Source organism: Carboxylicivirga agarovorans (assembly GCF_050589845.1).
Lineage (GTDB): Bacteria > Bacteroidota > Bacteroidia > Bacteroidales > Marinilabiliaceae > Carboxylicivirga > Carboxylicivirga agarovorans.
Map to the genome: position 1 here is coordinate 1 of NZ_JBNGPA010000039.1, position 51356 is coordinate 51356.

Genomic DNA, 51356 nt, shown 5'->3' on the forward strand with positions numbered 1-51356 from the left:
TTTGAATTGGCTGATTTAACATCGTATGAAATATTGGATGTAATCCAAACATAAATAGCTCCTAACTTGTCATGTTCGCTATTGAAATCAGAGTTTATTCTCTTAGCAATCTTTTCGCAGTTAGAAACTGATGTAGGGTATCTGGTAACAATCTGCTTTATACTTTCATTAATTTGTCCACTTATGGAAAAACTAATAAGTATCGTTAATAATATTAATGCGTTAAGTCTTTGCATCTAATGGGGCTAACGTTTGGCTAGATGAAGCTGATTGGCAATTAATGAACTAAACCAACCAAGAACTCTCTGAGCCAAATCTTTTATTTGTTCTCATCTTTTCATTTCTATAGCCAATTGAAAATCATGAACACCTATAAAAAGCGAACACACTGTTCATAAATCAAAGGTTTGGCGGTGGTCGATTACCCAATCTAACTTCCAAAAACTCACGAACGCCAATTGCTTTATTCTAGCGTGTTAGCCCTCGTTTTTTTCTACTTTAAATTTATCTATCCATGTCATATCAGGATAAATTAATTCGTCTTGAGGTTCAACCCACTTATAATTACTGATTCGATAATAGTTTCCTCCGCATTTACATGCCAGGTTGTTATCATCGTTCTTTGAAAGAAAGCATTTATCGCACATTATTGACTCTTCCGTAGTATTGAAAAATACTGGCTTAAAGTATTGATACGCCATTAAAGCAAGAGCCCAAAATAATGCTGTCATCAAATAATCAGCAAAATATTCTGGTATTTCATCAATTTTTACTAATTCTCTTGGACCAACATAGTGACTATAAGGCTTAATGCCAATAGTTATCGAAAATAAAATCCTACCGAGGAATATTATAATAAAAGACCAAATGCCTAACTTTATTGTTTTAGAGAACCTTTCTGAATTCTTATTCTGACTATCATCTTCTAACTCGCGTTTCGTTTTCTTTATCCACATTATTTACAGTCTTGATTATTGTTCTTCTAATGTCAACATTGTTTAAATCTGCATTATATGCCGTTTTTAAATCTAATGGTAGTTTTTGTTCTTTAGCTTTTTTTATTCCTGTTACAACATTATCAAGGTCTACACCTTCTTTATATAATTGAGCTAGTTTTCTAATATTATTATCAATGTCAATTAGTAAAAGTTGTTTATGCCATTCTATTAGCTTATGTGGTGGGATTTTATGAAACCTATATTTTACCAGGTCAATAAACGACACTTTAACTCCACTAAATAAAGCACTTAAATAGAGTAATATTGGCAAGTATGCAAATAACAAAATCAAACCAATGCTTATTAATAATATTTTCATTTCCAATCTTGTACGGTTAAATGAGGGCTAACTCGTCGATATACGGCACTATGCTGTATATATTACATATGGCCAGTGGGCGATATATCGTATGACTATTTTTTATATACTATATATTTTTGCAACATACAGCTTCGCCTCCTCAGTCACAATAATGTGTAAGCTTTAAACTTTGCTGTATGTATCAATACTGCATACCAGGCCTCTAAGTTCTTCTGATTTTTTCCCCAACACATATCTTATTTACTCTTTACTCTATATTATCAGGAAGGATGCTTATCGACTCTTTTAAATGAAGTCTGACAAGAAGTCTTTACTCATCATAAAAAAAGCTATATTTTTCTAGACATCCAAGTCATCCAGCGGACTTTTTACTTTACTAATATCTCTGTCGTCCTGATGCTTGAATGTCTAAGTAACTTTTGTATGTTTCGGATGTCCATCCATGAGTCACGCAGGTGGGTGGCAAAAGAATGCCTGACATATGTGGCGTTAACCGCTTATAACTGCCGGTCTTTAATACTGTATTCTTCATAACATTCTGAACACTTGAACTCTATACTTATCACCATTTTGACCTTCAATATCATAAATACCGGGTTGCCCTTTGCGTAATTACTCCAAATAATAATTGCTTCAATTTAACGGGCATGGACACAATTCTGCCTATACCTCTTTTGCATTGCTATATTTCAATCAATTGCGATCAAAGTTTACATCTTCAACTTTCAGGTTAATTAATTCTCTCCTTCTTATACCAGTAACCTAAAGTATATATAACATACATTTATGCTTAATAAAAATATTCTGCCGTAAGATGGCTTCAACCTCTTGTTTTTCCAATACTTTGGGCAAACTCCTTTGGGCAACTGCCCGTGGAATTAGTAGTTCGTTGACCTTGAGCTTAGTAATGATAACAAATAGCGTTTGACTGCACTAACCGCAATATTTTATAACGACCATGTGTAACTTAATACTGCTCGCGGGAAAAATAAATAATCACGTAGCTCTTCAACAGATATTTCATTGGCTGACTTTCCCTTGTAGTAATCCTTCAGCTTCTTTACCAGGCATGAGTACTTCTCAATCTCCGTAACAAGCCCCTTACAAGGTCAATATTTTGACATAATCCTCTAACCCAAGTTATTCATAAAAGTCAAAAATGAACACTTTGAATAAACGTTAAGTGCACAGGCAAAGGCACCCAAAAATTTTTAGCTGTTATAGACTCTATTTATGTAGCTTGAATATTACAAAGGATCAAACTTAAATTTCTGTCCGGCTACCGAAGCTTCATACATTAAACCACCTTTTGCCATGGTGAAAATGGCGATACCATCAACGTATTTAGTATTGGCCGACACACCTGCTGCTGCAGCTACAGCAGATACCTGAGCTGTGAACTCAATCTTATTTTCGGTGAAACGGTCGAATTCCTTCTGTGTCTCAAAGAAGATAACTTCTCTAAATGCCTGCCCCCCAGCCTGAAGACCAATACTCACCTGCGATAGTTTGGCCATACCAACCAAACTTCCTTGCTTGTATGCCACCCCGTTACCTGCAGCTCCGCCTATTCCCAGGCCGCCTTTACCTACATTAGGAAAAATAACATAGCCATACGAGTCGTTGAAAAATTTAGCCATTCCATCGTCCTTTTCCAGAAAGTCGGCCTTAGCTTCGCTACTATCTTCGATGATCTCTTTTTGTTTCTTTTCTGATTGTGCCATTGTACCAACAACAAACATCATAAAAAGGCAAATAAGTGTATACGTCTTCATTTCTTAATTATTTGGGTTTAAATTTCAACTGATTACAATATAACATACTAAAATTAAGGCTTTAATACATCAAAATCAAAGTAATGATTACTAATAAATTGCTATGTTTCAAATAAGGTGGCAAAGAGTTCTGACTACATTCACCACAAACACTGTAGCCTTAGCAGAAAGTAGACTAATAAATACCAGAGTGCAGGATATTAGGCTTTTAGACTATTAGATGGTTAGTAAGTTCAATACATTATCAAATTAACTATTCAACTCCTCAACTAATAACTCCCTTAACTAATCCCATTTCGACTCCAGATAAATTTCGGGATCGACACTTAATCCATCAGCTTCCTTCCTATAAAGTATCCTCCTGAATATCGTAACAAAATTCCTTTACATCAATGTTATAGTCATCGACAAAATGCTTAATGCGAATATCCTCAACTGTGGTATGTTCAATGAACCATTCTACCAGAAACTGATGAAAACTATCAAAACCTGAAATGCTTTGTTTTTTTTGCTTTAAGGTTTCCAGCAGATCTTTATGTCGCCAGGAGTGCTCTTCATACTCTGGATAGTTGATGGCTACCATGAGGTTTTCTTCACTGGCAAAATGAAAACTGGCATACTTTTCAATTTCATCGATAATGCGCCTAAGGGTTTCATCAGAACGCCCTTTGTTTATGGCCATTTTAAAAGAATTGATGAGGCGAAGAAATAATTTATGCTCCAGATCAATACGGGCCACATCAATCTGGTATTTTGCTTTCCAACTTAAAGTACTTGAATTGGGAATCATAACTTCAGTGTTAGGTTTACATGTAGTAAATTACTGAAAATTAATTAATTTAATCAATACTACACCCTATTATAACACAGACATGCAGCAGGATGCCTTATAACCATGCTGCACGATACGAATACCCGTCCCACTTGTTAAAAGGCATGTACCAATCCTATTCCAAGACACGAAAGACTGAGTTTGGTTTAGAATAACTTAGCGCAACAGATATGCTCATGATCAATTTACGAGCATATCTAGTTAAGAACTATGGCATCACCAACTCCACCGGCTTTCCGTCAAGCTCAGGATACAAGGCATTTTTGCTTTCCATTTCTGACTGTAACAGCTCCATCATAAGCTTTAGCTGCTCCTTGTTTTCGGCTGCTATATTCCGCGATTCAAAAGGATCATCTTTCAAGTTAAACAATTCATAATACGCCTCTCCTTCAACAGGGTAATGATAAATTACTTTCCAGTCTGAAACCACAAGGCTTGTAAAATAGTTGGTACGGTGGTTACCATGCGGAAAATGATTCAGAAAGGTTTCTTTACGCTCATTGTTGTTCATGCCGGCCAATTGGCTCTGCAAAGCAAACCCATCAGTAATGTGATCTGCCTGGTCTGATACACCGGCAAGTTCACATACTGTAGGAAGAATATCCAAAACACTGCCCATTTGTTCCTGTATGGCATTGGCAGGCACAAGCAGTCGTTTTTGATTGGCATTCTCACTATCCGGCTTTATCCATGAAGCGATAAAAGGAACGCGCATGCCACCTTCCCAGTGATTACCCTTTTTACCTTTCAGGGGAGAAGAACTACTGTAGGCGTCATCACCTAAAGGTGCATCGGAACCATTATCACCTAAGAACATAATAAAGGTATTCTCACCCAGGCCCAGTTGATTAACATGTGCAATTATGTCGCCAAGGGACTTATCTATACCTTCAATGAGTGTTGCATATGCCTGTGCTTTTTCTGAGTGGCCCGAATCTTTGTAATTATCCGCAAAACGCGGATCAGACTGAAACGGCGCATGTACGGCAAAATGAGCCATGTGCAGGAAAAATGGTTTCCCTTCTTCTTTGGCACGGGTTATTGCTGCATTTGCTTCCAGGGTGATAGCCTCGGTTAAAAAAGTGTCAGTACCGTGGTATTTTTCAAGTCCGGGAACAGCACGCGCCTTCCATCCTTTAATAAGGCCATAGGCATCTTGTGCGTAATAACTGCCAGGCTGCCCAAATGAATTACCGGCTATATTGACATCAAAACCCAGGTTCAAGGGATCTTCTCCCTCATATCCGATGGGTCCAAAGTGAGCTTTTCCTGCATGAATAGTAGTATATCCGGCCTGTTGCAATATGCGGGGAAGAGTAACAGAAGAGCTATTCAGTCCTTCCCAGTTCCATTCCTGAGGGCCAAATTTTGTGCGGTTATTACCCTCTGACCTGATCCAGTTGGTAGCTCGATGGCGTGCTGAATTCTGACCTGACATTAAGGAAATGCGTGTGGGTGAACAGACCGAGTGCGCATAAAAGTTGGTAAATCTGATACCCTGGCTGGCCAGTGACTCCATATGGGGCGTTCGATAGAAATCATTTAGCGGGTACTTCTGCGGATTACCTGTCGAATCAGTTAAAAACGGAACAGATGTATCCATTAATCCCATATCATCTACCAGGAATACAATAATATTTGGTGGAGCAGATTCTTTACTCACATGCTTGCAAGAGAATAAACTAAACAGTAGAAGTGTAAAGATCGTCAGCTTTTTAGTAGTCATAGCAGATAATAATTATGATTGTTTATTTAAGCCCTGATGTCCTCTTTTATAGCAGAACACAGGCCAACAGTTTATGTATTACCTCCAAAAATATAAAAACTTTGAGATTAGATCTTGCTAACGGGTTTATATTATTGCCCGAATGAAGCAGATGGTTTATCATAGCAGGGCTATCATCATACCGCGCGACAGGTATAAGGCAAGAAACGAACAGACAAAAAAATTCCACCAAAAACACAGCATCCGATGATTATCCATCGAGTCTTCTGTATTTTTCGTGGAAGGGTTATACCGCTTGTACTGCAGCCTGCATTAAGACTGCTTTTTGAAAGAACTAATCAATCGACCACTATACATTATTAAGTATTTTTTTGTGAGAACGTGGTTTCCTTGCATGAGGCATCTCTTCATGCTTCGCTTTTTTATCGGCTCTTTTTTCCTTTAAGGTCTTAAGCGAATCCTTTTTCTTTTTCCCGTCTTGTAACCGTCTTTCGTGTGACATATCAAAATCATTTAAGGTTTAAAAAGTTGCATTCAAATATGTACAAAGAACATTATGCTATGACAGAAGAAATTTACTGATGAAGTGAACTTTTGTCAAGTTGTAAGGGATATTAGAGTAAGGCATAGCTTACTACTATGTCATCACCTGTCCCACCATTATGGTGTTTACTGCATAACAAAGTATCTCAGGTATAAATAGCCCGATGCTAAAACAATAGAGACAAACATGAGTGGCAGCCCGATTTTAACATACTCTTTGAAACGTAGCGGGTATTCTGTTTTTTGGGTAAAGCCGGCTACAATTATATTTGCTGCAGCACCTATTAATGTGCCGTTTCCTCCGAAACATGCCCCCAATGACAATGCCCACCAAAGCGAATCAACATCACCACCTGCAGCCTCTCCCATATTTTCAATAACTGATATCATGGTAGCCGTGTAAGGAATACTATTGATAAATGTGGTGCAGGCAGCAGACATCCATAAAATAAGTTGCGATGCTTTCACTGCTTCTCCGTCGGTGGCAATAATCATTTGGTCAGCCAAATAAGTAATGACACCTGTCTTTTCCAACCCTCCCACAATCACAAACAAGCCAATAAAAAAGAATAGAGTAGGCCATTCGACTTCCTTAAGTATCTCTTCAGGATCTTCTTTGGTTACCATCATCAGTAGAAAACCACCGCCCAAGGCGACTGTTGCAAGGCTGACATGGTGAATATGATGGGTCATAAAAGCCGCAATTATCAGGGCAAAAACAACCAGGTTCTTTATCAGGAACTTTTTATCCTTAATGGCCCTGGTCTCGTCAAATGCATTGATCTTTTCCGTATCCACATTTACGGCATTCAGCTTCTTATAATAGATCATCTTTAGCAAAGCGAAGGTAACCACTGACACGACCAATACAATGGGTAAATTATTATTGATAAAATCCATAAAATCAAGATGGGTTGCCCCGCCAATCATAATATTGGGCGGATCGCCAATTAAAGTGGCAGCACCTCCTATATTGGAAAAAAGTATCTCTGATATCAGCAGTGGTAAGGGGCTTATTTTGATGGTATCTGCCACTGCAAAAGTCAAGGGAACAATGATCAATACAGTTGTTACATTATCCAGAAATGCTGATAATACAGCTGTTACAATTGATAAAACAACGAGGATTTTCCATGGGTTACCGCCGGTTATTTTGATGCCCTTTATGGCAATGTATTCAAACAAACCCGTTTTTCGCATAATGGCTACTGTAATCATCATGCCGCACAGTAAACCAATGGTATCAAAATCAATATAGTCAACCGCTTCATTCTGACTGATAATATGAAAGGCCACGAATAAAAAGGCGCCCAGCATGGCAGCAATGGCATTGGGTAGCTTTTCGGTGGTAATTAATGTGAAAGTCAGTAAAAAAACACCTGATGCTAAAAGAACGTGAAAAGTATTTATTTGCTCAGCAATGAATAAAAACATATGGTAGGTCTGTTAATGGATATCAAGGGAAAGAGATAAAATTTCTATACGTGTTAATAAGCCGATGAGTGTTTTTCCTTCAACAACAGGCAGTATTGTTCCTTTTTGCCTGTACAGAAGATCTGCTGCATAGGACATGGTATCATCAGGTGAAACAAAAGGATACTCATCATCAATAAAATCAATGATCTTTTGTTCCAGTTTATCCTTCAGGTGAATGGTGATCTGATCCAGGCCTGCCATAAAAGAAGTATCAAGCATGGATTTCATATAAGCAGGTATGGCCTCATTCAATATTTCCTGTTCACTGATGCAGCCTACATATTCTCCCAGCTTATTAACCACCGGCAATGCACTCAGGCGATGCAGCTTCATGGTATTAATAACCCTGCGCAGACTCGAATCCTCATTCACGCAGGTGATATCTCTGTGAATATAATCCCGTATCTTTTTCATCCCATTATCATCTTCAGTCATTGCTTTAACACGTATCAACAAACTCTTTCAATAAAACATTTCTAAAACTCCACTTCTTCAATGTCTATCCTTGATAAGTTGCCTCCTATTTTATCAATATCTCTTATCTCCTTATATATATCTTCAACATCAGTAAGCCCTGCTGCCGATGCATATTGTAACACTTCGCATTCTTGTCTGTCACTGATATACGCATGAATAAAACCAGCCAGGTATGCATCGCCATAGCCCAGCATATTGACAATATTTAAACCACTGGGCCTTAATACATAGGCTCGCTTGTGTGTAACCACCACCACATTTTCAAGACGATGGGTAAAAATGATGTACTCCGTTTTCGGACATTTCTCCAGTATGTCGCGACCGGTGGCGATGAACTGATCAATACCATCGACTTCCTTTCCTAAAACCATATGATTGGAGCGCATATCGGGATTGATCAAAAACGGTTGCGCATCTATTAGTACCGGTAAGTGTTTGGGAGAAGTATGCACGATGACTTTTTTTCCCTGTTCACGTGCCATATCAACCATTTTAATATAAATATCGGGCTGAACACCCAAGGGCAATGAGCCTGCAATAACAATTATATCAACCCGGGACAGCAGGCGCTCATAGTTCTCTAAAAAAAAACTAATATCTTCTTGTGGTATTTCCTGACCAAAATCGTTGACCTCGGTCAGTGTTTCATTCTGTCGGTCTAAAATAGAAATATTGGTACGTGTAGAACCCTGTGTAAAGATAAAGTTGGTGGTGATTCCCTCTTTGCGGATGGCATCGCATAACATATGCCCGGCATGCCCTGCTGCAAATCCGGAAGCAATGACCGCATCACCCATTTTGCTTAGGGTATTGGCAATGTTAACACCCTTACCACCGGCTGACACCATGCTCATCTCCCCTTTTCTCAGGCGGTGTAACTTATGAAGCTCAAAGGCATCAACAATCAGTATTTTATCAATTGCAGGATTTAATGTAACAGTTAGTACCATAGCTCAATCCATTTAGTCCAAATATAAGGGTACGGTCGCTTATCATTATTATCTGAAGTCGATTTTAGCATCGATCCCATCTTAAGAGCAGAACCGTACCATACAAATATTTAAGTTATGAAAATGCTGTGGTTAAATAAAGAAAATAAGCAACTATCAGGCTTGTCGAATTAAGGCGCTATACGATTCGATACCTAAACACCATATCTACTGCCCAACTCCCACCCCAGCAGTTCCTAATAACTTCTTATGGGATAAACATTTCACTTTGTCAATTCAACTCCTTAATAAATAACTTTCAACTCAGCAACCAAGGGACGATGATCAGAAACCACCGGTTCATGTAACAATTGTATGCTTTGGGTTTTGAAGCGAACCTTATCGGTATTGCGATAAATAACATGGTCAATCTCCATGGCTTCCTCACCCTGGTAGCTTAGCTTGTCATCACCTTTATCAACAAATACAAAGCCCTGACTGGCAAAGTATTTCATGGTAGGCGAATCGGGTGTACAATTAAAGTCGCCCGTAACAACAGCGGCCTTGTTCAAGGTGTTAATATATTCCATCAGTTGGCGGGCCTGACTTAAGCGTTTTGCGCTACCCTCCTCTCCTTCTATCCAGTCAAAATGAACGTTGGCAAAAACAATGGTACAGCCCTCGGCCAGTTCTACCTCATGAACAATAGCAATGCGTGGCTCGTGCAGTCCTTGGGGCAAAGACAAAAGTTTACTTGAAACCAACGGTTTAGCCGACAAAGTAGCCATGCCATATCCGCCACCATCGAAAGGCATAAACTTGCCAAAAGTACCTTTCATAGCGGTTTGATCAGCCAAATAAGCCGTTTGATCAATGCCGCCTGAACGCCTGCAAATATTATCAACTTCCTGCAAGCCGGCAAGGTCGGGCGACTGCGCTTTAATTATATCAAGAGAACGCGATACATCCAATTTATTATCCAGGCCTTTGCCATGACGGATATTGTAGGACATGACTTTAAGGTCCATGCTTTGTTGCATCATACAACTGTTCATGATCGCCAGGCATGCGATAATTATAACTGTTAAGATCTTTCTCATGTGTTTGATTTTTCAGTTCGAAGCTAGTTTAATAAAAGCTGCCATTAAAAAACCCGCCAGGTTATTTACAAGGCGGGGATAACTTATTATAAGCAGAGCTTACTCAGCTTTTTTAAATTCTTCGACCCATTTAAGAGCCGCTTCTTTATCTTTTTCCATTACCAGTACATCAGCGCCATCCAGTGTATGGTGTGGTGCCACCATACCTATCAACTGGTTTTTCATACTGGCTTCAATGCCATTATCTTTTAGCACCTGGCAAAGCATCTCTACTTCCATGGGCGTACCATTAAATACAGGAACTAATTTGGTGTTATCGTCTGTCATAGTTTATCATTTTTAAGTTTGTTTTTAAGATAGTAAAAATTATTGAGAAATAAGACATTGGAGTTCCTGTGGATACTGTGTCTGCTAAAGGGAATAGCTTGATCAAATATGCAATTTTTACACTTTACTTAGCTTGTATGGATACAAAAAAGAGGATATCCAAATACAGAACTAAGTTTGAATTAGAACTTACGATCCACTATCAAAACGTGTTTAAATCCCCAATAATTATCGGGTGCTTTACACGAGGCTATGAAATCGTAACTCTTTATCTACTTTAGTTTTATTTTTGGACACCCTCTTATATTAAACAAGTGTCTTCTTAGTTTCCTTTACTTGTCTGAAGTTGCTTAGCCATTGCTGCTCCAATAAGACTTTCCAATGGCGTCCCTCCTTTTTCGTCTCCACTAATAATCATGGTTTCAGGGAATTTGATCTTGGCAATTTCAGCAGCTACTTTTACATCACGATCAAGCTCCATTGCCAGTTTCACCTCAGGCGTAATACCTGCATTAACTTTTTTGGCAATTTCATAAGCTTCCGCATCAGCTGTTACCTTCTTCTTTTGAGCATTTAAGCGCTCCGTCTCTAACGCGATAGCGGCTAACTTTTTATTGGTTTCCTCTTGTTTAAGCTTCGTTTCGATAGCAATAAGCGCTTTAACCTGCTCCTTTTCCTGGTTTACACGCTCTTCTGCCTTATCACGCTCACCTTGTGCTACAATACGTTGCTGCTCAGCCTTGGCTGTCTCGATCATCTGTTGCTCTAACTGACGCTTGGCTGACTCATCACGTTGTGCTTCCAAGCGCTGTTTAAAGGTTGGTTCAAGGTCAATTTTATCAACGATCACCTGAGATACGATAATATTGTTTTCCGACAATTCGTGTGGTATTCGTTTTGGAATACCATTTAATAATATTTTCTCAACTCTGTAGCTGGTCTGTATCTCCTTGATCGTACGTTGGCTCGATGTCATATCGATGGCATCATAGATTGTATCCTTTACCTCCAGTTTGTTAACAGCATAAGTCCCTTCTTTTAGCTGTTCCTCAAAGGTTTGACGAAAAGCCTGTGCCTCACCCGAAATATAGTTCTGAGCTGCGAACATATATCCAGTATTGATCAACTGCTCACGTACAGTAGGAATAATCGTATTATTTACCAGGTTACTCATGGTCCTGTATTTAACTGCCAGTTTAATAAATGACGGACTATCTTCCGGCAATTGAAAACGTAGCGACACATGCCCTTGCGCTGTTACCTGGTCAATAAAACGCACCGGAATAGGGTTCATTACACCTTCCAGCTCATCTAAATCAGATTCGGTTGATTTACTTACTACCTTAACATCAATGTATTTTTGCCACTTGTCTATTTTTGCGAATCCGCGCCATTTAATTCCCTGTTCCATCACGGCACTCATATGCCCTGTTGGTGATACAAGGAGGTAGTTAAATCCGCGATCGGCAAAGAAAAACAAAGAATTTAACAGCATCAGAATTACACCTATTACAAGCATCACATTACCATGTAACGGTTTAATTCCTTTGAGTAGTTGAGGGAGTTTACTTGATTGTTTCTCCAGTTTGGATACTACAATGGCAGCAAGGCCAAGCACTAAAACCAGAAACCCTAAAAATGTTGTCATTTTGTATTTGAATTAAGTTTAAAGAAATTATTCCTTAAACATATTTGATTCATCTTATATTACAAGCAACAATGGCAAACTATTTTACAAAAGGTTGAATAATTTACACTAATGACATTAACTATAGAGTGTTTTAGCAAGGTATTGCTGGAGCATTGAGCACTATGTATAAAAGTTGGATCTCACATCCAAGGGCTCAGATGGGAGACTGGTACTCACTCTGTCAAAACTATCGTAATTGAGCTGTGAAACTTAGCATATTATTGAGATTGGAGCATATAAAACCCAATAGCCAAGTCATTGTAATCTATGAAATGGAAATAAGTTAAGCTAATTCCGTAGTTATAACAGAATCAATTTTAAAGGAATTAATACATTGAATCAGTTGATTATACTGATATCATGAATAATGCTCATCCCATAAAAAAAGCTCCCAATGACTTTTCAAAGGGAGCTTTATCGTTTAACCAAAATTAAACCCTGTTACAGGCGTTTAATTCCTCTAATATCATTTTTTTCTTTCACTTCTACAAGGCTAATGGCATATCCACCGCCGGGAGCACAGTATTGTGACAGCTTCGATTTACTGGTAACAACATACTTTTTAACCTGGTAGGCCTTTGGATTTGTTTCCCAGTGAGCGTCTTTGGCATCGGCATAAATGGTTGCCACATATTTCTTGCCAGGCTCTAAAAAGTCAAACTTAATTTTTGATGTGCGTGCCTGATCATCGTTAGTACGACCAACAAACCAGCTAGAGCTACCTTTTTCCTTACGGGCATAGGTAATATAATCACCCGGCTCGGCTTCCAACACCTTTGTGTCGTCCCAGTCGATAGCCACATCTTTAATAAACTGGAAAGCGTCCATATGTTTGGCATAGGTTTCAGGCAGGTCAGCTGCCATTTGCAAAGGACTGTACATTGTTACATACAAGGCCAACTGACGGGCAATGGTCGTGCGAACTCTTGAACCGTTATTCGGATTGTACTGGCTAACATCAGGCTCAAAAATACCTGGGGTATAATCCATAGGTCCCCCAATTAAACGTGTAAACGGTAAAATAGTCGTATGGTTTACATTATTACCGCCAAAAGCCTCGTATTCGGTACCACGTGCGCTTTCGTTTCCAATAAGGTTTGGGTAGGTACGACACAATCCTGTAGGTCGCACTGCCTCATGCGCATTGACCATTACCTTGTATTCCGCTGCCTTCTCAACAGCATACTGATAGTGGTTAACCATCCACTGACCGTAATGGTACTCACCACGTGGTAATATATCACCAACATATCCACTCTTAACAGAGTTATAGTTGTTATCAGCCATAAACTGATAAGCTTTATCCATATGGCGTGCATAGTTACGAACAGAACCTGATGTTTCATGGTGCATCATAATACGCACACCCTTGCTTTTTGCATAATCGCGAAGCATTTCAACATCGAAATCAGGATATGGTGTTACAAAATCAAATACATAATCTTTTGACTTGCCAAACCAATCTTCCCATCCTTCGTTCCAGCCTTCAACCAATACAGCGTCAAATCCGTGCTCAGCTGCAAAATCAATATAACGTTTGACTTTCTCATTATTGGCCGAATGAGTGCCGTTAGGTACAGTCTTGGAATAGTCTGTTACACCCAGTTTAACACTTGGTAAATCGGTATATGACCATGAGCCTTTTCCTGTTATCATCTCCCACCAAACACCAATGTATTTAACCGGTTCAATCCATGAAACATCTTCATAAGCACATGGCTCATTGAGGTTAAGCGTAATATTTGACATTAGGATATCGGCTGCGTCATTACTCACTATAACAGTACGCCATGGAGATGTACATGGTGCCTGCATATACCCTTTATCGCCACGTGCATCGGGTGTTAAGTGCGACTTGAATACCATGTTCTTATCATCCAGCTCAAGGTGCATGCATGAATACTCATACAAGGCCGCCTCATGAAGGTTAATATATAAACCGTCATCGCTTTTCATCATCAGGGCGGTTTGAACACCAGGCTCAGTAAATGGCGTTTGTGATGCATTACCTGTAACAGCAGTACTCATCAAACCACGTATCTCACTTAGCTTTGATTCGGTATAATCATATTCCTGCGTGTCATAATCGGCTGCAATCCAAAATGCCTTATGGTCACCGGCCATGGCAAACTCAGTGTTTTCTTCCTTTATAACAAAATAGGTCATATTATCCTGCTCAGGAAACTCATAACGAAAACCTAAACCATCATCAAACAAACGAAAACGCAGATTAACCATACGCTTGCTGTCGGTCTGGGTCAATGACACGAATAATTCGTTGTAATGATTGCGAATCTCTTTCCATTCTCCCCAAACAGGTTGCCATGTTTCATCAAAGGAGCTTTGCTCAACAGCAGACACTTCAAATCCACCCATCAGGTCATCAGCATCTTTTAACTCCAGACCTAAACGACTTTCTTTAATCACTTCTTTGCCCATAAAAGACAGCTGGTAGGTAGGCACACCATCCTTAAGCTCAAATTTTAAGCTCAATTGATCATTCGGGGATTTTACTTCATCGGCCCAAAGGCTAATTCCCATTAACAACAAAAGTTGAATTAGTACTAACTTCTTCATACTACATGAATTTTCAAAAACTAGAATTACAGTTTAATATGCGCGCAAGCCATTAATGCACACAGTTCAAACAGTTAATAAAATGCGGTAGAGGTGAATGTCAAAGGTAAAAAGTTTTTATTCGAAATGCATCCAACGCTTATGAAACAACAATGGAATCACTACTAATTTGTCATGCGCAAAATTATTTAAAGAGCTCTTTTTATGCTATTTACACCACACAAAACAACATCCCCTCTTAGGGCCTTCGGAGAGGTAATATTTTAACAATACGTTTAACAAACGTTTGCAGTAAAAAGTGCTTTACATCTTATAAATACCCTTTCATCTTCTTATCGACTGTTTGATTCATTTTTTAAACTTATCAACGCGTCTTTTTCATATCTTTAAGCAAAATCACAATAAATTATGAAATACATATTACTTTTAGCGGTATTGTTGGCCTGCGCAAACAGTTCTGACTCACAAACGGTTAAAGCCATTACACAGCATGGCGAGACAGTTGTATTATATGAAAACGGTACCTGGAAATACGAAAAAGACGTCAACCAATCCAATTCAACACAGATAAATACCACTTCACCTGCAACTGTAACGGTACCAGTTGCGCCAGCTGTTGCCGTGGCTAAAGTAGAGATAGATGCCAGTAAAGATGTTACGGCTGAAAAAATAGAAATATACAATGCAGTCAGCAAAAAGCTATCACACTTTTTTGGTGATGAAAAAGGCAGGGTCAGATGCTCGGCAACTGCAAGCAATAACAAAGGAAAGATCAGCCTTAATTTTGAGTTTATGATGCAAGTGGGTGATGCCAACCGTTACTTTGGATACACGACTAAAGACCGTACCATGACCCTTGAGCTAACCGATGGCTCTAAGATCACAACTACCTTTACTGAAAACTTTGAGGAAAAATTCATTGAAAAATGGAATGTCTCATATTATAAAGCATCTGTTGTTTTAAGCGAGGATGATGTTACCAAACTATTACAAAGCAACACCATGCGCATGACCATTGATTGGAAAAAGCTTGAAGAAGAATACCAGATCGACAAGGTAGACGGTATTAAATCACTGCTTAACGATGTTATTTAAATGGAACACCTTGGCAAAGTTGGTTTAGCATTAGGCGGTGGTGGAGCTAAAGGGTTCGCACATATTGGAGTGCTTAGGGCACTTGAAGAATACCATATACCTGTTCATCAAATTGCAGGCACCAGCATGGGCTCCATCGTAGGAGTCCTTTACGCTGCAGGATACAGATCTGATGAAATACTATCCCTATTACGGGCCGAGAAAGTCTGGAACTGGTTTAAAATTGACATCCTAAAAGGAGGGCTTGTCAATTTAAGCGGTGCTAAAGAAGCGCTTATTAAGCATGTGGGGCATGAAGATTTTCAGCAATTGAAACTGCCTTTCTGCGTAACAGCCAGCAACCTCATCACCGGTAAGGTAAAAGTTATCAATAAGGGAGAGCAACTGTTTGATTGGATAATGGCCAGTTGCAGTGTGCCTGTTGCTTTTACACCTGTGGTTATCCAGGATTATACCTATGTTGATGGCGGTGTATTTATGAATCTGCCAGCCGAACCTTTAATGTTTGAATGTGATACAGTAATTGGCTCAAGTGTAATTGTTGATAAGAAAATTGACTCCATTAAGAATGCCAAGGATGTTGCTGAGCGTGTTTTTAATTTATCGATTATTCAAAATCAGCGAATCAGCAAGTTACATTGCGACTATTATTTCGAGATAAAGAAGCTGAACAATTACTCGATGTGGGACTTCCATAAATTTGAAGACATTGTAAACATTGGTTATAAGGCAGCGAAGAAAAACATAGAACGAGACATATTACCGCAACTGATGATTGATAAGACACAACAATAATCTAAAAATAAACACCATGAATTCACATGAGATTGACTACGAAATTAAAGGGCACGATGTTCAGTTTGTAGAAATTGAGCTGGACCCACATGAAACAGTCATAGCCGAAGCGGGTGCCATGCTTTATATGGAAGAAGGCATTCAGTTTGAGACGAAAATGGGTGATGGTTCCAACCCATCGCAAGGTTTTTTCGGAAAGCTGGCAGCCGGAGCATCTCGCCTGATCACAGGCGAATCGTTATTTATCACTCATTTCACTCAACGTGGATTCGGCAAAAAGCGGGTGGCTTTCTCTGCTCCATACCCGGGCACAATTGTTCCACTTGACCTGAGCCAGCTGGGCAGACGTGTTATTGTTCAGAAAGATGCTTTTTTATGTGCAGCCCTAGGCACTAAGCTATCAATGCATTTTAATAAAAAAATAGGTGCCGGCTTTTTCGGTGGTGAAGGCTTTATTCTTCAAAAACTTGAAGGAGATGGAAAAGCATTTATTCATGCAGGCGGCACACTGGTTGAAAAAGAACTTAATGGTGAAACGTTACGTGTTGACACTGGATGTGTGGTTGGTTTTACCGATGGCATTGACTTTAGCATTGAATCAGCAGGTGGATTAAAATCAATGGTATTTGGCGGCGAAGGTTTATTCCTGGCTACACTTCGTGGCACCGGTAAAGTTTGGTTACAATCAATGCCTATCAATAAACTTATCAGGGCTATTGCTCCTGGCGGAAGAAATGCCGGAAAAGAAAGTAGCGGTGGATTATTGAATGAAATATTTGAATAGCCTGATACGGCTAAAAAAAAGAATGATCGCATCATAGTTGGTGCGATCATTCTTTTTATAGCTAATATGATGTTTTACTCTTCCACTTCTTTGGTCAAATCTTGCTCCTTATCAACGACACTATTTTTCCTTACTTTAGTAATTCAGGTGATACATCTACTTATTGCAGCATAACTTGCAAATAGGGTAATTAAGCACCTTCTTCTTTTATTTTCTGGATTACCAAACCGGCAAGTGTCATTCCAAAAATTCCGGTTATATGAGCCAAACTACCATTTATTGCCGCTTTCAAACTGCACCATTCGTGATTTACCAAATCAGGATCTCCTGGACCATTCTCGGCTTTTGGACACAAACATTTTTCTGTCCCACAAGTAGCGTCAGCTCCGGCATTTTCTAATAATTCATCACTATAAACACATAAAAAATCACGTGACGGCTCACCAACCTTACGAACCATCTTCCTGATCTTACGAGCCAGGGGGCAACCTTTTACTTTCCAGAAAGTATCAACACGCACGCGTGTCGGATCCACCTTTAGTGCAGCTCCCATCGATGAAACAAATAAGGCATCTGTTTCTGTTGCACGTCTGATCAGATGAACTTTACTTCCTAAACTATCAATAGCATCGATGATCACATCGTAACTGTCCAGATCAAAATCGTCAGAGGTTTCCTTACTGTAGATCTTTTGCAAAGCAGTTATTTCAGCACCCGGATTGATCTCAAGTAATCGGTCTTTCAAAGCTTCCGTTTTCACCTGTCCTACCGTTCTTGATGTTGCCATCAACTGACGATTAACGTTTGTTACGCAAACCCGGTCACTATCAACGATGGTTAATTTAGTTATTCCTGTTCTGATTAGGCTTTCGGCACACCAGCTGCCAACACCACCTATTCCAAATAGTATAACTCTTTTTTCGGCCATGGAAGTCATGACCTGCTTCCCCATTAATAGCTCTGAACGATGAAAAATCCCTTTCCCCATTTTGACAAATTTTGCGCAAAAATAGGAAAAAGTCAGTTCCTTCAAAACAGACTGACTGTTAAGAATTGTTTCGTCACGAAGTTCTTAAGTTCACTTATTTACAAATTGATCTCCCTGTCGCGGAAACCCAGGAGGTATAGAATGGCATCCAGTCCAATTGTTGAAATATGGTGTTTGGCCGACTCTTTCACTTTGGGTTTGGCATGAAAAGCAATTCCTAATCCAGCTAACTTAAGCATAGGTAAATCATTTGAACCATCGCCCACTGCAATAACCTGCTCCAAATGGATGTCTTCCTTGAAAGCTAATAATTTCAGTAACTCAGCCTTCTTCTCTCCATTAACAATTTCGCCCTTATGATTGCCTGTTAACTTGCCATTTACTATCTCCAGCTCGTTGGCAAATACATAGTCGATATCGAGTTTGCTTTTCAAATACTGCCCAAAATAGGTAAAGCCACCAGATAGAATGGCAGTTTTATAACCATACTTCTTAAGGGTTTTAAATAAACGTTCTGCTCCTTCAGTAACAGGCAGATTTTCAGCTATTTCTTTCATCACGCTTTCATCCAGGCCTTTGAGTAAGGCAACGCGCTGAATAAAGCTCTCGTTAAAATCAATTTCTCCCCGCATGGCCGCCTCTGTAATTTCCTTGACCTTATCGCCAATACCAGCCTTGATAGCCAGTTCATCAATTACTTCGGTTTGAATCAGTGTTGAATCCATATCGAAACAAACCAAACGACGATTACGACGGAAGATATTATCAGCCTGAAAAGCAATATCAACACCAGCTGTTTTCGAGATATCTATAAACTGCTGTTTCATATCCTCTTCACTCTTAGGTGTTCCCCTAACCGAAAACTCAACCACAGACTTATCATTACCTTCGTGATCATCAAGCAAAACACGCCCACTCAATCGTGAGATATAATCAATATTAAGTCCCTGTCCCGAAATAATTCCCGTCACCTGTGAAAGCTGTTCAGCACTCAACTTTCGTGATAATAGCGTGATTATAAATCGTTCTTTGCCTTGTTGCCCAACCCATTCCTTGTACTTTTCCTCAGTAACAGGTGTAAACTTAAGGTTCAATCCAAGCTCATAGGATTTAAATAAAAGCTCTTTCAAAACAGGGGCCGACTCCGCCGACTCGGGCACTTCAAAAAGTATTCCCAGACCTAAATCTTCATGAATAACAGCCTGACCGATATCCAGAATATTAACACCATAATGTGATAATATTCCTGTTAATACAGCAGTTAAACCAGGTTTGTCTTCTCCTGAGATATTCAATAATATAATTTCCTTGCTCTTATTCATAACGATTAATGTGTAGGTAAATGATAGGCAAAAATAACAATCTAAAAGAAAACAACCCCATTCAACTGTTAATTTCCTAACAAAAGTGCTAAAAACGGTTCACAATTACAATTACGTGCGTCACATTAAGCTGAAGCAGGAGAATATGAAAAAAAAGGCCGTTTCTATCAAACTTGACAAAAACGACCCAAACCGTACTAAATGAAAAAAATCTAATTACTTTCTATCACATGCCCTTTGCCTCTGTATAGTTCCAATTCACCATCGAGCAACACAGCAACAATGGTCATATCTTTATCAAGTACTTTATGAGGCAGATCAACATATGTGATTCCCGGCACTTCACTCCAGTATTGCTTCCCAATTACCTTGTGACTGAGCTTTGTTCCGTTTCCGACCACCCATATACGGTTGATCTTGTTTTTTAAGCCTCTTAATACCAGTGGACCATTGTTTTTACCATCCACCATCAGGTAAAGAATATTTTTATCTTTCGATAAAGCTGTGGCGCCATTGTAATGACCATGTGCAATGGGCTTGTCCATGTCATTCAAAGCAATTTGGTGCTTCGTTTTCCAGGGCTCATTCTCCATCATTGCTGCTAACTCATATTCCTGAAGACTTGTGGCAGGATTTACCAGTTTAATAGAGTGTTTCAGATCAACAGCAATGACAGTCATTGTCTGATCACAGTGCTTAGGTTCAACAGTAACTGAAAGCAGGTTATTGTTATGATCATAGACCAGCTGCTCATTACTTCCTACAACACGTACATTTTCAATTTCTGCATCCAATCCGTTAACCATCAATTGATGGTTTGGTACCCTGTCGAGGTACAGATAAAGTGTTTCTCCATTTTTGGATATGGCACTCGGTCCAGGGTAATATTTATGCTCTATACCCGCATGAGTGCCATAAATGGCTTCACTGTGTTTACTGGTCCAGCGACCAAACTCTTTTAAAATATCAATTTGAGGCTGAGGGATTGTGCCATCTGCTTTTGGTCCGATATCCAATAATAAATTACCGCCCATGCTAATGCAGTCAACAAAAATGCGAATTAGCTGGTAAGGCGTTTTGTAGTTATGGTCATTGTGCTGATAACCCCATGAATCATTCATGGTCATGCACAACTCCCAATATGGATTATTGGGCTTCTTAATTGGCACACCTTGCTCAGGCGTATCATAATCACCATATCCTTGCAAACGACTGTTAAGAATGACATTCTTGTTATAACCCAACATTAAGTCTCTTAATTCCTTTGACTTCCATTCTTCGGCCGAATGCTCCCAGTCGCCGTCAAACCAGTATAGATCGGGATTAAAGCGCTTGGACAACTCATTCATTTGGGTAAAATAGAAATCGGTAAATCGATTCCAGCGCTCTTCATCATTATCGTAACGCACTTCATGACGCAAATGTGCCGGATAATCAGGGTATGACCAGTCGATTAACGAATAATACAACCCGACTTTCAACTTCTCCTTTCTGAGCGCTTTCACAAAAGGAGCTACAATATCCTGCCCGGCCGGCGTATTATTAACGGTATTATAGTGTTCGGTCTTAGAGTCCCAAAGCGCTACTCCATCATGATGTTTCGTTGTCAGAACAGCATACTTTGCACCGCTTTCTTTTATCAGCTTCGCCCATGCTGAAGCATCATAGTTAGCAGCTGTAAAACCATCCAGTTGCTTCATGTAATCATCGTAATTGATGTAGCCATTAAAAAATGACCATGATTCATCAATTCCATTTACTGCGTATATTCCATAGTGAATGAAAATGCCAAGCTTTGCTTCTTTGAACCATTCCATTCGCTTATCTTTCTCTTTCTCTGTTTCAGGCTGCACCGGCTGTGCATTCATTGCAAGTGTTATTCCAACCATCAAGAGTATTAGCAGTTTCCTCATATTTATAAGTTTAGGTATCATTTCTTTGACTTCCATGTTCTTCCCTCGTTATTGATGTGCCAGTAATAATCACTCTTGCTACTGCTTGCAATAGCTTCATATAGTGAAGTGGTAACATTGACCGAAGAAATATATTTACTATCTGATAATCCTACATTTTTGAGCAATGCCATATCATCGGCATACTGTCCGGTTGAATTCTTATAAGCTCTCTGCGCATGATAAAGCCTGTACAATTCCCATTTCACTGACTCATCTTCATTGAACACAAAGGCCTCTTCACCTTGTCCGGCAATCAGATCAGAGAACTGCATAAATCCCCATGTTTCGGGCCTGTGCATATTGATATAGCTTTGCGGTGACCAAACCCAGTTATCTTCAGGGTATGACTTATTGGTTTCAGGATTGATCCGTTTTTGATAACTACCATCCACAACATCCATTTGCCACTGAACCCGACTGAAGTTAATTCGCCATTGATTACCTGCCTCTGCTTTAACTCCGCCTGCATACTCATGCAAAACGTCCAATGGAAATGCCATTTCCACAAACCAACCTTCATCAATATCATCGGGATTATTGATTGTTCCCTTTAAAGCAACCGCAGACTGAAGACCGTTGATGTCCCAGTTATTTATTGCAGGTCCGCCATCACGATATGGTTTCGCAAGTAATAAATCCCAAACAGTATTAAAGGCATTCATTTCAAATTCATAATAGCCATGGGTATCTCCGTCAGGATCAATAAATACTTCAAAGTCATTATCGTAAAAAATAACTGCATCGCGCTCTGTTATGCTTGCCCACAGGTGTGGTTCCTGCAAGTAGGCCCCAATATAAAGGTATTCATCATCCCACAACATTTTGGCCTTTGTCAGATATTGCGGCTTTGGCTTTGCGTCTCCTTCAATATCTGCAAACTCATTTGTCCAGGGAGCATTCTTCCAGGCCTGCTCATCAAGATTGCCATCAATTGTCATTTTCTCTCCCGCCCTATAGCAAACATATTGTTGAGGATTGAAAACAGCCTCTTCCTTTTGAGAATACTCAACCTTACCATTTGCCTGGCAGGCCATCAAAAAGATCATTAGACAAGGGAATAAAAGTTTATTCATAATTTCAATTTGCGATGTTATGTGATACAAAATTACGAATCAGAGAATTGTTATACTTCGTTCTGTTGTTCTTAAAAGGTGAAGAAATGTTCCTGAATCACTACTTATGATTGTGTTTAAAGTCATTATGGAACATTATTACCATCGGGCACGAAGGTCATGGTCAATTTCTCCCATGGAATTACGAATATAAAGTTTAAAAAAAGCACGAGTAAATTTGTCAACTATAGAAAATGTTTTACTTTTGCACCGCTGTTACAAAAAACGGTATCCTGTTAAACGAGCAGGTTTTGCGAAAATAGCTCAGTTGGTAGAGCACGACCTTGCCAAGGTCGGGGTCGCGGGTTCGAGTCCCGTTTTTCGCTCAGGGTTTAATAGTAATTAAAATTGGATTTGTCACTGCGGTCAGTTCAATTTTAGTTTGCCGATGTAGCTCAGGGGTAGAGCGCTTCCTTGGTAAGGAAGAGGTCACGAGTTCAAATCTCGTCATTGGCTCAAAAAAAGAGGGTAATCAATTGATTACCCTCTTTTTTTTATTTCTGAATCTTTGCTACCACTGCTTCATCAATACTATATTTACCCGGTCCTCTGCTAAAAAGAACAAATAACATTACCAGGTAATAGAACGGAATCTCGTATCCATTATTCACCGCATCAAAACCATTTCCTAAATGCACCGTTGTTATGGCAAGTATCATTATCAACATTAGTGGAATGGATATATAACGCGTTAAGAGGCCTAGCATTAGTAAAAAGAACCCTGCAAATTCAAAAGTCCCTGCCAGTAATACGCCTAATTTAGGCAATGGATACCCAAGTGAACCGAGCCACTCGGCCGTACCGCTTATATTGTCGAATTTCTTTACAGCAGGCTCGAAGAAACCAAAAGCTAAGGTTAATCGCATCGCTAACAGCGCCCAGTCACCTGTTCGTTCTGATGCGGTATTAATAAACTTAATAACACTCTTCATTTAATCGGATTTAGTTAATAATTAAAAGTGACAAGTTGGGTTTGGCATATCAATTTGCTGTCTAAGATATAATTATTATTCACGCTTTCACAATTTTTAACATTAAAAAGCTACCTATACTATTGACTTTCTAGAATATTATCTTTAAGAGTAATATCCATTACAATATTAATACAATTCACCACAATCCTTTAAATAACAACATATCAACACATAAGGTTCATAATTTCCTTCACCTTCTTAAGGAATAGAATAGGATGACCAATTGTTATCACAGGTTTTTATAATATTGCAGTGCAAAACAAAAACCACATTAATGAAAGACTTCAAGATCAAAGCACTGATTCCTATTGGTGTTTTTCTCATTGTATACTTTATTCCCGGCTGGATCAGCGGTGATTTTTACAAAATTCCTATCATCATTCCATTTATTGTTGCTGCAGGTGTATCCATTGCCATGGCTCCCGGAAAAAAAATAAGCGACAGAATGAATGTCTTTACAAAAGGGATGGGCCATTCAGGAATTATGATGATGTGCCTTATTTTTATGATGGCTGGAGCATTTGCCGGCGTTGCCAGGGAAATGGGAGCAGTAAATGCAACTGTAAACATTGGACTTCATTACTTACCGGATGAAATTCTTTTAGCCGGATTATTTATCATTGCCTGTTTTATATCCCTGGCTGTTGGTACTTCAGTAGGGACTGTCGTGGCTCTTACACCGGTTGCAATAGGTCTTGCGACAGCTACTGACATTAGCTCCGCTATTTCAGTCGGCGCTACAATTGGTGGTGCAATGTTTGGTGATAACTTATCAATGATATCTGACACAACCATTGCAGCTACACGAACCCAAAACTGCAGGATGAGGGATAAGTTCAAGGCCAATATCCGACTGGTTTTGCCGGCGGCTGTTATTTCAATTATGCTTTATGTATTTATACCAATATCAGGCACAAGCCAGGAAGTAACCGTCTCTTTAATCGACTATATAAAGCTTGCACCCTATATAGTTGTGCTGGTAGCCGCTGCCTTTGGTATGAATGTATTCCTGGTTTTATTTATTGGTATTGTTTTAGCCGGCACTGTCGGTATCATTGCTCACGACTTTACCATCTGGACATTACTGGAATCAATTAGTAAAGGCATGCAAAGTATGGCCGAAATTGTTATGGTTTCATTGCTGGTAGGCGGAATTGTTGAAGTCATTAAATTAAATGGTGGAATTGATTACATCATCAGGCACATCGGTAAGCGAACCCAAAGCACCAAAGGTGCTGAATTCAGCATTGTAGCACTAACAGGAATCGTCAATATTTTCACAGCTAACAACACCATCGCCATCCTGATGTCAGGCCCAATTGTAAAAAACATAGCCAATAAGTTCAACATTACCCCCAAACGCTCTGCCAGTTTAATGGATACGGCATCGTGTTTTATACAAGGATTATTGCCTTATGGTGCGCAGATACTGGCAGCAGTCGGATTGGCAGCAGGCAGCTTATCCCCATTCGATATCATGAGCAACTTATATTATCCATACCTTATGGGATTGACAGTTGTCGTTTCAATAGTATTTACCAGAGGTCGAAATACAATAGCAAAATAAGCATACTAAAAAAGCCTGCTAAATACATGTTTTAGCAGGCTTTTAAATCTTAATTAAGCACTTTTATTTCATCCCTTTCAGGTACTTGTAAAATTCACTGTCAGTAGATAAAATTATATGCGTTTGCTCATCGAATGTTTTTTCGTAGGCTTCCATCGATTTTAAAAAGCTATACAGTTGACGGGCCTGTGGTGTCTTATCATAGGCAGAAGCATAAATAGATGCAGCTTCAGCATCTGCCCTACCCTTGATCTCCTCAGCTGTTTTATAGGCTTCTGAAACAATCGTTTTCAGTTCGCGGTCCTTTTCACCATTTATACGCGAAGCTTCACCCTGCCCTTCTGACTTAAACTTGTCAGCTATCCGGTAACGTTCACTCTTCATACGTTCGTATACCTGGGTACGTACCTCCTCGATGTAATTGATGCGTTTAATTCTGAAATCTAAAATAGCAATACCCAGTTCTTTGGTTCTGGCGTCAGATGCTTTCTGCACCATTTCCTGAATCTTATCACGCCCAACAGTAATCGACACTAAACTATCGCCTACCGTTTCACCAGCCAAACCGGCAGACACAGGCTTCCGATTCGTCGATCGCACCGCCTCTTCGATAAAATGCTTGGCAATATAATTCCTTGTTTCACTATCAATAATATCATCCAAACGCGTATAAGCACTGCGCTCATTCGTTAATCGCTTATAAAACTGCAAAGGATCAACTATCTGCCAACGTGCGTAAGTATCAACAAATACGTATTTCTTTCCCTTTGTAGGTACCTGTTCAGGATCTCCATCCCACTCCAGATAACGCTTATCAAAAAAGTGTGTAGTCTGAATAAAAGGTACTTTAAACTTCATACCAGGCTCTGTTATAGCATCGCCCACAGGCTTACCAAACTGAGTTATAACCACCTGCTCTGTTTCATCCACAATAAAAGTAGCTTGTGAAAAAAGAAATAAAGCAACAGCACCCAGTACAATAAATATGATCGATTTCTTATTGTCCATTTGTAGTTGATTTTTGTTGTGAAAGTTGCATTTGCAATAATGGCAGCACATTATTGCCATTCTGATCGGTAATGATTTTTTGTCCTAAGCGCGGCATTACCTCCTCCATTGTCTCAAGATAAATACGACGACGCGTTACTTCAGGAGCTTTTATATACTCTTTATAAAGAGCATTAAATCGAGCAACATCACCTTTGGCATTATTAACACGCTCAGTAGCATAACCTTCCGCCATTTGTATGGTTTCCTTAGCTTGTCCGGCTGCTTTAGGAATAACTTTATTATACTCAGCCTTCGCCTTGTTTATTAAAGTCTCTTTCTCCTGTTGCGCCTCATTTACCGCATTAAAGGCAGCTTTAACCGGCTCGGGCGGATTAACATCCTGCAATACCACCTGATCAATTTTAACACCAACTGAATATTCGCGGCATACCTGTTGCATCAAATCCTGCAGTTGGGCACTGATCTCGGTACGCCCGATCGTCAATACTTCATTCACTGTACGGTCACCAACGATCTGTCGCATGGCTGACTCTGAAATATCACGCAGCGTCACTTCCGGATTACGTACCTTAAACAAATAATTGTATGGTTTATCAATCCGGTACTGTACCACCCATTCAACATCAGCCAGGTTCAAATCACCGGTCAGCATAAGTGCCTCATCTACTCTTCCACTTCCGCGGGCGTATGATGATCGAACTCCAGCACTGGTTGTACGAAAACCAAATTCCATTTTCTGCTGGCGTTCAACAGCCACTTTATATACCGATTCAACCAATGGTATTTTGTAGTTCAGGCCCGGCTCTACTGTACGAACATACTTACCAAACCTCACTATCACCCCAACCTCTTCAGGATCAATAGTAAAAAAGGCAGTCCAGGCCATTAAGGCCACAAATAACATCAGGCCGACTGATCTGATGTTTTTTAAAAGTTTCTCAAGTACACCTCCTGATGTATTGAGGTTAAATTGATTTGATGTCATATTGTTAGATTAAAATTATTCTGTAGTATCAGACAAACCTTCTCAGTCATCCCTTTCAAATGTAGCATAAAAATGAGGTTTTAACCTGCAATATGCATTAGAAAATCTATTACATATTGAAATTACTTCAAAACAAATCACTTCGTTGTTTCATTTCAACTCGACAGGACGGATTATGGCTCTTATGGATAAAACCTTTTATCTACTACTTCCTCATTATACTTTCAATGTTCATAACGACATTCTAAGTCATGATACTGGTTTAAAAAGCACACACAAAGAAGCCCGACAAGGATGCCGGGCTTATGCATAATTTATATTGGATGAGCTCTGAAATTCAATAGTGAACCCAGGCTTACTTTTTACTTATCGCTATCCACATTTTTCATGGTTAGTGTTAATGGATATTTCTTGCGTAGCTCTTTCTCCTGTTCTTTAGTCATATTGTTGTAATCAATGCCACTAAAGAAAGCCTGCTCCTTGCGCAAATTCCATATGGTTGAATAGATCATATCAAGGGTTTTAATATAGTCGTTGTACGATGTTTGGTCACTGTATTCGTACTTAAGCACATATTTCTTTTTATTAAGCACATGCTGATGGAGCTGACGCTGAAGTTCCTTCAGGCTTGCACTCGAAGAATGATTAATCGTGAACAGGCTAATGCCTTTTTCACTCAAGTCGTCCTCTTCAATCCATTTGGCATCTTTAGGCGGCAAAAGATTAAGAAGGGCTGTTTGACCATCTTTGATTCCAGTTGATTTATCAGCCTTTGCAACGTAGCCAATTTTAAGAAGATCATTAAAGCGCAGAGCCTGCTTTATCTTATCTACTTCTTTCATTGACATGCTCTTATCAATTTCCAGTAAAATTGACTTCTTCTTTGGCATCAGATCCTTCATTTTCTGCTTAAGAGTTGTTTGTAAGTTATCTATATCAGATCTTGTTCCATCAACATATAAACCATCTTTCGAAAGAAGAATTGAGAAATGTATATAATCATAATTGAATGTTTTAACAGACCTTGCTGTTGGCACATTGATTTCTCGTATTTCTCCTTCCATAACAACATATTCTCGACCATCAAATCGCTCAAAGGTCGTTTCTTTCCCATTCTTCATTATCACAAGGTGACCATCTTCCACTTTATAGGCAAGAATGGATTCATCATCCCCTTTCGTCAGATAAATTGTTCCCTGATGCGCATGATATCCATATTCATCAATGACCATAACATTTTCTTCATCAATGGTTACAAACAGTGCCTCTTCATTGTCGAATTTTAAATATTGCTCTGCTCCGGTTATCTTCTCTTGCGCAATCCAAGATCCTTCTATTAGTTTAGAGTAAGGCATTTCCTGATGACCGCGATTATTCCCAGTCATATTGGCAAAAAAGAAAAATGCAAATATTACCATTGGTACAACCAATAAAGCTTTCATTTTTGCGCTGAATCCTGATTTTATTTTATTCATCATGGCTATTCGTTTTTTTATTGACAATAAGTTAAAATTATTGACCAGCTCTACTGAGCGAATGCTGATTAACTGACTCAGTAATAGAGACTGATAATCGAATAACTCATGCCCCTGGTCAATTACTTGCCTGTCGGCAATATACTCATGACATGTTTTAATCGATTTCTGTATGCGCCATGTTAGCGGATTAAACCACTGGAATATCGTTATGATATGGGCCAGCAATAAATCCACTGAATGTTTATGTTGCACATGAACTTTTTCATGTGTAATTACCTGCTCAAATTCTTCGGGTTGCAAAACGTCTTTATTAACGAATATCCAGTTAATGAACGAAAAGGATGGCATGTCGTCATTAATCAATACAATGTTAAATCCTTCATTATGGATTACTTTGTTTTGGCGGACAATTCGATATAGATTATAAATCAGTAGCAACAATCGTGATGTGAAGAAGAGCACACCGCTGATATAGATATAAAATAGTATGCCTGACAATGAAATAGAAGAATAAGCCTGTCGTGATTCGACAGCAACAGACTGCTCCATGACTTTACCAACAGGAACAGGAGCTGGTTCATTCCCGACAATAAAGTCAGGCTCTGTCATTAAGATCAGTTCTTCGTAATAATTACGGAACTCTCCAATAGTAGCTAATGCATTTCCGATTACTTCACCCGAATTTAAAGATATCTGCACGTTTGATAACGGCAAAAGAAGTGAAACAACCATTGATGTCACCAGGTATATCCGGTTAAATGTAAAATATGTCTCCTTGCGGAAGAACAAGATATAACCAATATAAAACAAGGTAAGGCACAAGCCACTTTCAAACAGATATATCAAGAACCTACTCATTTTTCTTCTTTTTAAGTTCTTCAAGCATCTTTATAGCTTCATTAACTTCGTCTATTTTTAGGTTTTTACTTTCAGAAAAAAAGTTAACCACCTGGGAAAATGAATTATTAAAGTAGCCTTTCACCAAACTTCCCATCTGGCTTTTGCGGTATTCATCTTTTGATATAAGCGGATAATATTCATAGGTTCCTCCATATTTGGTAAACCCTACTATCTCCTTTTTAACCAACACACGCACAATTGTCGATACACTGTTGTAAGGCGGTTTAGGTTCAGGCATTCTCTCAATTATATCTTTGATAAATCCTTTTTCCAACTCCCAAAGAAGCTTCATTATCTTCTCTTCTGCTTTTGTTAAAGTTACCATCATTATACTAAGTTAGTTAATCAGCAATTCAAACATACAACTTATTTTTAAGTTTGTCAACTTATTCATACGTTTTGTAATTTATTTATAAGTTACCGAACAATTTCACCCCCTAAACTCTTTAGTATACATAAGGCTTACAGAACATATGACTATTAAAAAATACATCTAAATAAAAAATACTGGTTAAACCCTTTAATAACTTAAACCATGAAAACAAGCATCAAAAACATCTTACACGTATTGAATGTATTTCTACTATCAGGACTTTTAAGTATTGGTTTTATATCCTGTAGTGATTCTGACGACCCTACAGACACCATGGAACAGGGAAGTGATGCGGATGATATGAAAGGAAACAGTGACGATGCAGCGCCTGATTTTTCCCTGACTTCATTAAGCGGAAACACGGTAAGTCTTGCTGATTTTGACGATAAAGTGCTGGTTATGTTTTTTCTAGGAAATTCATGCCCAACATGTAAAGCGGCAGCACCTAAAGTTCAGTCAGATATAGCCGACGAATATGCTTCTGATTCTAATGTAGCAGTAATTGGACTGGACCAGTGGGATGGAACAGAAGCATCTGTTCAGGGATTCAAAAACACTACAGGCGTTTCATTTCCTCTTCTTCTTAACGCCTCTAAAGTTGCTTCTGACTACAAAACCACCTATGATCGATTAATCGTTGTAAACAAAGATGGCAACATTGTATTTAAAGGCACTCAGGGAGCATCGAAAGATATTAAGGCTGCTTTGGCTATAATTAAAGATAATCTATAAGGCATGACAAGAAAACCAGCCCTTATTATTTTTATTCTATGCCTTACAATTAACACCGTTAAAGCGCAAACCATTCCTGATTTCATGCTTGAAAATCTTGATGGAGAATGGGTAAGTTATGATGAATTGAAAGGTGAAGAGGTGACGATCATCGACTTCTGGGCTTCCTGGTGCAAACCATGTATGAAAGCAATGCCCCAAATTGATGAAATTTTTAAGGAATATGGCAGCAAAGGTCTGGCTGTTATAGGGGTCAATACAGATGGACCTCGCAGCATTTCTAAAGTATTGCCTTTGAGTAAAACCCTGAAGATATCCTATCCAATTATTTCTGATATTGATAACGAACTATTGAATGAGTTGAATATTTCAGTGTTACCAACATTATTAATGATCAATAAAGATGGTGATATCATCTACCGGCATGAAGGATGGACAGCAGGAGATGAAAAGAAGCTTGTGCAACAAATCAATTCGATCATTCAATGAGGCAGATTCTTTATTCAGGCATTCTCTTCCTGTTACTTTCAGGCGAGGCCTTTGCTCAGCTATCGGGCACAAGCCTTATGGAATACCAGTATGGTCAGCTGCCCACAGCTAACGAAGAGTCGTTTAATGCACTGTACAACAAAATAAACATCAATTACCGGTATCAAAAGCTTAAAGTTAAAGCCGGGTTTCAGTACTTTGTTTCACCTTATTCTGAGCGCAATTATATCGAACCTGGCTGGCTTGGCTTCAATTACAGAAACAAGGGATGGGAATTTAAAGCCGGTAACTTTAATGAAACGATAGGTCGCGGTATACTATTACGTTCATACGAAATATACGGTGCCGTAATAGAAGACATTAGTTTTAGAAGCAAGCAATATTTTTATCGGGATATCATGGGAGCCTCTGCCGGATACCGACACAAGAAATTTGCCATAAAGGCTACATACGGTTTTGTCTTAAATAATTTAGTTCCTCCAACCGACAAGTGGCAAAACAGGCGTGACGATGAAATTGCTGCATTAAGCGGAGAGTATAAATTATTTAAACAGACCATTGCCGGAACATTTATGCGCTTATCAAACAGTGCTGCAACAACCGATTATGCACTCGGTTCTTTGAATGGACGTATTTTCCCATTCCTTAATTATTATACGGCATATGCATCAACGGTCAATGCCGATTCAGAAGGTCATGCTATCTATGCATCGCTTAACTTTAGCCTTGGAAAATTTGGATTGAGTGCAGAATGGAAAGACTATGACAATTTCGTAATCGGCTCAGGCATTAATGAACCGCCCGCCTTGGTAAAGGAGCATTCCTATAGGGTTTTAAACAGGAGCACACACGTACTGCAACCCGACAATGAAAACGGTATTCAGCTTGAAGCATTTTACCAGGCCAGTGATAAAACCTTAATAACAATAAACCATACCATCGCCAACAATGACTTTGGAAGCACCCTGAAATACCGTGAGTGGTTTGGCGAATTATCAACATCAATAAAATCAAGCGATTTAAAGCTGTTTTTTGACTATGCCAATGATCCCTTAAAAGGTGAAGAAGATCGTATCTCTGCAGGTAGTAATATCGACATCCCGTTCAAGACCAAACAAGGTTTTTTAATAGAACTGGAATATCAAACATTTGACAGAACAGATAAATCCAATCAAAATTATGTGGGTGCTCTCACCTATCGTTATGATTCACGTATTTTTATCGGAGCCTTGTCTGAATGGAGTAACGATAACTTTATAAGTAATGATGATAAACTATGGATGAGCGGAACAGTGCGTTATAAACTAAACGATAAACACACCGTGCAGTTATTCGCTGGAGAAAGACGTGGCGGTCCGGCATGCAGCGCCGGCGTTTGCTATGAAGTGCTCGACTTCAAAGGCCTTGAATTAAGATGGAATGCGCGATTTTAAAATAAAAGAGGGTGTCCAAAACGAAAAAGGTCCTTGCAAAGAACGCAAAGTTCGCAAAGAATTAAATGGAAAAGCATTATACTTTGCGGTCTTTGCGCACTTTCTCTGCGACTTTTGAGTGAAGCTTAAATTTCCATCAGCCTCTTCATTATTCTATATAATAACATCTTACTTTTTAGGATATTTCCTCATTATTGATCTTACCACATAAGGAATACTCTTTCGGCGCAGTTCAGGATTTTCATCAATTGTTTTGCTGGCAGCACTTTCCCATATCAATTGCTTTTTACCTGCATCAAATACCGAACAAACCAATGTACCTACATTTATATCAACATCTTCAATATATGTTGTACTGTAGCCACCCCAACCAGGACCATATCCCCAGCCGGGACCATAACCGTAATATCCGCCAAAGCCAACGTATACATGTACATTAGGACTATGAGTAGTTGTTGCCCTTGTCTGCGTTCTTTCTTCATTGATAAGATACAGGCTGACAATCAGGTCACCTCCACTACCCTTTTCAACTATTTCAATGTTTCTTTTCTTAAACTCCTCAGTAAAGGCCTGTTCAATACGCTTACGATCAAAAGAATTCAGGTCTTCTGTTGTATTCTTATCCCAACCATAGAATTCGGCCGTTTTAAATTGAGTGAAATCCACTGTCGGATCATGATCTGAAGTCGTTTTAACGCCTGCACAGGCACCAAGAAGAATCGCTACAATAGTTAAGGTTAATACATTTTTCATTACTAATAATTTGGTTAATTATTTACACAGGTAAAAGTATAGTTTATATCACAAAACCACTAAAGTCTGTAAAAGTTTTATAGCACAGACTTTGGGTTAAAGTTCACATACCCTTCAATTGTTTGTTTAAGTAATGTTTGGGCATCTGACAATACCAATGTTCGCCATACGGAAGAACTGGGATAGTACATTTCACGAAATTGCTTTTTAACTGTGCTCTCAGTATGCTCATCAACAAAACCATAATGCGCTCCCTGATTCTCCAGTATCATTATTTGCAATGACTTGATGGACCCAAAGGTTGTTTGACTATTCATTGTTCCGCATTCAAACAGCATTGGAATAGAAAATGTTTCAGGTACCAGGCTGTTAACCCATGACACATAATCTCCTTTAATCTCATAGAATCCTTTCGAATCTCCCCAGTCAACTTTTCTATCCTTAAAGATCTCACCAATGACCTCAGTGACCTTATCATTGGATGGCCGGTTTACAAACAGATGAATTTTGCCTCGTTCTCCGTATGCGGTATGAATATCTATGTTCAGCATGCTTGGATATTGACGTATCTTATCGATCAATAAGATTTTCAGTTCCTTCAGATGCGGTTCATGCCCGGCTCCTCCGTAACAAAAGCCTTTTTCATATTCATATTGTCCCTGAAGTATTGCCTGCCTCATAACCGACTTTGATTCTTTAATGATCTTAAGCATTGACCTGAATAGAAAAAAACGATTGCTATCCGATTTCAGATTAACTCTTTCATCGGGCATTAACATACTGACCAACTCTGCATAACCTGCATTTTTATAGGTAAAGTCACTTTGTGTCAGAAGGCAGTTCCTGTTCAGATCAACGTTATTACCGGTTGTTTTTCGTCCATTTTGAAAGCCATAAGGATTAATACCATGAATTATCAGTACCCCGACATGGTTTAAAACATCACTGTTAAGTACTTCATCCATAAACAAGCATTGAAAGGCATTGCCAACATAACCTTCAATTCCATGTAATCCTGAATTAAGGATCAATAGCCTTTCTTTTGTTCCACGTTGCGGAATATAGCACCAGTCAATCACTTGTCTTTGCTCATTATCAATATAAAGCTTTCCTGCCTGCGTATCTGTATATTTACTGACAAGTCGATCAACACCTCTGAGAAACGCCAGACGGCAATCGCCATATGTCTCGTGAAAATAATTATTTACAAAGGCCTTAGGCGTGACACCATCCGGATCTTTCGCCCAATAAGTATTATAACTGAAATTTGTTAAAAACATGCCATTCGAACTATCAGGTAAAACACATGAATTGTAAGAGACACTTTATGACGTATCTGGTTTTTATCTGATATTAAGACACATTAACCTAACAGTAAGTTCATAATTTTATATTAAGAAAAGAATAAATCATAAAATGTGTGTTTTGATTTACCTATTTTAGGAGCAAAATAATTAGCAATGATTAAAACATACTTCTTTCTGCTTCCCCTGTTATTCATGGTTGGATGCTCAACATTTGAGAAGCCTGCTCCTGACAATGGAGTCAGTCAACAACTGGCCAAACAACGTGCCGGTCAAATAGATAAGCTCAATTATCATTTATCAATTGTTGTTCCTGACGATAAGGATGAGCCAATAGACGGGATGTCAAAAATACAGTTTGAACTTTCTAAAGCAGAAAACGTATTCCTCGATTTCAAAGCCAGCAATGAACAACTGCAACAACTGATCATCAACAAGGATACTGTTGACTCACCATCTATTATCAATGAGCACATTAAGCTATCAAAAAAACACCTTGTCGAAGGAGTAAATACAATAAAAATAAAGTTTATACTGGGCGATGGCGCATTAAACCGAAACGATGATTATTTCTATGCGCTTTTTGTTCCCGATCGTGCGAGAACCGCTATCCCGTGTTTTGATCAACCAGATATCAAAGGTCGCTTTGCTGTAAAAATGGAGTTACCTGAAAGCTGGACAGGCATCGCTAATGGTGAGCCAACGGTGACTCAGAAGCTTAATAACAGAATCATACTGGAGTTTGCACCATCTCAGCCTATCAGCACTTATTTATGGGCCTTTACTGCCGGAACCTATCAATTTGACTCGGTAAACTGGAAAGGTAAAAAGATCGGTATGTTCCATATGGTTGATGATACCATTAAATACCAGCGTAATATTGATGAAGTATTCAGGCAAACACTAGCGTCACTGGATTGGTTGGAAGATTTCACTGCTTATGATTACCCTTTTGAAACCTATAACCTGGTAGCGATTCCATCTTTTCAGTTTGGCGGCATGGAGCATCCTGGTGCTACCTATTATCGTGCCGAGAAAATATTTTTGGATGAAAACCCTACACGTAATGAGGAATTGGGTCGTGCTAATTTGATTGCACACGAAACGGCACATATGTGGTTTGGCGACCTGGTAACCATGCCCTGGTTTGATGAAGTATGGCTGAAAGAGGTCTTCGCCAATTTCATGGCTGACAAGATAACAGAGCCCTGGTTTCAGGATATGAACCATCAATTGCGCTTTTTAATGGCCCACTTCCCTCCTGCCTATGCTGTTGACAGAACAGCCGGTGCCAATCCCATTGGTCAAAAGCTGAAAAACCTGAAAAATGCAGGTACTTTATACGGTGGTATTATTTATCACAAATCACCCATTGTAATGAAGCAGCTGGAAAACATTGCTGGTACAGAAAATCTGCAAAAGGGTATCAGGGAGTATGTAGCGAAAAACGCCTACGGTAATGCCTCATGGAATGATTTAATTGCCTGTATTGATAAATACACCGAAACAGACCTGAAAGTCTGGAGCAATGCATGGGTCTTCGAACCCGGTCGCCCTGTATTATATTTTGAACCTTCGGAACATGATATGCAAGCCTGGAAACTTAAACAAATACCGGAGCATGCCAACCTGGCATCTACAAATACCTACTGGCCCCAGGAGGTGAATATCTTACAAGATGCCACTCATCTTCAGTATCAAATGTATGATGCCCAAATAGATATTCCTGATAACCCTGAAAAGCCTAACTCCCTCTTTTTTGCCGATGATGCAGGCTATGGCCTCGCCCGTATAACCCAATTGCAGCAAAACTACTGGTTAAAGGAAATGGCAGCAACAGAAGATGACTTGTTGCGCGGCAGATTAGCCATTAATTTATACGAGAATTTTCTTGATGGCAGCATTTCGCCCGATGCTTTTATAAACTATTTAAAGCATGCCATTCTATCTGAATCCAATCCAATTATATTAAATCAGTTAAGTAATCAGCTTCAAAGCACCTACTGGAAATTCATTCCTGATGATATCCGGAAAACGCAAGCTCCTTTATTAGAAGAAGAGATCTACAGGCGTATTCTGGAGGAGGATCAAATAGCGAACAAAAAGACTCTTTTCCGATTATGGAGTAGTATTTGCGTTAGCAGGGAAGCCAATGATAAGATCAAAGATTTATTACAGGGAAATCAATCTATTACAGGCTTAACATTCAGCGATAATGATCTGATTCGCATAGTAACGCAGTTAAGCATTAAGGGTCATCCCGAAGCAAAAGAACTACAAACTCTTGTATTACAAAACCTAAAAAGTAAACACAACAAAGAAAAACTAGAATTTCTTCTACCCTCTTTATCGAATAATCAGGCCGAAAGGGATGAATTCTTTTTATCCTTATCACAGGTTGAGAATCGCAGCAAAGAAGGCTGGGTGCAAAATGCTTTGGCTAACCTGCATCATCCGCTAAGAACTGAACATTCGATCCATTATCTGCACACCACTCTTGAGCTGTTGGAAGAAATTCAGCTGACTGGTGATATCTTCTTCCCTATAGGCTGGCTTGGAAACAGCTTCAGTGGTCATTCGTCAGAAAACGCCTATAATGTTGCGAATCAATTTCTGATCAATAATCCCAATTATCCGGAGCACCTTAAATTGAAGATTCTTCAGAATATTGATATGACATACAGGGCTTATACGATCAAAGACAGGTATTATTAAAGAATTTGATTTTAGACAGGCATTGATTAGTCGGATTGATTAAGTGTCGAACTATTGATCACCAGGTCTTTTGACAGTTCGACATCTAGTCAGTTCAACAGTTCGACGATTCGACAGTTCGACAATCATAAAAAAAAGGGAATCCATTATTGGACTCCCTTTTCTTATCTGTAAATCTATGTTTTTATCTTGAGTAGTTAGGCGCCTCACGTGTAATTGTAACATCGTGCGGGTGACTTTCACTCATACCAGCATTGGAGATCTTGGTAAACTGAGCCTTGTGCAACTCCTCGATGTTAGCAGCACCACAATAACCCATACCTGCACGTAATCCACCAATCAACTGATAAATAACTTCGTATAAGGTTCCTTTATATGGTACACGTGCCGAAATTCCTTCTGGTACTAACTTCTTAATATCGTCTTCAACATCCTGGAAGTAACGATCTTTAGAACCCTGCTGCATTGCTTCAACAGAACCCATACCACGATAAGACTTAAATTTACGTCCGTTGTAAATGATAGTATCACCTGGTGACTCATCAACACCTGCGAACAATCCACCTAACATTACAGCATCACCACCGGCAGCTAAAGCCTTAACAATATCACCGGAATAACGAATACCACCATCTGCAATTACAGGAACACCTGTTCCTTCCAATGCTTTTGACACATCATAAATGGCCGATAACTGTGGTACACCAACACCCGCAATAACACGTGTTGTACAAATAGAACCAGGACCAATACCAACTTTAACACCGTCGGCACCAGCTTTAACCAAATCAAGAGCAGCTTTAGCTGTAGCAATGTTACCTACCACAACTTCCAACTGCGGATATTTCTCTTTGGCCTTTTTCAATGTTTCCAATACACCAACACTATGTCCGTGAGCCGTATCAATAACAATAGCATCAACATTGGCTTCTACCAAAGCGTCAATACGATCAAATGTATCGGCTGTAACACCTACACCTGCAGCTACACGTAAACGACCTTTCTCATCTTTACATGCATAAGGCTTATCTTTTGCTTTAGTGATATCTTTATACGTTACCAAACCAACTAATTTGTTGTTAGCGTCAACAACCGGTAACTTTTCAATTTTATATTGCTGAAGAATGGCAGCTGCCTTTTCAAGGTCAGTTGTCTGGTTGGTTGTAACCAGGTTTTCAGTTGTCATCACCTCATCGATCGAACGAGCCATGTTTGGTTCAAAACGCAGGTCACGGTTAGTAACAATTCCAACCAGGTAACCATACTGATCAACAACCGGGATACCACCAATCTTATATTCTTTCATCAAGTCAAGTGCCTGACCTACTGTACTACCCTGTATAATTGTTACCGGATCGTAAATCATACCATTTTCGGCACGTTTCACTGTCTCAACCTGCTTAGCCTGATCTTTAATTGGCATGTTTTTGTGAATCACACCAATACCCCCTTCGCGCGCAATGGCAATTGCTAAACGAGCCTCGGTTACTGTATCCATTGCTGCTGATACGATAGGCGTATTCAATACAATGTTTTTAGAAAAGCGACCGTTTAATTTCACATCACGTGGTAACACCTGCGAATAGGCAGGAATCAATAAAACATCGTCAAATGTTAAACCTTCTGATACGATTTTATCCTCAAGAAATGACATGGAACCTTTATTTATGGATTAAAAAATTTTGGCAAAAGTAGTAAAAAAATATTCACAGCAACTTTAATTATCGAATATTACTAAGTTATTTTTTTATAATCAATACATGCAGGCTAATTATCAGGCAGATAGTTGAGGAGTTGAGGAGTTGAAGAGTTTAAAAAGTTTAAGAGTTGAAGAGTTGAGGTGTTGAGGAGTTGAAGAGTTTAGTAGTTGAAGTGATAAACTGATAAACTGATAAACTGATAAACTGATAAACTGATAAACTGATAAACTGATAAACTGATAAACTGATAAACTAATAAACAATCTAATAACCTAATAATCTATCAACCTTGTTGCCCAGTCCCTCGCTGGCGCGAATTTGTAATTCGCGCCTTTGAAGGATGCAAACTAATTGTTTCATATGTTGATTTACAAACGTCGCTTGAGACACGAGACTTATTCCTGAAACAAGAAAGTATACAAAGAAAATAAAGGCCTTTCACACCAATCCGGCACTTATTTCATTTGTAAGCTCAGCTCTACCCGCCTAAATCGAAACAGGGTTTCGAACGATTGAAAGCCAGTGATAAGAGTGGATATTGCGTAATGGCGGCTTTGACGAAGGAAAAGGGAAGCCTGAAGCAATAAATCCATCTCTGGTGCGCAGCAATCACCTCTTTCAATCAAGTTTTGCATCCTTTTTAAAAAGGATGTGCCTGCCCGGCACCGAGGGCTAAAGATAACTATGTTGATATTGTAATACGTACCAATAAAGCTTATAGAGGAGAGCTACCCTCTTTACTACCAGGCAAGTGCGGTAGCAGTGCGCTTAAAACACTGATGGTGGTTTAAAAAGTTGAGGAGTTGAGGAGTTGAAGTGATAAACTCATAAACTTATAAACTAATTAACTGATAAACTGATAAACTCATAAACTTATAAACTCATAAACTAATAAACTAATAAACTAATAAACAAATAAACTAAATCACCGTTCCTCATCAATACCATCTCACTTTTCTTAAATAAAGCTACCTTTGATGCCACATGGATATTTTTCATCATATATTAAAGCAATACTGGGGATACGAGGTCTTTCGTCCTTTGCAGGAAGATATTGTTCGCTCGGTGGCTGATGACAACGACACCCTGGGATTAATGCCAACGGGTGGCGGTAAATCACTGACTTTCCAGGTGCCGGCATTGGCTAAAGAAGGCATATGCATTGTAATAACGCCCCTTATTGCCTTGATGAAAGACCAGGTGGCTAACCTCAGGCAACGCAATGTAAAAGCAGCTGCCATTTATTCCGGCCTGACACGGGAAGAGATCAATATCACACTTGATAATTGCATATTTGGCGGTACTAAGTTTTTATACATCTCACCAGAACGCCTGGGCACCGATCTGTTCAAGGAGAAAGTAAAGCAAATGAATGTCAACCTTCTGGCTGTTGATGAAGCACATTGCATTTCACAATGGGGGTATGATTTCAGGCCTTCATACCTAAAAATTGCCGGTATACGTGAATTATTACCTGATGTACCGGTGTTAGCATTGACGGCAACGGCCACTCCTGAAGTTGCTGAGGACATACAGGATCGATTGCTCTTTACTAAAAAAAATCTCTTTCAGAAGAGCTTTAGTCGCGACAACCTTGTTTATGTAGTGCGACAAGCTGAAGATAAAGAGCAGCAACTGCTCAATATTATTAGCAAAGTACCAGGTAGCGCTGTTGTATATGTTCGAAACCGAAAAAAGACGAAAGAATACAGTGATCTATTGGTTCAAAATGGCATTTCAGCCAGTTCTTTTCATGCAGGCATGCCCCTTGATGTGAAAGATAAACGCCAGAAATTATGGACCGATGGTGACATTCGGGTTATTGTATCGACCAATGCCTTTGGTATGGGTATCGATAAGCCTGATGTAAGGTTAGTCGTGCATATGGATGCTCCCGATTCTCTGGAGGCCTATTTTCAGGAAGCTGGGCGCGCCGGCCGTGATGGCAAAAAAGCATTTGCCGTCCTTCTTTGGTCCAACAATGATAAAGTACGTCTTAAAAGAAGTATTGCTGTAACATTTCCACCTAAGGAAAAAATACTGGCCGTTTACGAGGCCCTGGGCAACTTCTTTCAATTGGCTGTTGGCAGTGGGTTTAACAGGGTTTACGACTTTAACCTCGCCCTGTTTTGTAAAAACTACCGCATGAGTCTGATGACGGTGTATAACAGTCTTAAAATTTTGCAACGGGCAGGTTATATAGAGTTTACCGAAGAGCTGCAACTATCAGCCAAGGTCCATTTTATTATGCGGCGTGATGACCTATACAAATTCCAGGTTGCCAATGAAGAGTTCGACCGTTTTACCAAGTTGCTGCTGCGCTCCTACACAGGCTTATTTACCGAATATGTACCCATTAATGAAGAGCTGCTGGCAAAACGTATGAACGTAAGTCGCGATACTGTTTATAACCTTTTGGTACAACTCAACCGACTGGGTGTTATAAAATATATTCCATCTAAGAAAACACCACTGATAACCTACACGACCTCACGCGAAGACAGCAAGTATATTGAGTTACGCAAAGAGGTATATAAAGACCGAAAAGATAAATATGAAAATCGTATCCATAGTGTTATCAGTTATGGAACAACCAATCATATCTGCAGAAGTAAACAGCTCTTGCTCTATTTTGGCCAAACAGGAGGTGAAGACTGCGGTATGTGCGACATTTGTCAAAACATAAAAAAAGCAGAACTACCTGTTGATGATTTTAGCACCATCAGGGATCTGATTTACGAGCAACTCAACAACAAGGCTTTGAGTTATGATGAGCTGATCATTAAAATAAACAAGCCGCAGGCAGATGTGTCAAAAGTACTGCGCTGGCTCGAAGAATATGAAGTCATTAACGAATCCGACAATGGTCTGCTTGTTTTAAGAAGTGAGTCCGTGTAAAAGAAACAATAACTTTTAGCTTAAAATCTACCAAACTATTTCATAGCTTTGAAGCAAAATTACATCATGCAATATCAAGATTCTCCATACAACTTAATTGTCATTCTAGGACCAACAGCTTCAGGTAAAACAACATTTGCAGCCCATCTGGCAAAAAAAATTGATGGAGAGATCATTAGTGCCGACTCACGACAGATATACCGTGGAATGGACCTGGGAACAGGCAAAGACATTGAAGATTATACCATTGATGGTTATACCATCCCTCATCACCTGCTTGATATTGTTGATGCCGGTTACAAATACAATGTCTTCGAATACCAGGCCGATTTCTTCAAAGCATTTGAACAGGTTAAGGCCAATGAACGCTGGCCGGTAATGTGTGGCGGCACAGGCATGTATATTGAATCGGTTTTGAAAAAGTACAAATTGATCAATGTTCCTGTTAACCAGGAGTTGCGAGATAGCTTACAGGGTAAAAACCGCGATGAGCTATCGGAAATTCTGGCATCATACAAAACCTTGCATAACAATACAGATACCGATACAGTAAAGCGAGCGATCAGGGCCATTGAAATAGAAGAGTATTACAAACTGAATCCTGAAATTGAAGTTAAACTACCTGATGTTAATCCGCTGATAATTGGTGTTAACATAGATCGGGAAGCACGCCGCAGAAAAATAACATCGCGCCTTAAAAAACGCCTTGATGAAGGCATGATCGATGAAGTGAAGCAATTACTGGACAGCGGTGTAGCACCTGATGACCTTATTTATTATGGCCTGGAATATAAGTTCCTGACAATGCATGTAACCGGAGAATTGACCTACAGGCAAATGTTTGAGAAACTTAATGTGGCCATTCACCAGTTTGCAAAACGACAAATGACCTGGTTCAGAGGAATGGAGCGTAAAGGCGCCAAAATTCACTGGGTCGACGCCTTTGAACCTGTTGAAGACCGCATTGAACGGGTCATACATCTTATGAAAGCTTAATCCATGGTATAAGCAACTACCTGGTTGGAGAAAAAGGTTGGAACCAATATCTCCTTGGTATCCGGGTTGTATCCAATATCAGCACTTTGCACATTGTCTTCCGCTGAATTCAACAATTGCTTTGGCTGCTCACCCGGAATAAAATGAAACAGTTCACCCCGCCAGAATGAATAGTAATAACCGCCATTGCCATCGGCTTCTATTCCGTCGGGTTGTCCCCCTGTTTCGACAAAAACACTATGCTTTTTCGACGCCACATCAATCTTTACAATACTTGACGCCGTACCAAGCAGCACATAATCATCCTCGGCGAAAAGACCATTAATACGCCCAAACGATTCATTTTTCAACCATACATCAAGTTTATCATCGTTAAGTACAAAAATGGTTGACGTGCCAGAATCAGACACCAGTACATCGCCCAAATGAGTTATGCTTACATCATTTAAAAAGTCGGCATCAGCTCGCTCAATGCGCTTAAGGATTTTAGCTGCAGCAATATCGATCAATACCAATTCATCAATATTTGACACATATAATATCCCTTCTTTAATGGCCATTCCTTTGGGTGCATCAAGACCTTCAACCCACTTCAGATCGATCACATCTCCCTTCAGCGACAATTTGGAAATATAGCCTACCCCATCCTTATCGGATGGCTTACCTGCAATATTGGATACAAAGAGGCAGTTACCGTCGGCATACACTTTGACTGACTCAGGCACTTCCAGGACGGTTTCAGATTCCCATGCTTTACTGATCTGAGCAAAAACGCCATGGCTGAGCATGGTAAGTAAGAATAGAATTAGGTGTTTCGTTGTCATTTTCTTATTGTTTATCTATGATTTTAGAACAATTATAAATAAAAATAACATTTTTCGTCTTAGCAACGTAGTGTTAAGAGATGAATTACGCAAACGTAGTCGATAAACGTAAGCGTCAATAGTTTTAAAAATACCTGTAATGCATTATTTTTAATGCGCAATCTAAATACCCAAACAATGGAAAGCATTGAAGACTATATTTTGAGAATTACGAAACTGGCGAATCGCAATAAGGAGCTGAACGACCAATTACAGGGCCTTGTTGGACGTTATGAAATAATTCAGAAACAAAACGAAAAGTACCTCAATCTTCTATCTGAATATTCATACGAAGAAATTGAAGAACGGCTGAAAATGCCATCTAAAAAACGTGTCAAGCGTTTTAAAATGGTATCCGTTCTCTATGCAACCGTCAAAGGATTTGACAGGATCAACGGTCATGCCCATTCGCAGGAGTTAATTGATGCATTGGATGAGCTCTACCTCACTTTTGATGATATAGCCAAAAAATATGGTGTCCTGAAAGTAAAAACAATTGGTGATACATTTTTATTTGCCGGCGGTATATTGGAAGAAAATCGCACGAACCCGATTGACGTTGTAAATGCAGCCATGGAAATGCAGATGGCAGCTAAAAAATGCATTATCAACGGGGATAAGGAACCATTTTGGAAAATCAGTATCGGCATACATACAGGTCCGGTCCTGGGTGAACTAACAGGTAAAAAAAGCTCACCCTATACACTGACAGGTGAAAGCGTTAACATAGCATCGCGCATGGGAATGGCCTGTAAAGAGGGAGACATCAATATTTCGGTGATGACCTATGAATTGATCAAAGAATTTTTCGAAGTGCAGGAAAATGGTAAAATGCCTGCCAAGTACAAGGGCTTCCTTGACATGTTCAAAGTCAATGGAATACTGCCTAAGCTTTCTGAAGACAAAGGGCAAATTATTCCGAATCGTAATTTTAAAACCAAGTACAGCCTTATTCAATTCATGGACATTCAGGAAGATCTACTTGATATCCTTGAACATAAATTACCTGAAAACCTCTACTATCACAACATTAAACATACCATTGATGTGGTAACAGAGGTGGAGTTAATCGGCTGGGCCGAAGGACTGGAAGAAGAGGAAATACTGCTGTTAAAGCTGGCAGGTTTATTCCACGATAGCGGACATACGATCGATTACCATGAACACGAGATGCATGGTGCCAGGATAGCACGTGACATATTAACCAACTACAACTACCCTAAAGATCAGATCGATACGGTTTGCCGCCTGATAATGTCAACCAAGTTCCCTCCTCAGCCAAAGGATATACTGGAGCAGGTTATTTGCGACTCTGACCTTGACTACCTGGGCAGAAGTGACTTTATCCCTGTATCAAATACACTATATCAGGAATTGAAAGAACGAAACAGTATTGGCACCATTGACGAATGGAATCAGATGCAACTGGATTTTATACGTAAACACCAATATTACACAGAAACAGCCAGGAATTTGCGTGAAGTAAACAAACAGAGCCAGATCGAACGTTTAGAAGGGCTATTACAACCCTCTGAAAAAACCTGATTTTTTTATAATGAAGATATTACAAAACAAGAGCGGAGCCTGCACAGACTCCGCTCTTGTTTTTATTGATATGTTCATTCATACCAGGGTATGCAGACGGGTATGAAATTGCTATATAAATGGACTTGACAAAACTTATCAACTATTTCTTCAGTCCGCTTCGTACTAACAATGGCTCAATTGACGGTTCATGCCCCCTGAAGTTCTTATACAAAGTCATGGGGTGAGCAGTACCACCTTTTTCCAATATCTCAGTGCGGAACTTATGTGCTGTTGCCCTATCAAAAATACCGTTCTCCTTAAATGCCTCAAAAGCGTCGGCATCCAGTACCTCAGCCCATTTATAACCGTAATAACCGGCAGCGTATCCACCATCAAAAATGTGGGCGAAACCAGTTGAGAAAGCTGTCCCTTCCACCAAAGGAAATAATTCAGTTGCTGCCATCGATTGCTTTTCAAACTCAAGCACATCGCCGCCAAATGCATCAGTTAATGAATGCCAGGCCATATCGTTCATGCCAAAGCTTAACTGACGAACAGTTGCATAGCCACTCTGGTAGTTTTCACTGTCTATAATTTTCTGGATCAAGGCATCCGGAATTACTTCTCCCGTTTGGTAATGTACACCTACATCTTTTAACCATTCTTTCTGCGTCGCCCAGTTTTCCATGATCTGCGACGGCAACTCCACAAAATCGCGATAAACATTGGTACCTGCCAGGCTTTCATAATTCACTTTACTCAACATGCCGTGTAGTGCATGCCCGAATTCATGCAGGAAAGTCTGTACTTCATTAAATGTAAGCAGTGAGGGTTTAGATTCAGTCGGCCGGGTAAAGTTACACACGATTGAAATGTGCGGACGTATATCTTCTTCACCATGGCGATGCTGATCACGGAAACTTGTCATCCATGCCCCTCCCTGCTTGCTTGTGCGCGGGTGATAATCAACATAGAAAACACTTAGAAAAGTACCGTCTTCATCGTATACCTCATAGGTTTTAACCTCATCATGATAGACTGATATAGACGTATTTTCCTTAAATGACAAACCATATAATTTACCAGCCAGGCCTAAAACACCTCTTTCAACCTTATCCAATTCAAAATAAGGTCGTGTGGCCTCATCATCAAGTCCATATTTTTGAGCCTTCAATTGCTCGGCATAGTAAGGATAATCCCATCGCTGTAGTGGTCCATCCAATCCATTATCACCAGCAAACAACTCCACATCTTTCACATCTTGCCTGGCTACTTCAATGGAGGCATCTAAAAGTTCAGACAAAAACGCGTTTACCTTGTCAGGATGCAATGCCATGTGTTCTTCCAACACAAAATGTGCATGACTATCATATCCCAGTAATTTTGCCTTTTCAACACGCAGTGAAACGATTTGCTGAATCAGCAGTTTATTATCATGCTTGTTGTTATTATTGCATCGTTTTGAGTAAGCCATATACATTTGCTTGCGCAATTCCCTGTTTTCAGCATACTTCATAAAAGGCATGTAGCTGGGAAACTGAAGTGTAAACATCCAGCCCTCTTTCTCTTTGCTTTTGGCAAGAGCAGCCGCAGCATCCATCACTCCATCCGGCAAACCTGTCAGCTCCTCTTTATCAGTGATATGCAATTCAAAAGCATTGGTTTCATGCAACAGGTTTTCACCAAACTGCAGGGTCAGTTTAGCCAACTCGGTTGTTATTTGCCTGTAGCGTTTGCGGGCAGTTCCCTCAAGCAAAGCACCTCTTCTTACAAAACCCTTGTAGGTTTCGCTCAGTAACTGTTGCTCCTCCTCGCCCATCTCTGTTTTATCACGATTTTCATATACCTGTTTTACTTTGGCAAACAGCTGATCGTTCAACCAGATATCATTGGAGTATTCTGTCAACAATGGTGAAACTTCACGGGCAATCTCCTGTATGCGCTCATTCGTTTCGGCATGGTTCAGATTAAAAAAGACATGGCTGATAATACCCAACTGTTCACCCGATCTTTCCAGGGCAGCAATGGTATTATTAAAGTCAGGTGCAGCCTGATCACCTACAATGGCATCAAGTTCTTCCTTAGCCATTTTAATCAGCTCTTTAAAAGCCGGCAGGTAATTATCTTCGGTTATTAGCTCAAACGGAGGTGTATTAAACGGTGTATTAAACCGTTTCTGCAGAATGTTATTTATCATCATCATTTATTTCTTAATGCTTAAATACAAAAGTAATCAGGATTAAGTAGAAATTATCTCTACTTACAACAAACCTTTTTCAATAACGTTCGTTAAAAATCGTTAACAGGCAGAGGTTAAAACAGCCTCAACTGATAACTAAACGGAAAAACACCAATTATTCAACTACTTACAATGAGCAATACAATAAAATTCACCTTCATAATGCTATTGCTTGCATTATGCACCGCACCGATACAGGCATTCGACAAGGAATTTAAAGAGCTGTTAAGCGCAAAAGAAATTAAGCGACTGGAATCTGCTGAAAAACTGATTTCAAAAGGTGATGCTCTTGTTGAGGAAACGAAAGAGCTGGAAAAAGAAGTTGATCAGCTCAAAAATGCCGATGGTCGCATTAAAACGGGTAAGATCAATAAACTCAACAAAAAAATTGCTCAAATTAAAACCAAGGCAGCTTTGTATTATGAAGATGGCTACAAAAAATACTTAAAAGTATTGGACGATCGCCTAAAAGACCTGGATAAATCGGGTAATTCAGAGGCTAAACAAACACGCAATGACGTGAAAGCCCTTGAAAAGAAAGCACGTAAGCAATACAATAAAGCTGAAAATTTATCATCGCCAGAGAAAGCTGTTGAACTGCTTGAACTGGCACAACAAAACCAGCAGGAAGCCATTGAACTGCAAACAAAATGCCTGATCAACTTAAGTGATTATCTTGAAGAAGAACCAGTCCTTATTACTGAAGAGACAAATGCAGCTGATTCAACACTGCTTGAACCTCTTATAGTCGAAGATACACCTGTAGAACAGGATACAGCATCCGTTATGGCACAATTGCCGGCTACACCTGTTGCCGAAACTGTATCTACTCCTGTGGCAGCTCCGGTAGCAGCTCCAGTGCTTGCAGTTGGGGCAACTGTACCCTCGCCTGACACAACCATGGTTAACAGCATTCCAGAACCAACAGTCAGCGAAGAACAAGCTCTACCCGTAACAGAAGAAGTTGTTGTCGAAGAAACAGCAGTGCCCCTTATTGTTGAAGAGGCACCGGTTGCTGATCCCGACATATTCTTAACCATACAAATTATGGCCGATAAAAAGAAGGCTACTTATGAACAGATCAGCAGTGTATACGATGGCAGCAAAAAGGTGATAGAGATGACAGTTAACGACTGGTATAAATACTCAATTGGTAAATACCAGTCCATCGAAAAAGCGAAAGCCGATATGAAATCGGAAAATATCAAAGGTTTTATTGTGGCATACAATAAAAACGAACGTATTTCGGTTAAAGAAGCAGTAACTTTGCTCAAGGGAGAATCATAAGATTATAAATACCTATACATACATAAAATGAAGAAAATTCGATTTGTACTTACGGTTGCATTTATTGCAGCTTCAGCCCACGTGTTTGGTCAGGGGCAGATTATAGATTTCTTAAAGGCCGGACAGGCCGATGCCAATGCCTTATCGCAGTCTTATTTATTACCATATGGTGAAATGCTTGGCGTAAACCTTAACAGTGGTTGGTATAATTCGGCCAAAGTGCATAAGGTTGGTGGGTTTGACATTACAATTTCAGCAAGTTATACAACTGCGCCTAACAGCAAAAAGAACTTTAAGCCGGGAACGTATGAAACCATTCAAACAGATGCGGATATGGTTCCGACGATGGCTGGAAGCAGTAAGCAAAGCGCCGGTTTTTATTTGCAGGAAGACCCAACAAAAACAAACCTGTTAAACATTGAAGGTGCCGATGCCGATGTGTTTGCCAGTCCTATGATACAAGCAGCCATTGGTTTACCTTTCCATACTGAGATCATGGGTCGTTTTATGCCCAAAACCAGTTATGGTGACTTTGGGGATGCAGGCCTTTGGGGATTAGGTCTGAAGCATTCCATTAAGGACTATATTCCATTTATTAAACGTGTACCTTTTCTTGAAGCATCTGTTTTGGCTGCTTACACCGATTTTGATGCCAAACTAAGTGTGAGTGAACCAGGTCTTGGAGCTGGTAATCTTGAAACAGCTGCCGGTGCTTTTACATCAAGATTATTGATTGGTGTTAATGTTCCGGTTGTTTCATTCTATACTGGTTTAGGATACGGAACAACGACCAGTAATTTTGACTTAATTGGGGATTTTAACGTTGCTGGAGAAACAGATCCAATAACAGATCCAATTGCATTAGAGTACACAACATCCGGATTTGATTTTAATGCAGGTATGCGCTTACGTTTTGGTATATTCTCACTGCATGGTGATTACACTGTTGGTGAATATTCTGTTATCACTGCCGGTGTAGGTATCAATTTCAGATAATAAGATCAACAACATCATATCGAAGCCCGAAGCAGAATAGCTTCGGGCTTTTTTATTGGAACATCTTAAAATACTGCCGGGCTAAAGAAAAAATAACTTCCACGTTGAGCCATTCAGTTAAGACCGCATCTTCATATTAGGTTCTGATATATAGTCAACCAATTTGTTGTTCCCCCTATACATAGACTAGCTGACTTACCTGTTTGATTATAATGATTGTCAACGCAGGCGACACCACCCTTTACTTAACTTAATTTTTAATAACAATGTGCTTTTTAGCCTATTATCCCAAGACCTCTGAAAGCTACTAAATACGGACCTTTCAGGGGACTGCTTCGGATCAACCTCGCTGCCAGCGAGGTTGATCCGAAGCGGTCCCGAAGAACTCCCGAAGAACTTCCGAAGAAAGCTTATGGAATTACCGAAGAAATTCTGAGGCATTTATGGCTTAAATTACGAAATATACCAATCCTCATAAATATTATTGTTAAGTTAAGACATAGATATCATACCTTGTTATGGCAGTATCATACATGGCGTATAGTTTACGGTCCAATGTAAAGCCGTGCAGAAGGCTCAACTTTAAGTGGCTCCAGAAATAAGGTAGTGATGGCTTGGGTCTTTATATGATGGAAATAAAAGATGTATTTATACACGATCGAGCATTCGCTATGCCGGTGCATGGAACAGAAGTGCACGAGGAACAATTGCTATTGCACCGGTTTGATGGGCGTTGGTTAACCCGGGGCGTCGCTATGCTTTGCCCACGAGTGTTCGAAAAGATTCAAACATTCACATATATAGTGTTTTGCAAGCTATAAATCAGCTCTCCTCCTGGCAAGGAGGAGTACCTAAACGAAGGAGAGGGGAGGTGGTTTTAAGTCATTTTTATAAATTAGTTTTCAACAATATAAGAAAGATATGAAAAGTAACCGGCCAGAAATGATTTATAGGAGAAAACTATTGAGAAACAGAGCAACTCCAGCGGAATGTGAACTTTGGAATTACCTTTAAGGAAAAAGAATATGCAATCTGAAGTTTAGGCGACAACATTCTATTGGGCAATAGATTCTGGATTTTTATTGTCCTCAATTAAAGCTAGCTATCTAATTAGATGGGGAATACCATGTTTATAATGAGGAATATGACAGACTTAGGGATAGGAATCTTAGTAATATGGGTATTACAACATTACGATACGAAAATCTTATGGTATTTGAACACCCCAATGTTATAATTGCAGAAATCAAAGAGTTTTATGAAAATTGTTACAAAAGTTTCTAAAACCACCTCCCGGTTCGTACCTCACCGGA

General features: G+C 39.5%; 41 protein-coding genes, 2 tRNA genes and 2 pseudogenes. 16 read left to right on the top strand and 29 right to left on the bottom strand.

Going from position 1 to position 51356, the window contains the following annotated elements; genetic code table 11:
• From ACRD69_RS22165 to ACRD69_RS22235, 15 genes and pseudogenes are all read right to left on the bottom strand, one after another.
• Positions 1-236 (bottom strand): hypothetical protein (locus ACRD69_RS22165; RefSeq protein WP_430817347.1); only part of this gene is annotated, 236 nt, incomplete at its 3' end.
• A gap of 240 nt (positions 237-476) precedes the next feature.
• Positions 477-956, bottom strand: coding sequence for a hypothetical protein (locus ACRD69_RS22170; protein WP_430817348.1), 480 nt, complete (start codon positions 954-956; stop codon positions 477-479).
• Positions 919-1317 carry a flotillin-like FloA family protein gene (locus ACRD69_RS22175; protein ID WP_430817349.1) on the bottom strand — a complete coding sequence of 133 codons (399 nt, stop codon included), beginning with the start codon at positions 1315-1317 and terminating at the stop codon, positions 919-921. The genes ACRD69_RS22170 and ACRD69_RS22175 overlap by 38 nt, the downstream gene beginning before the upstream one ends.
• 371 nt (positions 1318-1688) lie before the next feature.
• Positions 1689-1787 (bottom strand): annotated as a pseudogene (locus ACRD69_RS22180) (hypothetical protein); the annotation flags it as partial.
• A 780-nt stretch (positions 1788-2567) separates the two neighbouring features.
• Positions 2568-3095, bottom strand: coding sequence for a lipid-binding SYLF domain-containing protein (locus ACRD69_RS22185; RefSeq protein WP_430817350.1), 528 nt, complete (start codon positions 3093-3095; stop codon positions 2568-2570).
• A gap of 346 nt (positions 3096-3441) precedes the next feature.
• The gene (locus ACRD69_RS22190; RefSeq protein ID WP_430817351.1) at positions 3442-3885 is read right to left on the bottom strand and encodes a bacteriohemerythrin; all 444 of its coding nucleotides are present in this window, start codon (positions 3883-3885) and stop codon (positions 3442-3444) included.
• Between the two features lie 250 nt (positions 3886-4135).
• Positions 4136-5653, bottom strand: a complete 1518-nt coding sequence (locus ACRD69_RS22195) for a sulfatase-like hydrolase/transferase (RefSeq protein WP_430817352.1) — start codon at positions 5651-5653, stop codon at positions 4136-4138.
• Positions 5654-6002: 349 nt separating this feature from the next.
• On the bottom strand, positions 6003-6155 hold the full coding sequence (locus tag ACRD69_RS22200) for a hypothetical protein (RefSeq protein ID WP_430817353.1): 153 nt from the start codon (positions 6153-6155) through the stop codon (positions 6003-6005).
• Positions 6156-6322: 167 nt separating this feature from the next.
• Positions 6323-7630 carry an ArsB/NhaD family transporter gene (locus ACRD69_RS22205; RefSeq protein WP_430817354.1) on the bottom strand — a complete coding sequence of 436 codons (1308 nt, stop codon included), beginning with the start codon at positions 7628-7630 and terminating at the stop codon, positions 6323-6325.
• Positions 7631-7642: 12 nt separating this feature from the next.
• Positions 7643-8086: a CBS domain-containing protein gene (locus tag ACRD69_RS22210; RefSeq protein WP_430817355.1), complete on the bottom strand. Its 444-nt coding sequence runs from the start codon at positions 8084-8086 to the stop codon at positions 7643-7645.
• A gap of 62 nt (positions 8087-8148) precedes the next feature.
• Positions 8149-9099 carry a 1-phosphofructokinase family hexose kinase gene (locus ACRD69_RS22215; RefSeq protein WP_430817356.1) on the bottom strand — a complete coding sequence of 317 codons (951 nt, stop codon included), beginning with the start codon at positions 9097-9099 and terminating at the stop codon, positions 8149-8151.
• Positions 9100-9383: 284 nt separating this feature from the next.
• Positions 9384-10178: an endonuclease/exonuclease/phosphatase family protein gene (locus ACRD69_RS22220; RefSeq protein WP_430817357.1), complete on the bottom strand. Its 795-nt coding sequence runs from the start codon at positions 10176-10178 to the stop codon at positions 9384-9386.
• A 99-nt stretch (positions 10179-10277) separates the two neighbouring features.
• The gene (locus tag ACRD69_RS22225) at positions 10278-10505 is read right to left on the bottom strand and encodes a putative signal transducing protein (RefSeq protein WP_430817358.1); all 228 of its coding nucleotides are present in this window, start codon (positions 10503-10505) and stop codon (positions 10278-10280) included.
• Between the two features lie 322 nt (positions 10506-10827).
• Positions 10828-12153, bottom strand: coding sequence for an SPFH domain-containing protein (locus tag ACRD69_RS22230; RefSeq protein ID WP_430817359.1), 1326 nt, complete (start codon positions 12151-12153; stop codon positions 10828-10830).
• Positions 12154-12636: 483 nt separating this feature from the next.
• Positions 12637-14772, bottom strand: coding sequence for a glycoside hydrolase family 97 protein (locus ACRD69_RS22235; protein WP_430817360.1), 2136 nt, complete (start codon positions 14770-14772; stop codon positions 12637-12639).
• Positions 14773-15180: 408 nt separating this feature from the next.
• Here ACRD69_RS22235 and ACRD69_RS22240 point away from each other — a divergent pair, with 408 nt between their 5' ends.
• Genes ACRD69_RS22240 through ACRD69_RS22250 form a run of 3 tightly spaced genes read left to right on the top strand, consistent with a single transcriptional unit; the run spans position 15181 to position 17446 of the window.
• A complete protein-coding gene (locus tag ACRD69_RS22240) occupies positions 15181-15867 on the top strand; it encodes a hypothetical protein (protein ID WP_430817361.1) in 687 nt (228 codons plus the stop codon).
• Positions 15868-16662, top strand: a complete 795-nt coding sequence (locus tag ACRD69_RS22245) for a patatin-like phospholipase family protein (protein WP_430817362.1) — start codon at positions 15868-15870, stop codon at positions 16660-16662.
• Positions 16663-16678: 16 nt separating this feature from the next.
• On the top strand, positions 16679-17446 hold the full coding sequence (locus ACRD69_RS22250; protein ID WP_430817363.1) for a TIGR00266 family protein: 768 nt from the start codon (positions 16679-16681) through the stop codon (positions 17444-17446).
• 190 nt (positions 17447-17636) lie between these two features.
• Here the strand turns inward: ACRD69_RS22250 and ACRD69_RS22255 are convergent, their stop codons facing one another.
• From ACRD69_RS22255 to ACRD69_RS22270, 4 genes are all read right to left on the bottom strand, one after another.
• On the bottom strand, positions 17637-18434 hold the full coding sequence (locus ACRD69_RS22255; protein ID WP_430817364.1) for a tRNA threonylcarbamoyladenosine dehydratase: 798 nt from the start codon (positions 18432-18434) through the stop codon (positions 17637-17639).
• Between the two features lie 98 nt (positions 18435-18532).
• Positions 18533-19756 carry a phosphoserine phosphatase SerB gene (serB, locus tag ACRD69_RS22260; RefSeq protein WP_430817365.1) on the bottom strand — a complete coding sequence of 408 codons (1224 nt, stop codon included), beginning with the start codon at positions 19754-19756 and terminating at the stop codon, positions 18533-18535.
• A 212-nt stretch (positions 19757-19968) separates the two neighbouring features.
• Positions 19969-21669, bottom strand: coding sequence for an alpha-L-fucosidase (locus ACRD69_RS22265; RefSeq protein ID WP_430817366.1), 1701 nt, complete (start codon positions 21667-21669; stop codon positions 19969-19971).
• A gap of 17 nt (positions 21670-21686) precedes the next feature.
• Positions 21687-22784 carry a carbohydrate-binding family 9-like protein gene (locus ACRD69_RS22270; RefSeq protein ID WP_430817367.1) on the bottom strand — a complete coding sequence of 366 codons (1098 nt, stop codon included), beginning with the start codon at positions 22782-22784 and terminating at the stop codon, positions 21687-21689.
• Between the two features lie 292 nt (positions 22785-23076).
• On the opposite strand from ACRD69_RS22270, the gene ACRD69_RS22275 reads away from it, so the two are divergent.
• Positions 23077-23149 (top strand) — tRNA-Gly (locus ACRD69_RS22275).
• Between the two features lie 58 nt (positions 23150-23207).
• Positions 23208-23279: transfer RNA gene (locus ACRD69_RS22280), tRNA-Thr, on the top strand.
• A gap of 38 nt (positions 23280-23317) precedes the next feature.
• Here ACRD69_RS22280 and ACRD69_RS22285 read toward each other — a convergent pair.
• Positions 23318-23755 carry an HvfX family Cu-binding RiPP maturation protein gene (locus tag ACRD69_RS22285; RefSeq protein WP_430817368.1) on the bottom strand — a complete coding sequence of 146 codons (438 nt, stop codon included), beginning with the start codon at positions 23753-23755 and terminating at the stop codon, positions 23318-23320.
• A 316-nt stretch (positions 23756-24071) separates the two neighbouring features.
• On the opposite strand from ACRD69_RS22285, the gene ACRD69_RS22290 reads away from it, so the two are divergent.
• Entirely contained in the window at positions 24072-25364 is a 1293-nt protein-coding gene (locus ACRD69_RS22290) for a Na+/H+ antiporter NhaC family protein (protein ID WP_430817369.1), read from the top strand.
• Between the two features lie 63 nt (positions 25365-25427).
• Here the strand turns inward: ACRD69_RS22290 and hflC are convergent, their stop codons facing one another.
• From hflC to ACRD69_RS22310, 4 genes are all read right to left on the bottom strand, one after another.
• Complete coding sequence (gene hflC / locus ACRD69_RS22295; RefSeq protein ID WP_430817370.1) at positions 25428-26372, bottom strand: protease modulator HflC; 945 nt, start codon at positions 26370-26372, stop codon at positions 25428-25430.
• The gene (hflK, locus tag ACRD69_RS22300; protein ID WP_430817371.1) at positions 26362-27360 is read right to left on the bottom strand and encodes an FtsH protease activity modulator HflK; all 999 of its coding nucleotides are present in this window, start codon (positions 27358-27360) and stop codon (positions 26362-26364) included. Before hflK ends, hflC begins: the two co-directional genes overlap by 11 nt.
• Before the next feature lie 362 nt (positions 27361-27722).
• A complete protein-coding gene (locus ACRD69_RS22305; protein WP_430817372.1) occupies positions 27723-29696 on the bottom strand; it encodes a M56 family metallopeptidase in 1974 nt (657 codons plus the stop codon).
• On the bottom strand, positions 29689-30066 hold the full coding sequence (locus ACRD69_RS22310; protein ID WP_430817373.1) for a BlaI/MecI/CopY family transcriptional regulator: 378 nt from the start codon (positions 30064-30066) through the stop codon (positions 29689-29691). The genes ACRD69_RS22305 and ACRD69_RS22310 overlap by 8 nt, the downstream gene beginning before the upstream one ends.
• Before the next feature lie 207 nt (positions 30067-30273).
• On the opposite strand from ACRD69_RS22310, the gene ACRD69_RS22315 reads away from it, so the two are divergent.
• Genes ACRD69_RS22315 through ACRD69_RS22325 form a run of 3 tightly spaced genes read left to right on the top strand, consistent with a single transcriptional unit; the run spans position 30274 to position 32765 of the window.
• On the top strand, positions 30274-30843 hold the full coding sequence (locus ACRD69_RS22315) for a peroxiredoxin family protein (RefSeq protein ID WP_430817374.1): 570 nt from the start codon (positions 30274-30276) through the stop codon (positions 30841-30843).
• A 3-nt stretch (positions 30844-30846) separates the two neighbouring features.
• Positions 30847-31332, top strand: a complete 486-nt coding sequence (locus tag ACRD69_RS22320) for a TlpA disulfide reductase family protein (RefSeq protein ID WP_430817375.1) — start codon at positions 30847-30849, stop codon at positions 31330-31332.
• A complete protein-coding gene (locus ACRD69_RS22325) occupies positions 31329-32765 on the top strand; it encodes a DUF6029 family protein (RefSeq protein WP_430817376.1) in 1437 nt (478 codons plus the stop codon). Before ACRD69_RS22320 ends, ACRD69_RS22325 begins: the two co-directional genes overlap by 4 nt.
• Before the next feature lie 168 nt (positions 32766-32933).
• Here ACRD69_RS22325 and ACRD69_RS22330 read toward each other — a convergent pair whose 3' ends face one another.
• Positions 32934-33518 carry a DUF4136 domain-containing protein gene (locus ACRD69_RS22330; protein WP_430817377.1) on the bottom strand — a complete coding sequence of 195 codons (585 nt, stop codon included), beginning with the start codon at positions 33516-33518 and terminating at the stop codon, positions 32934-32936.
• Positions 33519-33595: 77 nt separating this feature from the next.
• Entirely contained in the window at positions 33596-34798 is a 1203-nt protein-coding gene (locus ACRD69_RS22335) for a M14 family metallopeptidase (RefSeq protein ID WP_430817378.1), read from the bottom strand.
• A gap of 180 nt (positions 34799-34978) precedes the next feature.
• Here ACRD69_RS22335 and ACRD69_RS22340 point away from each other — a divergent pair, with 180 nt between their 5' ends.
• Positions 34979-37537, top strand: a complete 2559-nt coding sequence (locus ACRD69_RS22340) for a M1 family metallopeptidase (protein ID WP_430817379.1) — start codon at positions 34979-34981, stop codon at positions 37535-37537.
• A gap of 184 nt (positions 37538-37721) precedes the next feature.
• Here ACRD69_RS22340 and guaB read toward each other — a convergent pair whose 3' ends face one another.
• Complete coding sequence (gene guaB / locus ACRD69_RS22345; protein ID WP_430817380.1) at positions 37722-39191, bottom strand: IMP dehydrogenase; 1470 nt, start codon at positions 39189-39191, stop codon at positions 37722-37724.
• 1030 nt (positions 39192-40221) lie between these two features.
• Here guaB and ACRD69_RS22350 point away from each other — a divergent pair.
• Together ACRD69_RS22350 and miaA are read left to right on the top strand one after the other, a co-directional pair.
• The gene (locus tag ACRD69_RS22350) at positions 40222-42135 is read left to right on the top strand and encodes a RecQ family ATP-dependent DNA helicase (protein ID WP_430817381.1); all 1914 of its coding nucleotides are present in this window, start codon (positions 40222-40224) and stop codon (positions 42133-42135) included.
• A gap of 66 nt (positions 42136-42201) precedes the next feature.
• The gene (gene miaA, locus ACRD69_RS22355) at positions 42202-43131 is read left to right on the top strand and encodes a tRNA (adenosine(37)-N6)-dimethylallyltransferase MiaA (protein WP_430817382.1); all 930 of its coding nucleotides are present in this window, start codon (positions 42202-42204) and stop codon (positions 43129-43131) included.
• Here the strand turns inward: miaA and ACRD69_RS22360 are convergent.
• Positions 43128-43955: a hypothetical protein gene (locus tag ACRD69_RS22360; protein ID WP_430817383.1), complete on the bottom strand. Its 828-nt coding sequence runs from the start codon at positions 43953-43955 to the stop codon at positions 43128-43130. The two genes, miaA and ACRD69_RS22360, sit on opposite strands and share 4 nt — an antisense overlap.
• A gap of 177 nt (positions 43956-44132) precedes the next feature.
• On the opposite strand from ACRD69_RS22360, the gene ACRD69_RS22365 reads away from it, so the two are divergent.
• Complete coding sequence (locus ACRD69_RS22365) at positions 44133-45539, top strand: adenylate/guanylate cyclase domain-containing protein (RefSeq protein ID WP_430817384.1); 1407 nt, start codon at positions 44133-44135, stop codon at positions 45537-45539.
• A gap of 142 nt (positions 45540-45681) precedes the next feature.
• On the opposite strand, the gene ACRD69_RS22370 is transcribed toward ACRD69_RS22365, so the two are convergent.
• Complete coding sequence (locus ACRD69_RS22370; protein WP_430817385.1) at positions 45682-47721, bottom strand: M3 family metallopeptidase; 2040 nt, start codon at positions 47719-47721, stop codon at positions 45682-45684.
• Positions 47722-47892: 171 nt separating this feature from the next.
• On the opposite strand from ACRD69_RS22370, the gene ACRD69_RS22375 reads away from it, so the two are divergent.
• The 3 genes and pseudogenes from ACRD69_RS22375 to ACRD69_RS22385 all read left to right on the top strand — a co-directional run.
• Positions 47893-49047 (top strand): hypothetical protein, encoded by a 1155-nt coding sequence (locus ACRD69_RS22375; RefSeq protein ID WP_430817386.1) that lies wholly within the window; start codon positions 47893-47895, stop codon positions 49045-49047.
• A 27-nt stretch (positions 49048-49074) separates the two neighbouring features.
• A complete protein-coding gene (locus tag ACRD69_RS22380) occupies positions 49075-50043 on the top strand; it encodes a DUF6588 family protein (protein WP_430817387.1) in 969 nt (322 codons plus the stop codon).
• Positions 50044-51165: 1122 nt separating this feature from the next.
• A pseudogene (locus tag ACRD69_RS22385) lies at positions 51166-51327 on the top strand (DUF559 domain-containing protein); the annotation flags it as partial.
• Positions 51328-51356 lie beyond the last annotated feature (29 nt).

Excerpts from the sequence above, each read along its gene's own strand:
- ACRD69_RS22170 (WP_430817348.1), bottom strand. The coding sequence starts at position 956 with ATGTGGATAAAGAAAACGAAACGCGAGTTAGAAGATGATAGTCAGAAT.
- ACRD69_RS22175 (WP_430817349.1), bottom strand. The coding sequence starts at position 1,317 with ATGAAAATATTATTAATAAGCATTGGTTTGATTTTGTTATTTGCATAC.
- ACRD69_RS22185 (WP_430817350.1), bottom strand. The coding sequence starts at position 3,095 with ATGAAGACGTATACACTTATTTGCCTTTTTATGATGTTTGTTGTTGGT.
- ACRD69_RS22190 (WP_430817351.1), bottom strand. The coding sequence starts at position 3,885 with ATGATTCCCAATTCAAGTACTTTAAGTTGGAAAGCAAAATACCAGATT.
- ACRD69_RS22195 (WP_430817352.1), bottom strand. The coding sequence starts at position 5,653 with ATGACTACTAAAAAGCTGACGATCTTTACACTTCTACTGTTTAGTTTA.
- ACRD69_RS22200 (WP_430817353.1), bottom strand. The coding sequence starts at position 6,155 with ATGTCACACGAAAGACGGTTACAAGACGGGAAAAAGAAAAAGGATTCG.
- ACRD69_RS22205 (WP_430817354.1), bottom strand. The coding sequence starts at position 7,630 with ATGTTTTTATTCATTGCTGAGCAAATAAATACTTTTCACGTTCTTTTA.
- ACRD69_RS22210 (WP_430817355.1), bottom strand. The coding sequence starts at position 8,086 with ATGAAAAAGATACGGGATTATATTCACAGAGATATCACCTGCGTGAAT.
- ACRD69_RS22215 (WP_430817356.1), bottom strand. The coding sequence starts at position 9,099 with ATGGTACTAACTGTTACATTAAATCCTGCAATTGATAAAATACTGATT.
- ACRD69_RS22220 (WP_430817357.1), bottom strand. The coding sequence starts at position 10,178 with ATGAGAAAGATCTTAACAGTTATAATTATCGCATGCCTGGCGATCATG.
- ACRD69_RS22225 (WP_430817358.1), bottom strand. The coding sequence starts at position 10,505 with ATGACAGACGATAACACCAAATTAGTTCCTGTATTTAATGGTACGCCC.
- ACRD69_RS22230 (WP_430817359.1), bottom strand. The coding sequence starts at position 12,153 with ATGACAACATTTTTAGGGTTTCTGGTTTTAGTGCTTGGCCTTGCTGCC.
- ACRD69_RS22235 (WP_430817360.1), bottom strand. The coding sequence starts at position 14,772 with ATGAAGAAGTTAGTACTAATTCAACTTTTGTTGTTAATGGGAATTAGC.
- ACRD69_RS22240 (WP_430817361.1), top strand. The coding sequence starts at position 15,181 with ATGAAATACATATTACTTTTAGCGGTATTGTTGGCCTGCGCAAACAGT.
- ACRD69_RS22245 (WP_430817362.1), top strand. The coding sequence starts at position 15,868 with ATGGAACACCTTGGCAAAGTTGGTTTAGCATTAGGCGGTGGTGGAGCT.
- ACRD69_RS22250 (WP_430817363.1), top strand. The coding sequence starts at position 16,679 with ATGAATTCACATGAGATTGACTACGAAATTAAAGGGCACGATGTTCAG.
- ACRD69_RS22255 (WP_430817364.1), bottom strand. The coding sequence starts at position 18,434 with ATGGGGAAAGGGATTTTTCATCGTTCAGAGCTATTAATGGGGAAGCAG.
- serB (WP_430817365.1), bottom strand. The coding sequence starts at position 19,756 with ATGAATAAGAGCAAGGAAATTATATTATTGAATATCTCAGGAGAAGAC.
- ACRD69_RS22265 (WP_430817366.1), bottom strand. The coding sequence starts at position 21,669 with ATGAGGAAACTGCTAATACTCTTGATGGTTGGAATAACACTTGCAATG.
- ACRD69_RS22270 (WP_430817367.1), bottom strand. The coding sequence starts at position 22,784 with ATGAATAAACTTTTATTCCCTTGTCTAATGATCTTTTTGATGGCCTGC.
- ACRD69_RS22285 (WP_430817368.1), bottom strand. The coding sequence starts at position 23,755 with ATGAAGAGTGTTATTAAGTTTATTAATACCGCATCAGAACGAACAGGT.
- ACRD69_RS22290 (WP_430817369.1), top strand. The coding sequence starts at position 24,072 with ATGAAAGACTTCAAGATCAAAGCACTGATTCCTATTGGTGTTTTTCTC.
- hflC (WP_430817370.1), bottom strand. The coding sequence starts at position 26,372 with ATGGACAATAAGAAATCGATCATATTTATTGTACTGGGTGCTGTTGCT.
- hflK (WP_430817371.1), bottom strand. The coding sequence starts at position 27,360 with ATGACATCAAATCAATTTAACCTCAATACATCAGGAGGTGTACTTGAG.
- ACRD69_RS22305 (WP_430817372.1), bottom strand. The coding sequence starts at position 29,696 with ATGAGTAGGTTCTTGATATATCTGTTTGAAAGTGGCTTGTGCCTTACC.
- ACRD69_RS22310 (WP_430817373.1), bottom strand. The coding sequence starts at position 30,066 with ATGATGGTAACTTTAACAAAAGCAGAAGAGAAGATAATGAAGCTTCTT.
- ACRD69_RS22315 (WP_430817374.1), top strand. The coding sequence starts at position 30,274 with ATGAAAACAAGCATCAAAAACATCTTACACGTATTGAATGTATTTCTA.
- ACRD69_RS22320 (WP_430817375.1), top strand. The coding sequence starts at position 30,847 with ATGACAAGAAAACCAGCCCTTATTATTTTTATTCTATGCCTTACAATT.
- ACRD69_RS22325 (WP_430817376.1), top strand. The coding sequence starts at position 31,329 with ATGAGGCAGATTCTTTATTCAGGCATTCTCTTCCTGTTACTTTCAGGC.
- ACRD69_RS22330 (WP_430817377.1), bottom strand. The coding sequence starts at position 33,518 with ATGAAAAATGTATTAACCTTAACTATTGTAGCGATTCTTCTTGGTGCC.
- ACRD69_RS22335 (WP_430817378.1), bottom strand. The coding sequence starts at position 34,798 with ATGTTTTTAACAAATTTCAGTTATAATACTTATTGGGCGAAAGATCCG.
- ACRD69_RS22340 (WP_430817379.1), top strand. The coding sequence starts at position 34,979 with ATGATTAAAACATACTTCTTTCTGCTTCCCCTGTTATTCATGGTTGGA.
- guaB (WP_430817380.1), bottom strand. The coding sequence starts at position 39,191 with ATGTCATTTCTTGAGGATAAAATCGTATCAGAAGGTTTAACATTTGAC.
- ACRD69_RS22350 (WP_430817381.1), top strand. The coding sequence starts at position 40,222 with ATGGATATTTTTCATCATATATTAAAGCAATACTGGGGATACGAGGTC.
- miaA (WP_430817382.1), top strand. The coding sequence starts at position 42,202 with ATGCAATATCAAGATTCTCCATACAACTTAATTGTCATTCTAGGACCA.
- ACRD69_RS22360 (WP_430817383.1), bottom strand. The coding sequence starts at position 43,955 with ATGACAACGAAACACCTAATTCTATTCTTACTTACCATGCTCAGCCAT.
- ACRD69_RS22365 (WP_430817384.1), top strand. The coding sequence starts at position 44,133 with ATGGAAAGCATTGAAGACTATATTTTGAGAATTACGAAACTGGCGAAT.
- ACRD69_RS22370 (WP_430817385.1), bottom strand. The coding sequence starts at position 47,721 with ATGATGATAAATAACATTCTGCAGAAACGGTTTAATACACCGTTTAAT.
- ACRD69_RS22375 (WP_430817386.1), top strand. The coding sequence starts at position 47,893 with ATGAGCAATACAATAAAATTCACCTTCATAATGCTATTGCTTGCATTA.
- ACRD69_RS22380 (WP_430817387.1), top strand. The coding sequence starts at position 49,075 with ATGAAGAAAATTCGATTTGTACTTACGGTTGCATTTATTGCAGCTTCA.